Origin of the sequence: Collimonas sp. OK412, assembly GCF_900112135.1 — a bacterium.
Lineage (GTDB): Bacteria > Pseudomonadota > Gammaproteobacteria > Burkholderiales > Burkholderiaceae_D > Collimonas > Collimonas rhizosphaerae.
This window is the reverse complement of the sequence record NZ_FOLC01000034.1, coordinates 1-42022: the sequence shown is the minus strand read 5'-3', so window position 1 is coordinate 42022 and position 42022 is coordinate 1. Positions and strand designations below refer to the sequence as shown.

Annotated in this window: 42 protein-coding genes and 1 pseudogene; 21 read left to right on the top strand and 22 right to left on the bottom strand. The window is 61.5% G+C overall.

Features of this window, described 5'->3' with window-relative positions:
- Together BM062_RS22880 and BM062_RS22875 are read left to right on the top strand one after the other, a co-directional pair.
- Positions 1-1587 (top strand): glycoside hydrolase family 28 protein (locus BM062_RS22880; protein WP_139220170.1); only part of this gene is annotated, 1587 nt, incomplete at its 5' end.
- Positions 1588-1652: 65 nt separating this feature from the next.
- Positions 1653-2360 (top strand): hypothetical protein, encoded by a 708-nt coding sequence (locus tag BM062_RS22875; RefSeq protein ID WP_092401403.1) that lies wholly within the window; start codon positions 1653-1655, stop codon positions 2358-2360.
- A gap of 59 nt (positions 2361-2419) precedes the next feature.
- Here the strand turns inward: BM062_RS22875 and BM062_RS22870 are convergent, their stop codons facing one another.
- Positions 2420-2740 carry a hypothetical protein gene (locus BM062_RS22870; protein ID WP_139220169.1) on the bottom strand — a complete coding sequence of 107 codons (321 nt, stop codon included), beginning with the start codon at positions 2738-2740 and terminating at the stop codon, positions 2420-2422.
- Positions 2741-3052: 312 nt separating this feature from the next.
- On the opposite strand from BM062_RS22870, the gene BM062_RS25815 reads away from it, so the two are divergent.
- From BM062_RS25815 to BM062_RS22815, 12 genes are all read left to right on the top strand, one after another.
- Entirely contained in the window at positions 3053-3151 is a 99-nt protein-coding gene (locus tag BM062_RS25815; protein WP_217647639.1) for a sodium/glutamate symporter, read from the top strand.
- Between the two features lie 29 nt (positions 3152-3180).
- A complete protein-coding gene (locus tag BM062_RS22865; protein WP_092401397.1) occupies positions 3181-3840 on the top strand; it encodes a methyltransferase family protein in 660 nt (219 codons plus the stop codon).
- Between the two features lie 80 nt (positions 3841-3920).
- Complete coding sequence (locus BM062_RS22860) at positions 3921-4937, top strand: transporter (protein ID WP_092401421.1); 1017 nt, start codon at positions 3921-3923, stop codon at positions 4935-4937.
- A gap of 116 nt (positions 4938-5053) precedes the next feature.
- Entirely contained in the window at positions 5054-5533 is a 480-nt protein-coding gene (locus tag BM062_RS22855; protein WP_092401394.1) for an OsmC family protein, read from the top strand.
- 139 nt (positions 5534-5672) lie between these two features.
- Positions 5673-5873 carry a hypothetical protein gene (locus BM062_RS22850; RefSeq protein ID WP_041742042.1) on the top strand — a complete coding sequence of 67 codons (201 nt, stop codon included), beginning with the start codon at positions 5673-5675 and terminating at the stop codon, positions 5871-5873.
- 25 nt (positions 5874-5898) lie between these two features.
- A complete protein-coding gene (rarD, locus tag BM062_RS22845) occupies positions 5899-6810 on the top strand; it encodes an EamA family transporter RarD (RefSeq protein WP_092401391.1) in 912 nt (303 codons plus the stop codon).
- A gap of 152 nt (positions 6811-6962) precedes the next feature.
- On the top strand, positions 6963-7754 hold the full coding sequence (locus tag BM062_RS22840) for a MipA/OmpV family protein (protein ID WP_092401388.1): 792 nt from the start codon (positions 6963-6965) through the stop codon (positions 7752-7754).
- A gap of 28 nt (positions 7755-7782) precedes the next feature.
- Entirely contained in the window at positions 7783-8469 is a 687-nt protein-coding gene (locus BM062_RS22835) for a response regulator transcription factor (protein ID WP_092401385.1), read from the top strand.
- Entirely contained in the window at positions 8459-9808 is a 1350-nt protein-coding gene (locus tag BM062_RS22830) for a sensor histidine kinase (protein ID WP_092401382.1), read from the top strand. The genes BM062_RS22835 and BM062_RS22830 overlap by 11 nt, the downstream gene beginning before the upstream one ends.
- Before the next feature lie 135 nt (positions 9809-9943).
- Positions 9944-10636 (top strand): HAD family hydrolase, encoded by a 693-nt coding sequence (locus tag BM062_RS22825; RefSeq protein ID WP_092401379.1) that lies wholly within the window; start codon positions 9944-9946, stop codon positions 10634-10636.
- 69 nt (positions 10637-10705) lie between these two features.
- On the top strand, positions 10706-11335 hold the full coding sequence (locus tag BM062_RS22820) for a glutathione S-transferase family protein (RefSeq protein WP_092401376.1): 630 nt from the start codon (positions 10706-10708) through the stop codon (positions 11333-11335).
- A gap of 103 nt (positions 11336-11438) precedes the next feature.
- Positions 11439-12839, top strand: a complete 1401-nt coding sequence (locus BM062_RS22815) for an MFS transporter (RefSeq protein ID WP_092401418.1) — start codon at positions 11439-11441, stop codon at positions 12837-12839.
- A gap of 3 nt (positions 12840-12842) precedes the next feature.
- On the opposite strand, the gene BM062_RS22810 is transcribed toward BM062_RS22815, so the two are convergent.
- The 3 genes from BM062_RS22810 to imuA are packed head-to-tail and all read right to left on the bottom strand — an operon-like array spanning position 12843 to position 18195.
- Entirely contained in the window at positions 12843-16007 is a 3165-nt protein-coding gene (locus BM062_RS22810) for an error-prone DNA polymerase (protein WP_092401373.1), read from the bottom strand.
- A gap of 6 nt (positions 16008-16013) precedes the next feature.
- On the bottom strand, positions 16014-17486 hold the full coding sequence (locus BM062_RS22805; protein WP_092401370.1) for a Y-family DNA polymerase: 1473 nt from the start codon (positions 17484-17486) through the stop codon (positions 16014-16016).
- Positions 17419-18195 (bottom strand): translesion DNA synthesis-associated protein ImuA, encoded by a 777-nt coding sequence (gene imuA / locus BM062_RS22800; protein WP_254785220.1) that lies wholly within the window; start codon positions 18193-18195, stop codon positions 17419-17421. Before imuA ends, BM062_RS22805 begins: the two co-directional genes overlap by 68 nt.
- Positions 18196-18356: 161 nt before the next feature.
- On the opposite strand from imuA, the gene BM062_RS22795 reads away from it, so the two are divergent.
- Both BM062_RS22795 and BM062_RS22790 read left to right on the top strand, forming a co-directional pair.
- Positions 18357-18719 (top strand): type II toxin-antitoxin system RelE/ParE family toxin, encoded by a 363-nt coding sequence (locus BM062_RS22795; protein ID WP_092401367.1) that lies wholly within the window; start codon positions 18357-18359, stop codon positions 18717-18719.
- Positions 18716-19057: a helix-turn-helix domain-containing protein gene (locus BM062_RS22790; protein WP_092401364.1), complete on the top strand. Its 342-nt coding sequence runs from the start codon at positions 18716-18718 to the stop codon at positions 19055-19057. Before BM062_RS22795 ends, BM062_RS22790 begins: the two co-directional genes overlap by 4 nt.
- On the opposite strand, the gene BM062_RS22785 is transcribed toward BM062_RS22790, so the two are convergent.
- From BM062_RS22785 to BM062_RS22775, 3 genes are all read right to left on the bottom strand, one after another.
- Positions 19039-19725, bottom strand: a complete 687-nt coding sequence (locus tag BM062_RS22785; RefSeq protein ID WP_175501132.1) for an amino acid ABC transporter permease — start codon at positions 19723-19725, stop codon at positions 19039-19041. The two genes, BM062_RS22790 and BM062_RS22785, sit on opposite strands and share 19 nt — an antisense overlap.
- Positions 19726-19727: 2 nt before the next feature.
- On the bottom strand, positions 19728-20480 hold the full coding sequence (locus BM062_RS22780; RefSeq protein WP_092401359.1) for an amino acid ABC transporter permease: 753 nt from the start codon (positions 20478-20480) through the stop codon (positions 19728-19730).
- Between the two features lie 83 nt (positions 20481-20563).
- Positions 20564-21379 (bottom strand): ABC transporter substrate-binding protein, encoded by an 816-nt coding sequence (locus tag BM062_RS22775; RefSeq protein WP_092401356.1) that lies wholly within the window; start codon positions 21377-21379, stop codon positions 20564-20566.
- A gap of 206 nt (positions 21380-21585) precedes the next feature.
- Here BM062_RS22775 and BM062_RS22770 point away from each other — a divergent pair, with 206 nt between their 5' ends.
- A complete protein-coding gene (locus BM062_RS22770; protein WP_092401353.1) occupies positions 21586-22344 on the top strand; it encodes an SDR family oxidoreductase in 759 nt (252 codons plus the stop codon).
- Positions 22345-22377: 33 nt separating this feature from the next.
- Here BM062_RS22770 and BM062_RS22765 read toward each other — a convergent pair whose 3' ends face one another.
- The 9 genes from BM062_RS22765 to BM062_RS22725 form a co-directional block, all read right to left on the bottom strand.
- Positions 22378-22947, bottom strand: a complete 570-nt coding sequence (locus tag BM062_RS22765; protein ID WP_092401351.1) for a flavin reductase family protein — start codon at positions 22945-22947, stop codon at positions 22378-22380.
- 53 nt (positions 22948-23000) lie between these two features.
- Complete coding sequence (locus BM062_RS22760; protein ID WP_092401348.1) at positions 23001-23990, bottom strand: Gfo/Idh/MocA family protein; 990 nt, start codon at positions 23988-23990, stop codon at positions 23001-23003.
- 9 nt (positions 23991-23999) lie between these two features.
- Positions 24000-25010 (bottom strand): SIS domain-containing protein, encoded by a 1011-nt coding sequence (locus BM062_RS22755; protein WP_175501131.1) that lies wholly within the window; start codon positions 25008-25010, stop codon positions 24000-24002.
- Entirely contained in the window at positions 25003-26136 is a 1134-nt protein-coding gene (gene nagA, locus BM062_RS22750) for an N-acetylglucosamine-6-phosphate deacetylase (protein ID WP_092401345.1), read from the bottom strand. Before nagA ends, BM062_RS22755 begins: the two co-directional genes overlap by 8 nt.
- Complete coding sequence (locus BM062_RS22745) at positions 26133-27098, bottom strand: glucosamine kinase nucleotide-binding domain-containing protein (protein WP_092401343.1); 966 nt, start codon at positions 27096-27098, stop codon at positions 26133-26135. Before BM062_RS22745 ends, nagA begins: the two co-directional genes overlap by 4 nt.
- 10 nt (positions 27099-27108) lie before the next feature.
- A complete protein-coding gene (locus BM062_RS22740) occupies positions 27109-28230 on the bottom strand; it encodes an ABC transporter ATP-binding protein (RefSeq protein WP_092401340.1) in 1122 nt (373 codons plus the stop codon).
- A 20-nt stretch (positions 28231-28250) separates the two neighbouring features.
- Positions 28251-29144 (bottom strand): carbohydrate ABC transporter permease, encoded by an 894-nt coding sequence (locus BM062_RS22735; protein ID WP_092401337.1) that lies wholly within the window; start codon positions 29142-29144, stop codon positions 28251-28253.
- A 12-nt stretch (positions 29145-29156) separates the two neighbouring features.
- Positions 29157-30080: a carbohydrate ABC transporter permease gene (locus BM062_RS22730; protein WP_092401334.1), complete on the bottom strand. Its 924-nt coding sequence runs from the start codon at positions 30078-30080 to the stop codon at positions 29157-29159.
- 245 nt (positions 30081-30325) lie between these two features.
- Positions 30326-31585, bottom strand: coding sequence for an ABC transporter substrate-binding protein (locus BM062_RS22725; RefSeq protein WP_092401331.1), 1260 nt, complete (start codon positions 31583-31585; stop codon positions 30326-30328).
- A 557-nt stretch (positions 31586-32142) separates the two neighbouring features.
- Between BM062_RS22725 and BM062_RS22720 the strand changes: the two genes are divergently transcribed.
- From BM062_RS22720 to BM062_RS22710, 3 genes are read left to right on the top strand one after another with little or no spacing between them, the layout of a single operon-like run.
- Positions 32143-33390 carry an ABC transporter substrate-binding protein gene (locus tag BM062_RS22720; RefSeq protein ID WP_254785219.1) on the top strand — a complete coding sequence of 416 codons (1248 nt, stop codon included), beginning with the start codon at positions 32143-32145 and terminating at the stop codon, positions 33388-33390.
- 5 nt (positions 33391-33395) lie between these two features.
- Positions 33396-34106: a response regulator gene (locus tag BM062_RS22715; protein WP_092401325.1), complete on the top strand. Its 711-nt coding sequence runs from the start codon at positions 33396-33398 to the stop codon at positions 34104-34106.
- A complete protein-coding gene (locus BM062_RS22710) occupies positions 34084-35598 on the top strand; it encodes an ATP-binding protein (protein WP_092401322.1) in 1515 nt (504 codons plus the stop codon). Before BM062_RS22715 ends, BM062_RS22710 begins: the two co-directional genes overlap by 23 nt.
- Positions 35599-35613: 15 nt before the next feature.
- Here BM062_RS22710 and BM062_RS22705 read toward each other — a convergent pair whose 3' ends face one another.
- The 4 genes from BM062_RS22705 to BM062_RS22690 all read right to left on the bottom strand — a co-directional run bounded on the left by BM062_RS22705 (position 35614) and on the right by BM062_RS22690 (position 38897).
- Complete coding sequence (locus BM062_RS22705; protein ID WP_092401319.1) at positions 35614-36240, bottom strand: cupin domain-containing protein; 627 nt, start codon at positions 36238-36240, stop codon at positions 35614-35616.
- Between the two features lie 159 nt (positions 36241-36399).
- Entirely contained in the window at positions 36400-36969 is a 570-nt protein-coding gene (locus tag BM062_RS22700) for an AAA family ATPase (RefSeq protein ID WP_092401316.1), read from the bottom strand.
- 211 nt (positions 36970-37180) lie between these two features.
- Complete coding sequence (locus tag BM062_RS22695) at positions 37181-38083, bottom strand: LysR substrate-binding domain-containing protein (protein ID WP_092401313.1); 903 nt, start codon at positions 38081-38083, stop codon at positions 37181-37183.
- 388 nt (positions 38084-38471) lie between these two features.
- Positions 38472-38897 carry a DUF4019 domain-containing protein gene (locus tag BM062_RS22690; RefSeq protein WP_092401310.1) on the bottom strand — a complete coding sequence of 142 codons (426 nt, stop codon included), beginning with the start codon at positions 38895-38897 and terminating at the stop codon, positions 38472-38474.
- A 127-nt stretch (positions 38898-39024) separates the two neighbouring features.
- Here BM062_RS22690 and BM062_RS22685 point away from each other — a divergent pair, with 127 nt between their 5' ends.
- Positions 39025-40347: an Nramp family divalent metal transporter gene (locus BM062_RS22685; RefSeq protein WP_092401409.1), complete on the top strand. Its 1323-nt coding sequence runs from the start codon at positions 39025-39027 to the stop codon at positions 40345-40347.
- Here BM062_RS22685 and BM062_RS22680 read toward each other — a convergent pair.
- Together BM062_RS22680 and BM062_RS22675 are read right to left on the bottom strand one after the other, a co-directional pair.
- Complete coding sequence (locus BM062_RS22680) at positions 40344-41531, bottom strand: acyl-CoA dehydrogenase (RefSeq protein ID WP_092401307.1); 1188 nt, start codon at positions 41529-41531, stop codon at positions 40344-40346. The genes BM062_RS22685 and BM062_RS22680 overlap by 4 nt on opposite strands.
- Positions 41532-41729: 198 nt before the next feature.
- Positions 41730-42022: pseudogene (locus BM062_RS22675) on the bottom strand (hypothetical protein); the annotation flags it as partial.

Below are 42022 nucleotides of genomic sequence, written 5' to 3'. Positions count from 1 at the left end.
GGCGGCACGTCAACCGGAACAGGCGGCACGTCAACCGGAACAGGCGGTACATCAACCGGATCGAATGGTGTTTCTTCAACAGTGGATGCGGCGCTCCCGCCCGAGCCGCAGCTTCCTGGAACCGTGTGCGCCACCCTGGTCGCGGGCCTTACCCAGGCGGGCGGCCTGTTGCCTGCTTCTGTCGACGCCAGCCTGAGCAATTCCAATCCGGATACCGCGCGGATTCAAAAAGAAATCTCCCGCTGCCCTGCCGGGCAGGCGGTCAAGCTGACTACCGGCAGCAGCGGCCAGAATGCATTTCTTTCCGGCCCGTTGACCCTGGCTAGCGGCGTCACCCTCTGGGTGGATCAGGGAGTGACCTTGTTCGCGTCGCGCAGTCCGGCCGATTTCGATATCGGCGACGGCAACTGCGGTACCGCTGCCGGTGACGGCAAGTCCTGCAATGCCTTGATCACCGCCAGCAAGACACAAAACAGCGGGGTAGTAGGCGACGGCATCATCGACGGCCGCGGCGGCAGCGTATTAACGTCCGGCGCCAACGCGGGCACAATGACTTGGTGGGACGTCGCCATGCTGAACAAGTCGACGGGCAAGAACCAGAACAATCCGCGCCTGATCCAGGTCTTTGGCGGCAGCAATTTCACGCTGTACCGTATTACCGTCCAGAATGCGCCGGCATTCCATGTGGTGCCTAATACGGTAAGCGGTTTTACCGCCTGGGGAGTGAAAATCCTGACCCCGACTCTGGCTTACTCCAGGCCGGGTTATGCCTGTCCGGCCGGGAGCAGCCCGGATCCGACAACGCCCGCTACTTCGCCAAGCACTTGCTTCACGCCGGAAACCACGAAAAATACCGACGGGATCGATCCCGGCCAATCCAGCAATGTGCTGATCGCCTATTCTTATTTCAGCGGCGGCGATGACAATATCGCGATCAAGGCGAGCGGATCGGCGCCGGCTCTCTCGCACCGGATTGTCCACAGCCACTTCTATTATGGCCACGGCATGTCGATCGGCAGCGAGACGAATTCGGGTGTCGACGGCATCGAGATGCGTGATCTGTCGATCGATGGCCAGGATTCTCAAAACAGCGTCGGCATACGGATCAAGTCGGACGACGGCCGCGGCGGCACGGTGAAGAACATCAGCTATCGGCAGATCTGCATGCGTAACGTCAAGGAACCGATGATATTCGATCCTTACTACAGCGCCGGCAATCACACCCTGGCGCCGGATTTCCACGACATTGCGGTCAGCGGCTTCCATTACCTCGGCAGCGCAAAATATGGCGGCGGCACGCTCACCTTCAACGGCTATGCTTTCAACGGCACGGTCAATCCGCTGAAGATTACCTTGGATAACGTCATGTTCGATTCCACGCCGAAGATATCGAACAGCCCGCACAACGGTGGCCCGACGCCGCCGTCGAACACACAGTTTACTGTCGGGCCTGGTCCGGTCAACTTTGCGATTGCGCCGTCCGCAGCGAATAACGTGACGGTGGTCACGGCGCCGAAAGACGGCCAGCAGGCAATCGACTGCAGCCAGGCTTTCGTGTCCTTTCCATCCTCGATGTCGCCTTTCTAGATTCTGCCGGCTTGATTTTTCCGTGAACGCGGCCATCGATTCTGCATTCGCCAAATGCAGAATCGATGGCGCTGCACTCGTTTGAGCATATGTGTCAGATATCAATACAAAAAAAATCCATAACATGCCTGTTAGCTATCCTGTTGTTTTCGCATGTGACTGCGGTTCTATCCGATGATCTGCTGTATGTGATCTGGCGGGATATCGGATTGCCCGATGCGGTGCGTCTGGCCAGCCAGTATTCGGGGAAGACGATTCGTCTGGCTCAGGATGTGCACGGGACGATCAGTCTTGCGTCGTCAGGTCCGCTGGGTTCCAGCCAGTTTTTCTCTCTCTTCGAGAACTCTCTGCATGAGCGCGGCCTGGTCCTGATGCGTGACGGCGGCAATATTTACCAGGTGAGGGCAGTCGAGCCAGGGGCGGGCGGCAGCGCTCAATCGCCCAGTGCCAGTGTGGAAGCGGGGCCGCCGCACGTCCCGCAAATTGAATATGTCGGAGCCGTATTCGCTTCCGAACGGCGCGCGCAGGCAATCGTTGCGCGAATCCGTGCGATGGGCGGCGAAGCTGAGGTCCGGGCTCCTGGCGATCCGGCTGATACAGGTTTTTCCGTCGTGCTGCTGTGCCGTGACAGCGCCGAAGGTTACCAATCGATGATTTCCGCAGTCGAGCGGGCGGGATTAAGCAACCTGATTTCTACGCCGTCGTTGCCTGCCGCATTTGCGGCGCAGGAGACGCCGTCTTTCGCCGACAGCCAGCCGTCGAGCCATCCATGAATTTGACAACTTGCCCGTCGAACCCGCGAAGCGTGTAATCGCGCATCTTGGTTTCTGCGCTAATTCGACGCCATTTCTATGCCGGCGATCTTGCACTCCGATCGCTCGGTGTTTTTCCACACCTCATAGTCTTTTTCATCGTTCGCCCGCAGGAACGAGGTCGATGCCGCGCCTGCCTGGGCGCAGGCGACTTTTGCCAGGCCGTTGCGTTTGGCTTTGTGATATTGGGCGACGGTCTGGAACGCCACATTCCTGTCGATGGCGCGCGTATTCTGCCTTGCCATCACTTCGATGCCGTCGCAGAAGAAATACCAGATGCCGGGGGAGATAGCGACGAAACAGAAAAACGTTTGTAATGTACTAAGATCCTTGGTTCTCACTGTACTTGCCTTCCAATATTACGGGTCGCGACACTACCGCGGCCGGGTGCTTGTTCCGGGTCCTAGGTCATTGATTTGATTAATTTTTTACAATTGTTCGTATGCTAATTTAGTTTTCAAAAAAAACAATGGTTTGTTAAAAATTGTTAGGTAAAAATCCTGGGAATGACGATATTTGTGGGTTTTTTCCTACAATAAAAACATTCAAAATTAACATCATTCAGGTAACGATTTCGTGCACAATTACGCAGGGCAACAATTCCCGTTCGCCGGGTTTTTGTTGGCATTTGATCAAATGATGAAAGGACGTGGATGAGTCTGCGCCTGTGGAACCTGGCTTCGCTGGCGCTGCCGGTGCTGCTGATCCTGGCAGTGCGGGACAGGCTCGGGCAAGGCCGCACGTCGCTATAATGAAGAAGGTTCACTCCACGGAGGTGCTCATGCAGCTCACACCTAGACTGGCGACCTTCACTATGGTGTCGAGCCTTGCCTACCTTTGGCTCGCCATCTTCGGCGAGGGCGGATTTGCCGCCTTTTTCTCGCGGCCGGCCTTGCTTGTCACCGCCGCCGCATTCATGGCGCTGGCCGGCGCGGCGCTCTTCACCAGCGCCAACCTGAGTTCCGGCGAGCGCGAGGACCGCGGCAACCGCTGGATCATTCCCGCCGTCGGGCTGATCGGGCTGCTGCAGGCTTACCTGCCGGCGTATTCCGACCGCATCGGCTTCTGGACCTTCGGCGGCGATGCGCTGCGCTGGACCGGCGTTATCCTGTTCATCGCCGGCGGCGTGCTGAGGCTGTGGCCGGTTTTCATCCTGGGACGCCGCTTCAGCGGCCTGGTGGCGATCCAGCCGGGGCATGAGCTGGTCACCGGCGGCATCTACAGCGTTATCCGCCATCCCAGTTACCTGGGCCTGCTGGTGAATGCGCTGGGCTGGTCCCTGGTTTTCCGTTCCGGGCTCGGCGTACTGCTCACCGCCCTCATGCTGGCGCCGCTGCTGGCCCGCATGCGCGCCGAGGAAGCGCTGCTGCGCAGCCAGTTCGGCGCCGAGTACGATGCCTACCGTGCTCGCACCTCGCGGCTGATTCCCGGAATTTATTAGGACCTGGTTTTTGCCTGATGGGCATGCATGCGAATCGACTGCCTGCGCTAAACTGTGCGTTTGGGTTGATGGGAGAAGCGATGCAGACCGTGACACTGCCTTACGGCTCGGACCAGACCGGCCTGGTATGCGGTTTTTTATTCGACGCCGACGCGCAAGGCCGGCCAATCGAGTCGAAACAGGCGGAGGAGTGGCTGGCTGCACGCGAGCAGCATCCCGGCCAGTTCATCTGGCTGCACCTTAACCTGGCCAATACCGCTTGCGAAAAGTGGCTGAGGAAGCATGCCGCGCTGGGCGACGAATTCTACGCAACCCTGCACGAAGGCCAGCGCTCGACCCGCATCGAACTGGTCGACAATATGCTGATCGCGGTGGTCAACGATGTGCTGCACGATTTTTCATTCGATCCGGCGGACATTTCCACGCTGTTCCTGAATGTCGACCGGCAGGTTGTGATCAGCGCCCGGCTGAAGCCGCTGAAGGCGGTCGACCGCTTGCGCAACGCGGTGAAGAACGGTGAGCCGATCCGTTCTTCGATCGAGCTGCTTACCCATCTGCTACGCGACCAGGCTGAGGTGCTGTCGAAGATCGTGCGCGACGCCATCCAGCGGGTCGACGGCATAGAAGACACCCTGCTGGCCGGCAAGCAGAACCAGAAACGCGCCAACCTGGGCGAGCTGCGGCGCGTGCTGGTGCGTCTGCAGCGCCTGCTGGCGCCGGAGCCGGCAGCCTTGTTCCGCCTGCTGCAGCGGCCGCCGAACTGGGTGGCTGACATCGATTCGCAAGAGCTGCGCCACGCCACGGAAGAATTTTCGATGGCGCTGCACGAAATCGCCACGCTGCAGGAACGCATCAAGCTGCTGCAGGAAGAAATCGCGGCGCGCGTCAATGAGGGCAATAACCGCAGCCTGTTCGTGCTGACCATCGTCACGGTGCTGGCGCTGCCGATCAACATCATCGCCGGCCTGCTTGGCATGAATGTAGGCGGCATCCCGCTGGGGCAGGATCCTCAAGGATTCTGGATCATCGCCGGCATTGTCGCTAGCTTCACTGCGGTGGCCGGCTGGCTGGCTTTCAGGAAGCGCGGCGACGAGTGACGCCGGCCCGGCTTCGGCAATGCGCGCCAATACGAGCGAGCTGCCCACGGCATCGGAAAATTTTCGGTATCATCGTGCGCGCAGAAACTTGTCAATCCAAACCTGAAGGAAATGCCATGTCGATCCATGTCGCCACTATCGGGTGGGAACGCGCGGATGCCGTATTCACCGATAACCGTTACAGCCGCGCCCACAGTTGGCATTTCGACGGCGGCGCCGTGGTGCCGGCATCGAGTTCGCCGCATGTGGTCAGGGTGCCTTTGTCGAATCCGGCCAATGTCGATCCGGAAGAGGCGTTCGTGGCCTCCTTGTCGAGCTGCCACATGCTGTGGTTCCTGGACATCGCGCGCAGCGCCGGCTACCTGGTCGAGCGTTATGTCGACCAGGCCAAGGGACATATGGAGCGGGCGGCGGATGGCAAGAGCTGGATCGCGCTGGTGGAGCTGGCGCCGGCGGTGGCCTTTTCCGGCGCCAAGATCCCGGACGACGCCGTGCTGCGCCATTTGCACCACCAGGCGCACGAAGAGTGTTTCCTGGCGCGCTCCGTGAAAAGCGAAATCAGGATCGAAGGCAGCTGGAGCCATGCCGCGTCGTGAGCGCCGATTCGGCAATCCATATCCTGGCCGGCGCGGAGGCGGGTAGAATACCGGCGGCGCAGGTTTGCCGCGCAGGCCGAGGCTGGCATGCGGCGGCATTGGCAAACTGCCACGACACGACGTTTACACAGGAAAAATGATGGCAAAGAAGAATGAAGAGCTGGACCCGGAAACATTGGCGCTGATTAACTGGTGCATTGAAGTCGAAGGTTTCCTGGTGGCCGGCGGCGCGACCCTGGAACAGGCGCAAGAGCATATCGAAGAACAGGTGGAATGGTTTACCGACCAGTTTTATGACGGCCTGACGCCGGAACAAGCCGCCAAGGAAGCGCTGGCGTGATGCCTGCCGAGGTGCGGTCGGCCCAATGAGCCAACATGAAATAGGGCGCGGCATCGGCCTGTCGGTCTGCGCCTCGATGCTGTTTGCCTTGTTGTCCGGCTACACCAGGCTGCTGGCGCCGCTCGACGGCCTCGACATCTTCGCCTGGCGCGTGGTGTGGACCTTGCCCGGCGCGCTGGCCCTGCTGGTCCTGCGCCAGCGCCTGCCGCAGGCGCGCGCCTTGCTGCAGCGCCTGGCGCGCGAACCCTTGACCTGCGCCGCCCTGGCGATAGTGGCGGCGCTGCTTGGCGTCCAGATCTGGATTTTCCTGTGGGCGCCCTTGCACGGCCGTGCGCTGGAAGTCTCGCTGGGATATTTCCTGCTGCCCTTGACCATGGTGCTGGTCGGCCGTTTTTATTATCACGAACGGCTGGATGTTTTCCAATGGCTGGCGGTTGCCTGTGCCGTGGTCGGCGTGCTGCACGAACTGTGGCTGACGCGCAGCTTCGCCTGGCCGACCCTGGTGGTGGCGCTTGGCTATCCGCCTTACTTTATCCTGCGCCGCAAGATCAATGCCGATCCGGTGGTGGCGTTCGCGTTGGAGATGGCGTTGCTGCTGCCGGTGGCGGCTGTCATGCTGTACCTGCGCGATTCCTGGGCCGTGGTTGCCTACCGGCCGGACATGTGGCTGTTCCTGCTGCCGGGGATGGGCCTGCTGAGCACGGTGGCGCTCGGCGCTTACCTGGGCGCCAGCCGGCTGCTGCCGATGGCCTTGTTCGGCATCCTCGGCTACGTCGAGCCGGTATTGCTGGTCGGCGTCGCCATCGTTTTTCTCGGCGAGTCGATGGCGCCGGGACAGCTGGCCACCTATATCCCGATCTGGTGCGCGGTGCTGCTGACGGCGCTGCACAGCGTGCGCCTATTGCGCAAGGAGCGGGCTGCGCGGCGCGGCGGTTAAGCTCGTTGTCAACAAAGAAACGCACCCGCCAATCGCCGCAAGTCCACCCAAATATTCCCGGTTTAAAGACTCCAGTAAGTAAGTGGTAAGAGCTTATGGCTGAACATGCTTGTCGGCAGCAGTCATTCGTTCAATCATCTTGTGGAGTCAACATGCATCATTTCAAGTTTTCCTGCCGGCTAGCGCTGGCAGCGATAATCGGGACGGCTTTCAGCGCCGCGGCAAGTTTGAGTCATGCCGATCCGGTCCTGGCCGAAGAACCGCATTCCGCCGACGCGTCCCAATGGGGGCTGGGCATCGGCCTTGGTTCTGAAAGCCGGCCCTATCGCGGCGTCAGCAATCATGTCTCGGTCTTGCCGCTGGTGCTGTATGAAAATCGCTGGATCCATTTCTTCGGCAATACGCTTGATTTCAAGCTGGGATCGGTCGACCAGTTCAGTTTCACATTGCGTGCCAAATATGCATTGAACGACGGCTACAAAAGCAGCGATTCGGAGGCATTGCGCGGCATGGACGAACGCAAGGGCAGTGCCTGGGGCGGCGTTGCGGGCACTTGGGACAATCCCTACGCGAAGTTGTCGCTGGAATGGCTGACTGCCGGCAGCACCAAGGGCAACACGGTGAAACTCGGCGCCGAGCATTCGTTCGCGATGGGCGCGTTCCGGCTGACGCCGCACCTGAGCACGACCTGGATGGACAGCAAGTACGTCAATTATTATTACGGCGTCAAGGCCAGCGAAGCGATCGCCGGCCGCCCGGCTTATACTGGCAAATCGACGGCCAACATCGAGTTTGGCGTGCGCGCGGACTATCCGCTCACACGCAACCAGATGATCATGCTTGACGTCGGCGACCTGCAGCGCGGCACCGGCATCAAGGACAGCCCGCTGGTCGACAAGTCGTCGGCGGTGAGCGTGCGGGTCGGCTACCTTTATAAATTCTAGTCGCGAAACACTACGCTAAATACCAACCATGAACCGGATCGGCCTGCTGGAAGACCACGAGCGGATGGCGCAGCTGATTCGCCAGGCGATGGCGGGGGTCGGCATCGAAGTCGATATCTATGGCCGCATCGACCACGCGGCCGACGGCTTTACCCGCATTCCCTATGCGGCGCTGGTGATCGACCGCGGCTTGCCGGACGGCGACGGGCTTGACCTGGTGCGCAAGTTGCGCGCCAAGGGCGTGCTGGCGCCATGCCTGATGCTGACCGCGCTCGATGCCTTGCATGACCGGGTGGCCGGCCTGGAGGCCGGCGCCGACGACTATCTGCCGAAGCCGTTTTCGATGGAGGAACTGGTGGCCAGGGTGCGCGCCCTGATGCGGCGTCCGCCGCAACTGCAAAGCCTGGTTCCAGCCTATCTCGGCTTGCAGGTGCTGCCGGAAACGAGTTGCATGCGCAACGGCGACGATTCGGTGTCGCTGGCGCCTTCGGAGCTGCAGCTGATGCTGAGCCTGGTGCGCGCAGGCGGGCAGCCGGTGCGCCGCACCGCCTTGGAAATGGCGGCCTGGGGCGTGGGCGATGCGGTCACCCCTAACGCGCTGGATGTCGCCTTGCACCGGCTGCGGCGAAAACTGCTGGCGATCGATTCCACCGTAGAGATCGCCAACGTCAGGGCTTACGGGTTTGCATTGCAGGAACTGCCCAATGCGCTATAGCTTGTCGAAAAAACTGATTGTCTCTGCCGCGGCTACGATGGTGGTCATCACCTTGCTGGTGTCCGCGGGCCTGGCTGCGGTATTCCAGTGGGAGCCCGAGATATTGCTGAAGCAGGAGATGCTCAGGCATGTCGACAAGATCAAGGAAAAGATGCGCTTCGACGCCGCGGGCAAACTGACCGGGGTCGAGCTGAATTCCAAAATGCAGCTGCTGTATGAAGCGTTGAAAGACGACTCCATCTACCGCATCCTGGATGACAAGGGCGCGGTGCTCGCCGCCTCCGACGGCGCCGGCATCCCCCTGTTTGCCAAAGGCACGCGTTTCGATCCCAAAACCGCAACCGAGAGCGGCTTGGTCGTGCGGCGCTCAGGATTGACATTGCATGTATTTACGCAAGCCGTTTTCCGCAACGATAAGACCTACTATATCCAGGTGGCGCGGAGCGAACGCATGCACCAGGCCATCATGGGCAGCGACAGCGCCAGTTTCATGATGGCCGCCGGGGTCGCGGTGATTGTCGCCATCCTGGTATTTACCGGTGTCGTGTGGGGCACATTCAACCGCGCGCTGCGCCCGCTGCGTGTGGCGTCGGATGCGGCCAGCAAGATTGAATTCAACCGCCTGGGCTCGCGCCTGTCTACGGTGGACGTGCCGCAAGAGCTGGTGCCGCTGATAGACGCATTCAACAAGGCGCTGGACCGGCTGGAGCGTGGCTATCGGCTGCAGCAGGAATTCCTGGCGACGGTTGCGCATGAATTGAAGACCCCTTTGGCCCTGATCCGCGGGCAGATCGAACTCGATGGCATGGCTGACCGCACGCTGCTCTTGAAGGATGTCGACCGCATGGCGCGCCAGGTGCACCAGTTGCTGCACCTGGCTGAAGTGAGCGACCAGAAAAATTTTGTGTTCGAACAGCTCGACGCCGGTGAAGTCGCGGTCAGCGCGGTTGAACACCTGGAACGGCTGGCGGACCGGCTGGGCGTGCGCATCGTCCTGCATTCGCCGGTCCGGCAGGTATTGCTGCTGGCCGACAGCGGCGCGCTGTTTGTACTGGTCAAGAACCTGCTGGAAAACGCCCTCCATCATTCGCCGGCCGGCGCCAGCGCAGTTGTCACGGTCACGCCGGAGCAGATTTCGGTGCGCGACCATGGCGAAGGCATTGCCGCGGACCACGTGCCATTGCTGTTCAAGCGTTTCTGGCGCGGTCCGAACCGGCGCGACGAAGGCGCCGGCCTGGGGCTGTCGATCTGCAGGGAAATTTCGCATGCCCACGGCTGGCGCTTGCTGGTCAAGCACGACCAGCGCCCCGGAGCGGAATTCATCGTTGCATTCCATTGATTCCGGCGGGCGCCGGCAATCGCGCTCCTGTCAAAGTCATCGTCCTGTCATAAGACTGCTATAAGTTGAGGCCTTGCAACCGGCGCTCAGAGCGGCCGCCGCCTCGCTGCGATCGCTTTCCTTGACGGATAAACCATGTACAACAATAGCAAACGATTAATCATCCTCGATGCGGACGGCACCACTATCGATGCCTACAGCGCCATCGACAAGACGTTTTCCCGCCACGGCATGGAGATCGGCGATGAGGAAAGATTCCAGAAGCGCCGCCGCCTGTTCAAATACCTGGGCGGATTGAAAGAGTTTCCCTCCAACCTGAAAAAACAGATCGGCAAGCAGAGCCGCAAGCAGCTGATCGCCACCCTGACCGAGGTTTACCGGGAAGAGGCCAAGCTGTATCCGGGCATCGCGGACCTGGTGCGCAGCCTGATCGCCGCGCCGGACATCGCGGTCGGCCTGGTGACGCGCAACATGACGAATGAACCGGAAGAGACGCTGCGGCTGCTGTTCCGGCGCCATGACATCGATCTCGATGCGCTCGATTTTTTTGCCCACATTCCGCTGCACCTGGAAAAGATGCAGGAATTCCGCGCCATCCGCGAGCGCCTCGACATCAATCCCGCGCGCGCCTATATCGCCGGCGACGAGCACAAGGATTACCTGGCCGCGATCGGCTCCGGCATGCATCCTTTCATGGTTTCCTACGGTTTCGAGAGCTACAAGCGTCTGATCAAGAAATTCCTGGTGCCGGAAGAAATCATCTCGCGCTCGCCCGAAGAGCTGTGCGGACGCGTGCGGCACGCCATGGGCTTGACGGATAACGCCTGACAAGGCGCTACTGCAAGGCGCCACTCCCTGTTAGAATTTATCTTCCAAAAGATGGATCGGGCAGGGCACATGTACACATTGTATGGCTTCAAGGGCTCCGGCTCCGCCGTGGTGGAGCTGGCGCTGGAACTGGCCGGACTGCCTTACCGGCTGGTCGAGGCAGCTTCCTGGGAGCCTGGCTCGGCGCTCGAAGAGCTGCAGCAGCTGAACCCCCTCAGGCAGATTCCCACCTTGCAGCTGCCGGATGGCAGCATCCTGACTGAAAGCGCGGCGATCCTGCTCCATCTCGGCCTGGCCCATCCCGCGGCCGGGCTGCTGCCTGCCGCTGAAACCCAGCGCGCGCAGGCCATCAGGGGCCTGGTGTATATCGCCGCCAACTGTTACGCCGCGATCGGCGTGATCGACTTCCCTGAGCGCTGGTGCGCCAATGCCGACGATGCCGTGAAAGAACAAATCCGGGAAGGCACGCGTGCGCGCCTGCACAGCTATTGGGAAATTTTCGCCGACACTTATCCTGCATCGCCATTCTTGAACGGCGCCTCGCTCGGCCTGCTCGACCTGATGGCTGCCGTGGTTTCCAAGTGGTCGGGCGCGCGGCCGCACCTGGCGCGGGTGCGGCCCGCTTTCTTCGCCTTGGTCGAGAGGGTGCAAGCCGATCCGAAAGTGGCGCCGGTGTGGCGGCGCCACTGGGATCATTGAATTTTCCGGATTTTTACCGATGCTTTCATCATTTTTTGCAAAATACTAAAACATAGGGAGGCCCAACGTGCAGTCACAAACCGAGCTGTCTGAAGACCAGTTGATGAAAAAAGTGGCATGGCGCCTGATGCCATTGCTGATCGTGATGTTCCTGGTGTCTTTCATCGACCGTCAGAACGTCGGTTTCGCCAAGCTGGAAATGGTGCATGCGCTGGGCATGAGCGAGGCGGCCTACGGCCTCGGCGCGTCCCTGTTTTTCATCGGCTACCTGCTGTTCGAGATCCCCAGCACCCTGGCCTTGCATAAATACGGCGCGCGGGTCTGGCTGGCGCGCATCATGTTTACCTGGGGCGCGGTGACCATACTGCTGGGTTTCACCAGTTCGCTGCCGATGTTTTATGTGCTGCGCTTCATGCTGGGCGTGGCCGAAGCCGGATTTTATCCTGGCGTGATCTATTACCTGACGCTGTGGTTCCCCCAGATATACCGCACCCGGGTGCTGGGGATATTTACGTTGGGCAGCGCCCTGGCCAACATGCTGGGCGCCCTGGTCGGCGGCTTGCTGCTGAACCTGAACGGCACGCTCGGGCTGGCCGGCTGGCAGTGGGTCTTTATTGCGACCGGTGCGCCGGCTGTGCTGCTGACGCTGGTGGTGATGGTGTATCTGCCGGGCTCCATCGATGAATCCAAATTCCTGTCGGCCGCGCAGAAAGCCAAGCTGAACGACATGATGCAGCGCGATACGCCGGCCAACGCCACCCGCGGCAATCCGCTGGCGGCGCTATGGGACTTGCGCGTGCTGCTGTTTGCCGCCACCTACATGCTGATGTCGACTTCGCTGTATGGCGTCACTTACTGGCTGCCGACCTTGGTGAAGGGCTTCGGCGTCAGCTCCACCATCAACGGCTTGCTGAACATGATGCCGTGGGGGCTGGCCGTGCTGCTGTTGCTGTGGCTGCCGGGCAAGCTGCGCCATGACCGGGTGGTGTTCAAGGCGATCGCCGTCATCGGCTTGCTGGGTTTGCTGTGCTTTACCTCGAGTGCGCTGCTCGATTCCAACTCGCTGCAGGGCAATGTGCTGCGCTTTGGCGCCCTGGTCATAGGCGGCGCTTGCATCACCTTGCTGTATCCCTGTTTCTGGTCCTTGCCGCCGAAATTTTTCCAAGGCGCGCGGGCTGCCGCCAGCATCGCGGCGATCAATTCAATCGGCAACCTGGGCGGGTTTTTCGGGCAGAACCTGATGCCTTACGTGGGCAAGCTCACGCACAGCAATGTCACGCCGATGCTGGTTCCCGCGGCTTGCCTGGCGGTGCTGGGCGTGGGCGGGCTAGTAGCGGTGAACTGGCAGCGCAAACGCGACCTGGCCGACGACAGCGCGCGCGAGCGCCAGGTGGCGATCCAGGAAGACGGCAGCGAAGATCCGGGCGCCGGCATCGACCAGTTGCTGGACCGGCATCCCGACCACCTGCACATGCCGCATCCAAAACCGCCGCAGCCTGATTGAATTTTAGTGAAAGTCGCGGCTGCTGGTGTACAGCTTGCCCAGCATCGGCGACATGTCGATCAGGTGCTGGGCCACCAGGTGCCTGACGCCCTCCTGGGACTGCCAGCTGCCATTGACGCCCATCAGCTTCGCTCCCTGCAATTCCTTGCGCTGGCTGTCCGCCAGGTCGGGCCAGACGATGACGTTGACAGTGCCGGTTTCATCTTCCAGCGTGACGAACACCACGCCCTTGGCCGTGCCGGGGCGCTGGCGCACCGTGACGATGCCGCAGGCCCGCGCCAGCTGGCCGCTGCGGAAAGTATTCAGCACCTCGGCCGACCTGAAGCGCTGGGCATTGAGCTGCGGGCGCAGCAGCGCCAGCGGATGGCGCCCCAGGGTCAGGCCCAGCGCATCGTAATCGTTGAGCAGGTTTTCTCCTTCCGTCGGCGGCGCCAGCAGCAAGGCTTCTTCCGCCACCTGGGCCTGCCTGAGCAAGCCTTTGTCCGGTGCGCTGACCAGCGCCTGCCACAACGCCTGGCGGCGGTTGCCGACCAGCGGCGCGAGCGAATTGGCGGCGGCCAGCGCCTGCAGCTGGTCGCGCTGCAGGCCGCTGCGCAAGGCCATGTCCTTGAGGTCGGTGAACGGACGCACCGCGCGCGCCGCTTCAATCTCGTCGACATTGCGGGAATTCAGCCCGCGCACCAGGTTGAAGCCCAGCCTGACTGCCGGCCTGGCCGCCGAGGTTGATTCCAGGGCAGCTTCCCAGTTGCTGACGTTGATATCGACCGGCAGCACTTCCACGCCATGCCGGCGCGCGTCCTGCACCAGCTGCGACGGCGAATAGAATCCCATCGGCTGGCTGTTCAGCAGCGCCGCCAGGAACGCTTCCGGTTCATGGCATTTGAGCCAGGAGCTGGCGTAGGCGAGCAGGGCGAAACTGGCGGCGTGGCTTTCCGGGAAGCCGTATTCGCCGAAGCCCTGGATCTGGCTGTAGATGGCTTCGGCGAAACTCTTGTCGTAGCCCCTGTCTGTCATGCCGTCGATCAGTTTGCGTTCGAATTTTTCGAGGCCGCCTTTGCGTTTCCAGGCCGCCATCGAGCGGCGCAGGCTGTCGGCCTCGCCCTCGGTGAAACCTGCCGCGATCACGGCGATCTGCATCACCTGTTCCTGGAAGATCGGTATGCCGAGGGTGCGTTCCAATGCTTGCTGCAGATTTTTCTGGTAGATGATTTTGCCAGGATCTTTTTTCCTGTTTTGCAAATAAGGATGGACCATGCCGCCCTGGATCGGTCCCGGCCGGACGATCGCAACCTGGATCACCAGGTCGTAGAATTGACGCGGCTTCAGGCGCGGCAGCATGCTCATCTGGGCCCGGCTTTCGATCTGGAACACGCCTATGGTGTCGGCCTTGCAGATCATGTCGTAAGTCGCGGGATCTTCGCGCGGGATGTCTTTCATCTCGAATGTTTCGCCGCGTTGCGTCGCCACCATCGCCAGCGCCCGCTGCAGCATCGACAGCATGCCCAGCGCCAGCACATCGACCTTGAGTATGCGCAGGGCGTCCAGGTCGTCCTTGTCCCATTGCACCACGCTGCGGTCTTTCATCGCCGCGTTTTCGATAGGCACCAGGCGCGACAGCTTGCCGCGTGAAATCACGAAGCCGCCCGGGTGCTGCGACAGGTGGCGCGGAAATCCCATCAGCGTATGCGACAGCTCGGCCCATTGTTCGGCAATCGCCGTATTGGCAGCCATGCCGAGTTCACCGAAGTTCTGCTGCAGCTGCTGCTTGTCGTCCCACCAGCGCTGCGATTTGGCGACCTGGTCGACCAGGCCCGGATCGACGCCCAGCGCCTTGCCGACATCGCGCAGCACGCTGCGCGGCCGGTAGCTGATCACGACCGCGGTCAGCGCCGCCCGCCGCCGGCCGTATTTTTCGTAGATGTACTGGATCACTTCTTCGCGCCGCTGGTGTTCGAAATCGACGTCGATGTCGGGCGGTTCATTGCGTTCGCGGCTGATGAAGCGGCCGAACAGCAAGGTGCTCCGGGCCGGGTCGACTTCGGTGATGCCGAGGCAGTAGCAGACCGCCGAGTTGGCCGCCGAGCCGCGGCCCTGGCACAAGATGCCCTGGCTGCGGGCGAACTGGACGATATCGTAGACCGTCAGGAAATAAGCTTCATATTCCAGCTCCTGGATCAGGTCCAGTTCGTCTTCCAGCTGCCGCTGCACCGCGGCCGGGATTTCGTCGGCGAAGCGGCTGCGCGCGCCGATATAGGTTTGCTGGCGCAGATAACTGGCCGGAGTATGCCCCGGCGGCACGATTTCATCCGGATATTCATACCGCAGTTCATCCAGCGAAAAGCTGCACATGCCGGCGATCCTTACCGTTTCGGCCAAGGCCGCCGCCGGATACAGGTTGCCTAGCCGCAGCCTGGCGCGCAGGTGCTGTTCGGCATTCGGCGCCAGCGCATAACCGCAAGCGGCGACAGTCTTGCCGAGCCGGATCGCGGCCAGCGTATCCTGCAGCGGCTTGCGCGAGCGGCGGTGCATGCAGACATCGCCGGTAGCGGCTACCGGCAAGCCGAGCGCTTGCGCGGCCTGCTCGATCACGGCGCGCTGGCATTCGTCGCCGGCCTGGTGCAGCATGGTCATGCCGATCCAGGCGCGGCCGGGAAAAGTATTGCGCAGCCATGCCGCCTGGCGGCCCAGCGTTGCGCTGTCGACGCCATGAGCCGGCAGCAGGAGCAGCAGGCAATCGGGCAGCTGGCGCAGGTGGGCGTTGGCGCTGTCCGGCGCATCGAGGTCTTGCGGCCGGAGCAGGTAATGGCCTTTGCCGGCGCGGCTGCGCGCCAGCGTGATCAGTTCCGAAAGATTGCCGTAACCTTCGCGGTTTTGCGCCAGCGCGATGAGAGAAAACGCCGGGCTGCCGTCGGCCTCGTGCAGCTGGAACTGGCTGCCGATCAGCAGCGGCAGTCCATGTTTCTTGGCTTCGACATGGGCGCGCACCACGCCGGCCAGCGAGCATTCGTCGGTCAGCGCCAGAGCCGCGTAGCCAAGCTGGACGGCGCGCTCCACCAGTTCCTCGGGATGCGAGGCGCCGCGCAGGAAACTGAAATTCGAGACGCACTGCAGTTCGGCGTATTCCGGCAATACGATCGACGGCGGCGCCAGCGCGGGATTGTCGTCCATAGGCAATCAGGCAAACAAGCCGTGCAGGAACCAGTGGATGTCATCGCCGTCGCGCTCGCGATATATCCAGTAGCAAGCAGCTTCTTCGCCTTCCGCCACGAAGTAGTCGCGCACGGTCGGCGGACCGTCCCACCAGCCGCATTCGATCCGTTCCGGCCCCGACAGCAGGCGCAGCGGCGAACCATAAAACGGCCGGTGCTTGCGCAGCATCAGGGCCAGCGGCTGCTGCAGCAGCCAGAATGGCCGTTGCGGCTGGAGCCGAGGCAATGCATCGCCTGGCGTTTGGCGGCACAGGCCGTCGCCGGCTGCCTGCCAGGCGTTGGCGACTTCCGGCCGGTGGTCGGCCAGCGCTGCCGGCTGCAAGACGTTTTCACTGCCGAGCCGTGCGCTCAGCAACTCCAGCAGGCGAGCATAGGCGCCGGGCGTGCCGCCCGGCTCGGGAAACAGGGAGGCGGTCGGCGGCAGCATCGGCGCTACCTGGGTTGCCTGCAAGCGCAAGGCGATCACCGGCGCATCGAGTTGCAGCCGGCCCAGCCTTTCTTTCAACAGGCGCAGCAGGTGTTCTTCATGCCAGGCCGGTTCGCCCAGCGCGATTTCCAGCGGCGTCGGAACGATTGCCTGGCGCCCGCGTTCGTGTTCCAGCGACAGCAGGAAACGCGCTACCGCCAGCTGCTGCGCCACCAGCCAGCCGATCATTTGCAAGACCAGGCGGCGCGCCGCAAACAGTACCGCCTCGGCATGTTCGATGCGGTCCGGCAGCTCCAGCCAGGCGCTGAATGCCTGCGGCGGCTGCACCCATTCGAAGATTTCGGGCGCGCTGCCGTAGGCGCGGTCCAGGGTTTCCAGGATGTGCTTGTCGCTGCGCCGCTGCAATCCGGCGCGCGGCAGCTTGCGCAAGTCGGCCAGGGTCTGGCAGCCGATGCCGGCCAGCCATTCTTGGTGGGGGCGCGCCGCCGGCAGGATCGCGAACGGCAATCCATCCAGCCGCCGCTGCAGGCTGGCCAGGCGCAGGCTGCGGCGCTGCATGCGGCGGCGATGGCGGGCCAGCAGCCACGCGCCTTGGGCGGTCGGCGCCATGCTGAGCTGCGGCGTGAAGCCCAGCGCCTGGATGCTGTCGCGGATGCGGCGGCACAGCGCCAGACGGCCGCCGAAAGCGCTCAGGCTGGCGCTGATGTCGAGCAGCAGCGAATCCTCCTCGGCATGCGCTACTTCCGGCGTGTATTGCAGCAGGGCCAGCGCGATATCGTCGCGCGCGCCTTGTTCGCGCGCCGCATCGCGCTCGCATAACAAAGCCTGCGGCGCCAGCGCCAGCACACCGCCGCGGCGCATGCCCGGGCGCACGCCGCTGGCCGCCGCGGCGGGTGTCATGGCCAGCACCTGGTCATGTTCCACCACCGCCAGCATGCAGGGTTCAGACCAGCGCGGGCGCAATGTTTCCAGCGCCAGCAGCGGCAGGTGTATGCCTATCCAGAGTGTCATGGTCGGGTACGGCAAAAGAAGGTGGCGGAACGGCTGGAGCGGTGGCCGGGGCCACGGTTGCCGCCAGCGGCAGGTAAAACGCTTGTTCGTGTTGCGGCCCTTTGCGTTTGAGCAGCTGGATTTCGACGCCGTTGCGCGCCGGCCGCAATGCCAGCCGCAAAGGCGAGGGCGAGGATTCGTGGGCGGCGCTCAGCGGCCGCAGCAGCCACAGCAGGGTGTCGCTGGCCTGGGCCGCCAGGTGCAAGCGGCGCAAAGCCTCGCCCCGGACATGGGATTGCCATAACAGCAGCGCGCCGCAGCTGCCGTTGCGCAATACCTGTTCCGCCGACCACAGCGCATCGGCGCTGCGCGCCGCCTTGATCCACAGCAGCTGTCCGCTGGCCAGGCCGGCGCCGTCCCAGGCCGCGATCTGCGGCAAATGCGGCGGCTGCAGCAAGACGATCCGGCGCTGGCTGGCGATGCCCATCAGCGCCGGCTGCAACAGGCGCATTTCGCCGCAGCCGGCCTGTTGCAACAGCAGCTCTATCAATGCCGAATGCGGCCAGCCGCCGTTCGGCAATTCACGGTCGAGGGATGGATGGCCGGAGCCGGTGACCACGCCCTGGTAGGAACCCATCTGGTCTGCGCGCCACAAGGCATGCGGCAAGGCCGCCACGACCGATTGGGCGGCGGCGGAAATGCTGGATGGGGCGCTGGCGGGCATGGGCATGACTAAATGACATTTAGGTAAAAGCGTAAGCGGAGAAATATTATACTGTATGTATGTACAGTATAAATTCGATTCGGGTTTAGTCAATCGATCAATCCATTCATCTATCTACGCCGTGATGGAGACTATATCGCGCGCTTATCTATATTTGGGTATAATTTATGATATCTGCTTTTACGAGACCCCTGCACCGGGTAGGTTCGGCGAAAAAAGACCTTGCCGCGATGCCGGCAGAAGTTCAAGCCGCTTTTGGTTACGCGTTGCATTTGGCACAGGCCGGCGGCAAACATGATCAGGCCAAGCCGATGAAAGGTTTTGGCGGCGCCGGGGTACTGGAAATTGTAGAAGACTGCCAAGGTGATACGTATCGAGCCATCTATACGGTGCGCTATGCCGAGGCGCTTTATGTGCTGCATTGTTTTCAGAAAAAGTCTGTTAGCGGTAGCGCCACACCCAAGCCGGATATGGATTTGATTCGAACCAGATTGAAAACCGCAATCGCAATGCAAAGGAGTGGAGAGTGAATCAGAAAGTCACTATCAACGGCATCGATATTGAAATAGGCAGCGATAACCCCTATGCCGATCTCGGTTTCCCCGATGCCGATGAAATGCTGGTCAAGGCCAAGCTGGCGCATGAGATCTCCCAGATCATCAGGAGCCGGCATTTGACTCAGCAAGTTGCTGCCGACCTGCTGGGCATGCCGCAGCCTAAACTGTCAGAAATGTTGCGCGGAAAATTCAGGGGGATCAGCCAGGCCAAGATGATCGAGTGCCTGAACCGCCTCGGGCGTGACGTGGACATCGTCGTGAAGAAAGCCAGCCGCTCGGCCCCGGGTCACACTCAGGTGGTGGTGGCCTGAAAATGCGCCGCCACCCGGCCCGCAAGCAAGCCCAGCCCCGAACACAGCACAAAATAGATCAAGCCGATGAACATGAAGATCTCGGCCGGATAAATCATCACCCGGCTGTTGACCTGCGCCGCCACGAATGACAGTTCGCCGACGCCGACGATGTAGGCCAGTGAACTGTCCTTGACCAGGGTTACCCATTGGTTGACGAAGGAAGGCAGCATCATCTGCAGCGCCTGCGGCAGCACGATGTGGCGCAGCACCGCCATGCGCGTCATGCCCAGCGACAGGCCGGCATCCCATTGCCCGTCCTTGATGCCGCTGATGCCGGCATGCACTGAATGCGCCAGGTAGGCGCCGCCGATCAGCGCCAGGGCGCACATCACCGACAGCACGCCCGGCACGTCGATATGGAAAACAATCGGCAGCAGGAAGTAAGTCCAGAAGATCAGCATCAGCACCGGGATCGCCCGGAAGAAGCCGAGCACCATGGTCAGCAGCAGCAGCGGCCAGCCGCGCGCCAGCGACAAGGCGACGCCCAGCACCAGCCCCAGCAATGCCGAGGCCAGCGCCGAACCGACGCTGAGCAGCACGGTCAAGGCCGCGCCGCCCAGCGGGCCGTCGGGATAGGCGCCCCAGAGCAGGTAGGGCAGGTTGTCCGCCAATACGCTGAGCTGCATGCTCATCGCTGCGCGCCGCCGGCAAGTCTTGGCCGGCGCTGGAGCAGCTGGCCGGCGGTTTCGATCAGCGCGATGGCGGCGATGTAAAACAAGGTCGCCACGCCGAAAGCCTGGAACGTCTTGAAGGTTTGCGCTTCCACCTGGCGCGAAGTGTAAGACAGTTCAGCCAGGCCGATGGCCATGGTCAATGACGTGTTCTTGACGATGTTCATGTACTGGCCAAGCAAGGGCGGCAGCGCGATGCGTACCGCTTGCGGCAGGATCACGTAACGCAATCCCTGCCAGCGGGTCAGGCCAAGGGCGGCCGCCGCCAGCCTTTGCGCTTCGGCGACGCCGCGCATGCCGGCGCGGATTTCCTCGCTGACATAGGCGGCGGAATACAGGCTCAGGCCGAAGATCGCGCACAGCAGTTCGAACGATGGCCATGTCAGTTTCAGGTACGGCCCCAGCGCCACGCTGTGCACCGTATTGAGCCATTCCACCGAACCCTCCGGCAGCAGGCTGGAGACGCCAAAATACCAGAAGAACAGCTGCACCAGCAGCGGCGTATTGCGGAAGACCGAAAGGAAGCCGCCGGCAGGCAGCAACAGCCAAGGCTGCCGGCTCGAGCGTGCGGCTGCGACGACGATGCCGAGCAAGGTGGAAAGAACGGCAACTACGGCGGACAGCTGCAGCGTCATCCACAGGCCGTCGACCAGCCAGCTGAGATATTTTGGGGCCAGCATTTGCCCCAGGACAGCTTGGAATTCAGTCATTTTCTACTTCGCAGTTACTAAATAAAAAAACACCGGCAAACCCGAAGGAATGCCGGTGCAAGACAGATGCACTCAGAAGTCGGTCAGTTCTGGCTCAGCTTGGTGTCGCCGATCTTGAACAGGCGCGGCAGCGGCGATTTGCTGCCGGGGCCGAACCACTTGTCGTAGATCTTGAGGGCGGTGCCGTTCTTTTCAAATTCGCGCAGAGTGTCGTTGAGGGTATTGACCAGGCGCGTCTCGCCCTTGGGCACGCCGACGCCTTCGTATTCCTCGGATATGGCAAACGCCGGGATTTCATATTTTTCCTTGTCCGGGATATTCGCCAGCAGCGCGATCAGTTTCGAGCCGTCCTGGGTGATCGCCTGGACATTGCCGTTGCGCAGGGCGGCCAGGGCGAACGGGGTGTCGTCGTACAGGACTACCTTGGCGGCCGGGTATTTCTCGCGCAAGGTGGTTTCCATGGTGGTGCCTTTGTCGGTGCCTATGCGCAGTTCAGGAATCTGCGCAGCGTTCTTCAACACGCCTTTTTTCGCCAGGAACTGCTGGCCCGAAGCAAAATAAGGAATGCTGAAATCGATCACCTGGGCGCGCTCGGCGTTGATGGTGAAATTGGCGAACACCACGTCGACCTTGCCGGATGTCAGCAAGGGAATCCGGTTGGCCGGGTTGGTCGGCACCAGCTCCACCTTGACGCCGAGTTTTTTGGCGACTTCGTTGGCATAGTCGACGTCGAGGCCGATGATCTTGTTGGTCTTCTGGTCGACAAAACCGAACGGCGGATTGCCGTCGAACGTCGCGACCCTCAGCACGCCGGCTTTCTTGATGTCGTCGAGCTTGTCTGCATGGGCCAGGCCCGACAGCAGCGTCAGGCCGGTAAACAGGATGGCAAATGATTTCATTGTTGTTGTAGTCCCTGGTTGATGGTTCGGTGCGGTCGACCGCAAAAGCGATCGCCATGCGGGGCAGATTAGCAAAACAAAATCACGCAGTGAACGATCAATGTCGCATTTGAATATTACAAGTTTGCAGGCGTTCTCCAGGCGCTCCGGGCCGGATGCTGAAACACCGTTAAAATGAAGGGAAACACACGCAAGGAGCACACCCAATGGCAACAACGAAAAAAGTCGCGCTGGTTACCGGCGCAGGTTCCGGCATCGGCAGGCACATCGCCCTGGCCTTGCTGCGCAACGGTTACAGCGTAGTGCTGGCGGGCCGGCGCGTTGCGGCGCTGGAGGAAACGATCGCCGCCGCCGGGGCGTCGGGCGCGGACGCCTTGGCGGTGCCGGCCGATGTCAGCGATCCGGCGTCGGTCAGGGCTTTGTTCGAAAAAATCAAGGAGCAATTCGGCCGGCTTGACCTGTTGTTCAACAATGCAGGCATCTTTACCAAGTCGGCATCGCTGGAAGATGTCGATTTTGCGCAATGGAAGGCGTCGGTCGATGTCAACCTGAGCGGCGCTTTCCTGTGCACGCAGGAAGCGTTCCGCATCATGAAGGCGCAAACGCCGGGCGGCGGCCGCATCATCAATAACGGTTCGATCGCGGCCCATGTGCCGCGGCCGAATTCGGTGGCGTATACGGCCACCAAGCACGCCATCACCGGCCTCACCAAATCGACTTCGCTGGATGGCCGCAAATACCATATCGCCTGCGGCCAGATCGATATCGGCAACGCCGCCACCGACATGACCGAACGGATGGAACAGGGCATCCTGCAAGCCAACGGCCAGGTTGCGGTGGAGCCGACCATGTCGGTAGAAAACGTCGCCAACGCCGTGCTGTACATGGCGAGCCTGCCGCTGGATGCGAACGTTCAGTTCATGACGGTGATGGCGACCAACATGCCGTTCATCGGGCGCGGCTGATCCGCTCCGGCCCGGCAGGAAATTGAATCCTCGCTACGGTTTCAGTTCGACGTTGAATGCTTCGCCGGTGGCAAAAAAGGCGCCGCCGGACAGGTAGTGCAGCGAGCGCTGGTCGTCCGCCGGGAAGTGCCAGCGGCCTGCCGAGAAGGCCGCTGAATCGGCCCAGGCGGCGACCACTTCGGCGATGAACAGGTCATAGCGCTGCTGGTTGTGCAACTCGGGGATCACCTTGCATTCGAGCCAGGCCAGGCAGCCCGACATCAGCGGCGCGCCAATTTTCTCCGATGGAAATGTGGCGATATCAAGCGCGGCGAATTTGTCGCCTTCGCGCCCCGAGCTGGATCCCACTGCCAGCGTGGTTTCGGCCAGCGCCCGGGTCGGGATGTTCAGGGCGAACTCGCCCGAGGCTTCCACCAGCTCGCGGGTCAGGGTGCTGCTGTCGATCACCAGCAAGACCTTGGGTGGATCGAAATCGAGCGGCATCGCCCAAGCCGCCGCCATTACGTTGCTGACGCCGCCATGGGCGCTGGTGACGATGGTGGTGGGGCCGTGGTTGAGCAGGCGGTAGGCTTTGGCCAATTCTACTGCTTGAATATTCTGCATGATGATCCCGGTAATGATAACGCTGCTGGCTCATTCTATCCGGGTTCGCATCCTCAGGCATGGTCGGCCGGATAGGCCACGCCGATTTGCGCGCGTATCGTATCGAGCACAGCCATCTGCGCCAGCGTCTCGTCGTGCGTCATGAACGGGCTTTCAATCAGCCCGGCGCGCAGGCAGCGCATCACCTCGATCGCCTCGTGCGCATAACCGTTGCCGATGAATGGACATTGCTGGCTGCGCGTGCTGCCGTCCGCCAGCGTTATGGTCAAGCTGGCGCCCAGGTGGAAACCGGTATGCAGGCGCAGGTAGCCAAGCTCGCCGGAGATGGTCATTTCTACCGGGCCGGCGACGCGAGTGCTGCAGACGCAGGAAGACAAGCCGCCGCCGCGATGGCGCATGGAAAACGCGGTTTGCTCGTCGACGCCGGTGGCGCCGATGTCGGCAACCGACTGCACGGCGTCGACCGGACCGAGGAAAAAAGTCGAGATCGATAAAGGATAGATGCCGATATCGAGCAGCGCGCCGCCGCCGAGTCCAGGGTTGTACAGGCGGTGTTCCGGTCCGAAATCGCCGACGAAGCTGAAATCCGACTGCACCTGGCGCACCTTGCCGATTTCGCCGCCGGCGACGATGCGCCTGGCTTCGGCGATGCCGGGCAAGAAGCGCGACCACATCGCCTCCAGCAGGAAACGGCTGTTGCGGCGCGCCAGCGCGATCACCTGTTCCGCTTCGCGCCGGTTCATGGTGAACGGTTTTTCGCACAGCACATGTTTGCCGGCTTCCAGGCACATGATGGCATTTTCGGCGTGCATGGAATGCGGCGTGGCGATGTAGACTACATCGATCTGCGGATCGTCGGCCAGCGCCTGGTATGAGGCGTGGCGCCGCTCTATGTCGAATTCGCGGCCGAATGCGTCGGCGCTGCCGCTGCTGCGCGACGCCACCGCCTGCAGGATGGCGCCGGGGGCGTCGCGCAGGCCGGCAGCAAAAGCCCGGGCGATTTTTCCGGTGCCGAGAATGCCCCAGCGGACAGATTGCTGCATAGGTTCTGCTTACTCGGTCTTGGTCACTTTACTCAGGTGCCGCGGCTGGTCCGGATCCATGCCGCGCGCCACCGCCAGTTGCGCCGCCATCACGTAGAACGCCTGGATCGCCACGATCGGATCGAGATCCGGCGTTGCCGCCACCGGCAGGGTCAGGTCGCGCGCCGCCACGTCGTCGGGCGCCGCCAGCAATACCTTGGCGCCGCGGCCGCGCATTTCCTCGGCCAGCTTGAGCAGGCCGGCCTGGGTCGGTCCGCGCGTGGCGAAGATCAGCAGCGGATAACCCTCATCGATCAAAGCCATCGGACCATGCTTGATTTCCGCGCCGCTGAAGGCTTCGGCCTGGATCGCCGAGGTTTCCTTGAATTTCAACGCCGATTCCAGCGCCAGCGGCAAGCTGATGCCGCGGCCGACCACCATGATGCGCGAGGAGGGCACCAGGACCTCGATAGCGGGCGTCCAGTCAAGCTGGGTAGCCGCGGTGAGCGCTTGCGGCAAGGCGTCGATGGCGGCCAGGAAGGCAGCGTCGTCTTGCCAGTGCGCGGCCAGCCTGGCTGCTGCCACCAGGCTGGCGATAAAGCTCTTGGTGGCCGCTACGCTGAGTTCGGCGCCGGCATGCAAGGGCAGGGTCCATTCGGCGCTGCCGGCCAGCGGCGATGCGGCATCGTTCACCAGCGCCACGGTGGTGGCGCCGCTGTCGCGGAAATAGCGGATCGGTTCGATCACGTCAGGGCTCTGGCCCGACTGCGAAATGGCGATGACGAGCGCATCGCGCGCGATCAGCGGCGCTTTGTTGAGGGTCACCAGCGACAGCGGCAGCGAAGCGACGATGCGGCCCAAGCGGGCCATGATCAGGTAGGCGCAGTAATTGGCGGCATGGTCGGAACTGCCGCGCGCCACCGTCAGGATGGTCGACGGCGGCGCCGCCCGCAGGCGTTGCCCCAGTTCGGCGTAGCGGTCGCGGTCCTGGCTGAGCTGCAAGGCGACGTGTTCTGCCGCCGAGCGGGCTTCTTTAAGCATCAACGAGGTCAATTCTTTCTCCTTCTACATAAACGGCTTTGAGTTTGAGCTGGCGATCCAGCACCAGGATGTCGGCGAAGCAGCCTTCCTTGAGGCGGCCGCGCTCCTGCATGCCGAGATAGTCGGCAGGGTAGGTGGAGACCCGCAGCGATGCTTCGGCCAGGTCGAGGCCGAGCGACACCAGATTGCGCAAGGCCTGGTCCATGGTCAGGGTGCTGCCGGCCAGGGTGCCGTCGCCCAGGCGCACGCCGCCCAGGCACTTATGGACTACCTGGCGGCCCAGCATGTATTCGCCGTCCGGCATGCCGGACGCCGCGGTGGAATCGGTGACGCAGTACAGGCGCGGAATCGCCCGCAGCGCGGTCTTGATGGCGCCCGGATGGACATGCAGCAGGTCCGGGATCAGTTCGGCGTATTCGGCATGGGCCAGCGCAGCGCCTGCCATGCCCGGCTGCCGGTGATGGAAAGAGCTCATGGCGTTGAACAGGTGGGTGAACCCGGCCGCGCCGTTTTTCAGGGCGGCCACGCCATCTTCATAGGTACCCAGGGTATGGCCGATCTGCACCCGCATGCCGAGCTGCGACAAGGTCTTCACCAGCGCCATGTGGCCGTTGATCTCGGGGGCGATGGTGATCAGCTTCAAGGGGGCGAAGCTGCGCAGCCAGTCGACTTGCTCCAAGGTCGCGGCAATTGCAAAATCAGGCTGCGCGCCAAGCTTGCCGGGATTGATGTAAGGACCTTCCAGGTGCGCCCCCAGCACCCGTGCGCTGCCCGCGCGGCGGCCGCGGCAGGCGCGGCCGATTGCGCCCAGCGCCGCTTCCAGCTCTTCCGCCGGCGCGGTCATGGTGGTGGCCAGCATGCTGGTGGTGCCATGCTGGGCGTGCAGGCGCGAAACCACGTGCACGGCGTCGCCGGCTTCCATAATGTCCTTGCCGCCGCCGCCATGGACGTGCAGGTCGATAAAGCCGGGCAAGATGTAATCGCCGCTGGCCGGTGTCTGTTCCTGCGGGTTTTCGTTTGTTCTGCCTTTGATTTCCGTGATCATGTCGCTGAAGCCGATGCTGCCGGTCACCCAGCCGTCGCTGGTCAGGATATTGCCATGCAGTTGTGTAGCGTTGCCGTTCATATTGTTTCCCCTGCTGACTCTGCTGAGAGCTGCTGGCGCAGCAGCAGCAATGCGCCGGTCGCGGCGCCGGCGCGCGGCGTGGTCGCGCGCGATTTTAACGGTTCCGGCAAATAGGCTTGCAACGGGGCGGCCAGGCCGCCGCACAGGGCAATCGGTAATTGCTGGGATGGGTCGAGCGCGTTGGCGATCTGGGCGATTTCCTGGCCGGCCTTGTGCAAGATGGCAAGCGCCGCTTCATCCTGCCCGGCATGCGCCACCACCAGCGGCGCCAGCTGCGCAAAAATGCTTTGGTTGGCGCTGTTGACCCAGGCGATCACGCGTTCCCGGTTCTGGCTGCTGCTGAAATCGGCACCGGCGTCGTCGTCGCCGCCGCAAAAGCGCACGATGGCCCGGGCCAGCGAACCCGGCGCGACACGGCCGTCCAGGGCGCGTTCGACATGGTTGGCGGCGCGCAGGCCGATCCAGCCGCCGCTGGCTTCATCGCCGGTCTGGAAACCCCAGCCGCCGACTTCCCGGCGGCTGCCGTCGGCCAGCAAGACTTCGCCGACGCTGCCGGTGCCGATGGCGACCACCACGCCGGCCTGGCCCAGGTGCGCGCCGAGCAAGGTGGTGAAGGCGTCGGTGCCGGTGGCGAGGGCGCCGAAACCGGGGTTCTGGGCGCGAAACTGCGCTGCCCATTGCGGATTGTTGATGCCCGACAAGCCGCAGCCGGCAGCGATCGCCTGGTAGGGCGGCCGGACGATGCCGGCGCTCTGGAATGCGCCGTCAAGCGCCGTGACGATGGCGCACCAGGCTTTGCTGGTGCCGTGCATCAGCGCCGACGGTCCGCTGCTGCCGTCGGCGACATGGCTGCCGTCCGGGCGCTCGACCCGGATTTGGGTCTTGGTGCCGCCGCCGTCGACGCCGATCAGATATTCGTACGCTGTTTTCAACTCTACCCCCACGCCTTTTTGAAGGCGCATATTGTATCTATTATTGTTTGGATGAAATCATGTTTCCAGGTTTTAACCTCGCCAGCGCCAGGCCCTTGGCGTCGAACACATGGAAGGCGCTGCTTGGCGCCGACAGGGTGACGGTATCGCCGATATGCACCGGATTGTTGCCGTCGCCGCGCACCAGCAGGTCCTGGCCGTCCTGCAGCGTCACATAAATGAAGTTGGCTTCGCCCAGGTGCTCGACGATGCTGACCTTGCCGCTGAATACTTCACCACTATGCGCGTTTTCCAGGATATGTTCAGGCCGCAGTCCTATCGTCACGGCGTCGCCGGCCTTGGCCGTGCCGGCGGCGACATCGGCGCGGATCTCCTGGCCGCTGCTGAGCCTGATTTTCAGGTGGTCGGTTTCGATTGCCGTAATCGCGCCGTTGAACAGGTTCATCTTGGGCGAGCCGATAAAAGTCGCGACAAACAGGTTTTGCGGCCGCTGGTACAGTTCCAGCGGCGATCCCGCCTGCTGGATGTAGCCGTCGTTCATCACCACGATCTTGTCGCCCAGGGTCATGGCTTCTACCTGGTCGTGGGTGACGTAGACGATGGTGGCTTCCAGCTGCTTGTGCAGCTTGGCGATTTCGAGCCGGGTCTGGACCCGCAGCGCGGCGTCGAGGTTGGACAGCGGTTCGTCGAACAGGAACAGTTTCGGCTTGCGCACGATGGCGCGGCCGATCGCCACGCGCTGGCGCTGGCCGCCGGACAGTTCGCGCGGCAGGCGGTCCAGCAGGTGGTCGATTTTCAGGATGCCGGCGGCATGGCGGATGCGCTGGTCGATGGCGGCCTTGTCGGCGCCGGCGATCTTCAGGCCGAACGCCATGTTCTTGTACACGCTCATGTGTGGATACAGGGCGTAGCTCTGGAACACCATGGCGATGCCGCGTTCGGCCGGCGGCAGGTGGTTGACGACCTGGTCGCCGATCGACAGTTCGCCGCTGGTGATCGATTCCAGCCCGCACAGCATGCGCAGCAGGGTCGATTTGCCGCAGCCGGAAGGGCCGACCAGGACCACGAATTCGCCGTCCTTGATTTCCAGGTTGAGGTCGGCCAGCACGTTCTGCTTGCCGTCATACGATTTGGTGAGTTGTCTTACGCTTACGTTTGCCATGGAATGTCTCGTTTTCTGTATTACTTGACGGCGCCGGATGTCAGGCCGCGGATCAATTGCCGGGAGAATATGACGTACATGACCAGGATCGGGATCACGGCCAGCGACAGCGCCGCCAATACCGAATTCCAGTCAGTCACATACTGGCCGATGAACTGCTGCACGCCGAGGGTAACGGTCTTGGTTTCATCCGAAGGCGCCAGGATCAGCGGGAACCACAGGTCGTTCCAGGCCGGGATCATGGTGAACACCGCCACCGTGGCGATCGCCGGACGGATCAGCGGCAGGATGATCTGGAAGAAGATCTTGAATTCGCCGACGCCGTCGCAGCGCGCCGCGTCTTTCAGCTCCTTGGGGATCTGGCGGATGAATTCGGACAGGATCATCACCGCCAGCGGCAAGCCTTGCGCGGTGTACACCAGGATCAGCGCGGTGCGGGTGTTGATCAGGTCGAGGCTGACCACCAGCTGCAGGATGGAGACCGTGCCCAGGCGGATCGGGATCATGATGCCCAGCGCCAGGTACAGCGCCATCAGGCGGTTGCCGCGGAACTTGTATTCCGACAGGGCCCAGCCGGCCATGGCGCCGAACAGCACGATCAGCAGCAGGGAACCGAGCGTGACCACCAGGCTATTGCCGAAGTACAGCATGAAGTTGGTGTTGTGCAGCACCTTTTCAAAGCCGATCAGCGAGAACGTCTCCGGCGTCGGGAACGCCAGCGGATTGTCGAAGATGGCGTCGCGCGATTTGATCGAATTGATCATGATCAAGGCGATCGGGAACAGCGCGATCACGGCGTAGGCGCACAGCACCACATGGACCCAGATGCGGCCGAGATTGGCGAAGCGGCTTTGGCGCAGCACCGGCGCCGAGGCAGCGGCAGCGGTGGAAGAGAGCGAGGAAATCGGTGTCATGTGCTGTCCTCGTTACAGTTCGTAGCGTGTCAGCTTGCGCTGCACGAAGTAGAAATAGCTGGCGACGCCGAGCAGGATCACCAGGAACATCAGGGTCGCCACCGCCGCGCCCATGGTCGGGCTGCCGATCTGCGCCTGGTAGCCGAAGAAGGTGCGGTAGAAGAAGGTGCCCAGGATGTCGGTGGTGTAGTTCGGACCGGCCAGCGCGCCCTTGACCGAATAGATCAGGTCGAAGGCGTTGAAGTTGGCGACGAAGGTCAGGATGGTCACCAGCCCCAGCGTCGGCAGGATCAGCGGCAGCTTGATCTGCCAGAAGATGCGGAACGAGCTGGCGCCTTCGGCATAGGCTGCTTCCAGCACTTCTTCCGGCACCGCCAGCAAGGCGGCGTAGATCAGCATCATCGGGATGCCGACGTATTGCCAGACCGAGACCAGGCCGAGCGTCAGCAATGCGGTGCTTTCCTGTCCCAGCCACGGCGCAAAGTAATCGCCCAGGCCGACATGCGTCATCAAGCCTTCGCCGACGCCCCACAACGGCGACAGGATCAGCTGCCAGATGAAACCGATGATCACCACCGACAGCAGGGTCGGCAGGAAAATCAGGGTGCGGTAGGTACGCGCGCCGCGCAAGCCCTTCAGGCTGAACAGGGTGGCCAGCAGCAGGCCGATCGGATTTTGCAGCAGCATGTGGATCGCAAAGAATTTCACGTTGTTCAGCATGGCGTTCCAGAACGCCTTGGACCAGTCCGAATCGAACAGGATGGTATGGTAATTGGCGAGGCCGACGAAACTGTGGACGCCGGCGTCGTTGCTGGTGTAGAAGCCCAGGCGCAGGGTGTCCAGCAAAGGCAGGGCGCTGAACATGGAGTAGATGATGACCGCTGGCGCCAGGAATACCACGATGTGCCAAGGGAATTTCTTGTTTTGAAGAATCATTCGGGTTTTCGGTGATGGCAAAAAAATGCGCAGGTCTCCGCGGGCGCGGATGAAACACGGGGGAGATCGTGTTTCATCCGCGCCCGGCTTGGTCGACCATGGAATACGGGCATGACGACGGCTTATTTTTGACTTCCGTGCCGTAGATCACGGGCTTACCCGGCGGCAAGCCTTGGCTGCTGTGTGGCTTGCCGGCCAGGGTAGAGTCAATCTTAAACTCTTCCCCGGCCGGCGAACAGCAGTGCTTATTGTTGCGGTTTATACCATTTTGCAAAGCCGGTCTGGATCTGCGCCGCGGCTTCCTTCGGCGCCAGCTTGCCGTTGAGGACCTGGGCATTCACGTTCCACAACTGGTTTTCCATGCTCGGCTCGCCGCGGTTGAGGATTTGTGCATTGAGGCGGATGGTCGACGAGCAGGATTTGCGCCAGTCGATCATCTGCTTGGCGACCGGATCCTTGACCGAAATCAGGTGGTCCGACAGCGAGAAGAAGCCGGTGACCTTGTTGGTATAGATGTCGGCGAATTCCTGCGAACCAAGCCAGGCCAGGAACTTGTATGCATCTTCCTTGTTCTTGGATTTCTTGTTGACGCCCATGCCGATATCGTTGTGATCGGAGATATAGCATTTGTCGCCGGCTTTAGGCACTGGCGGCGGGAAGGCGCCCATCTCGAATTTGGCGTTGGTGTTGAAGTAGGCGATGTCCCAGGAGCCGGTAGGGTAGATGGCTGCCTTGCCGAGCGCGAACAGGTTCTGGCTGTCGCCGTAGGTTTGCGAGCTGGCGCCCTTGGACAGGTATTTGCCCAGCTTGGCTTCGTATTCAAACGCATTGACGAAGTTCGGATCGGTGAATTTTTCCTTGCCGGCGATCAGCGCCTTGCGGCCTTCTTCACCCTTCCAGTAGTTGGGGCCGACGCCGGTGAAGACCACCTGGCTGGATTCCCACTGGTCTGCGGTGCCCAGCGCCAGCGGCGTGTATTTGCCGTTGCTCTTGATGGTGTCGAGCACCTTGAAGAATTCCGCTTCGGTTTTTGGCGGCTGCAGGTTCAGTTCCTTGAAGATTTTCTGGTTGTACAGGAAGCCGTGCATCACCGACGCCACCGGCATGCAGAACGTGTCCTTGCCGTCATCTGTCTGCCACGCGGTCTTGGAGGAAGCCGGGAAGTGTTCCATGCCTGGCTTGCCGTCCAGCTTTTCCAGGTTGCCCTTCTTGTACAGGGACAGCGAGACATCGAAAGGACGGCAGGCGATCAGGTCGCCCGCGGTGCCGCCGGCCAGGCGTGCGGTCAGGCTGGAGTCGTATTCGGTAGGAGCGGTCGGCGCGAATTTGACTTCGATGCCAGGGTTCTTTTTCTGGAAAGCCGGGATCAGCACGGTTTCCCACAAAGTCTTGTCGTCGACGCGCCAGCTTTCGATGGTCAAGGTGCCGGCTTGCGCCGTGCCGGCTGCCACCAGGGCGATCAGCACTGCATTGCGGATGGTACGAATTCGGTTGATGGTTTGCATCAAAGTCTCCTCTTGGGTTTTACCGCTTGGATTTATCGCTATCGCTTGGGGTTTTATGAGTGCGGCGCTTTCCAGGGGATGAAGCCCGTGAAACCGCCGCGCACAGACATTAGCACCATAAAAAATGTGTCGCCATCTTAGTTGGAAAGCATCTATGCAAATTACATAAGCTTTTGATTTTATTCAGGAAAATTAAAATCGGCGATTTGCGCGGATTACATATCTTTACAGTGTTGCCGGCGAGTTGCGGCTGTTTCATCCGGCAATAAGGTCAAATCGCGGTAATGCCCTGCTTAGGCCAGTATAGATAAAATTACGAATGCTTACGTTTCTTTACAAAACAAGAAGACTGCTAACGTTGTGAACCCGACTTGCGCTATAGTCACACGCGATGTTGGGGGGAGGCAGGGCAGGTTTTTATAAAAAAATCAATAAGGCGCTCGATGATTGACAAGCGATACGCTAATAAAAGGGGAGGCGCGAAAACCTGGTCCGCAGGATCGCGCAAATGGCTCGCATCTTGGGCAATCGGCTGCCTGTTGCAGTACTCGGCGGGCATGGCCGATGCCGCCGTAGCGACGCCGGTTGCCGGCGTGGGCCAGCCGGCAGCGTCGCTGCAGGTGGTGCACTGGTGGACTTCGGCCGGGGAACGCAAGTCGGTTGACGTGCTGGCAGGCCGGCTCGCGGAAGAAAATATCCAGTGGCGCGACCTGGCCATTCCCGGCGGCGCCGGCCTGGGCGCCAGCAAGGTGCTCAAGAGCATGGTGTTGGCCGGCAAGGCGCCCGAGGCGACCCAGCTCAACGGCATTGTCTTCGGCGAATGGGCTGATCTCGGCCTGTTGCTGGAACTGGACGACGTCGCCACTCCGGGCGGCTGGCAGAAGCTGCTGTTCCCGACGGTATGGTCGCTGGTGCATAACCGCGGCCACGTAGTGGCGGCGCCGCTCGGCATACATCGCATCAATAACCTGTTTTATAACAAGAAGATTTTCGACCGGCTCGGCCTGGCGGCGCCCAGGACCTGGCCCGAATTCGAGCGGGTGGCGGAAAAACTCAAGCAGGCCGGCGTCACGCCGCTGGCGCAAAGCAGCGAAGCCTGGCAGGTCGCCACCCTGTTTGAAACGCTGGTGCTGGCGGAGAGCGGCCCGGTCTATTACCGCTCCCTGTTTGTCGACCTGAATCCGGCCGCGTTCGGCGACCCGCGCATGACCCATGCCTTGAAGCGCTTGCGGTCGCTCAAGCAGTGGATGCCGCAGCCGCTGCGGGAGCGGCCGTGGCCGGAGGCGACGCGCCAGCTGGCGGACGGCGACGCCGCCATGTTCGTGATGGGCGACTGGGCCAAAGGCGAGCTGCTGGCCTGGGGCTTGAACACCGACCAGGATTTTTCTTGTGCGGCGGTGCCGGGCACGGCAGACTACCATCTATATAGCGTCGATACCCTGGCCATGTTCGCCGGCGACTATTCGCACCAGCCGGCGCAGGAAAAGCTGGCGCAGCTGATCATGTCGCAGCCGGTGCAAAGCGCTTACAATCAGGTCAAGGGCGCGATCCCGGTATGGCGTGCGCCGGATTTGTCGAAAATGGATAGCTGCGCGCGCGCTTCCTGGAGCGCGTTCAGCAAGGGCAGCGCATTCCAGGCGCCGAGCCTGGTGCACCGCATGGCCGCCGACGAAACCGCGAAAGACGCCATCGTGGCCGAGGTGCACCATTATTTTGTGGATGACAAGATGAGCGAGAGCGATATCCAGCGCAAGCTGGCCAGCATCGCCCGCTCTGTGTCGAAAACCGGAAAGCAGGAACAATAGGCCAAATGCGTAAGATATTGATCGTTGACGATGACCAGAAAACCAGGACGCTGCTGAAAGCCTACCTGGAAAAGAACCAGTACGAAGTGCGCCTGGCGCATAACGGCGAGGCGTTCCTGGCCGAGTTCCAGCGCTACGCTGAAGAACTGTCGCTGGTGATCCTGGACGTGATGCTGCCGGATACCGATGGCTTCGCCTTGTGCAAGACCGTCCGCCGCAAGTCCAACGTTCCCATCATCATGCTTACCGCCAGCTCCGACGAGACCGACCGCGTGGTCGGCCTGGAGCTGGGCGCCGACGACTATATCGCCAAGCCCTACAGCCCGCGTGAACTGCTGGCGCGGATCAAGGCCATCCATCGCCGCACCGGCATCGACAGCGCGGTGGCGCCGCGCTACTACCGCTTTGTCGGCTTCACGCTGGATACGGTGGAACGCACCTTGAGCGATCCTGACGGCCAGCTGGTGGCGCTGACCGGACTCGATTACCAGTTGCTGAAATATTTTGTCGAACATCCGGGCGACGTGCTCGACCGCGGTGTCCTGTGCGAGGAAACCCGCGGCCGCGATGTCGGCCCGCTGGACCGGTCGCTGGATGTGCAGATCAGCAAGCTGCGCCTGCGCCTGAACGACGGCGGCAAAGATCCGCACCTGATCAAGACCGTGCGCGGCGCCGGCTACGTATTCTCCGCCGATGTGGCCGCTGCGCAGATCTGAGGCGGCGCCCAAGCGTAGCTGGTCGGCCTGGTATAACCAGCTGCTGTCCTGGCTGCTGCCGCATACGCTGCTGGGCCGCCTTTCGGTGGTGATGGTGTTCGGGGTGCTGGTGACGCAGCTGGCGGGCGGCCTGATCTGGTCGGCACAGCTGCGCAGCAAGGCGGAAGTCGAAACCAGGACCGCGGCGCAGCACCTGGCGCACACCGCGGCCAGCGCGGTCCGCTTCTTCATGAGCCTGCCGGCGAATTACCGGCCGATCCTGATCCAGCAACTGCGCGAGATGGGCGGCACCCGTTTTTTTGTGAACACCAACGACGGTCCGGTGACTATCCACACGATCGCCGACAACACCCTGGCCAACATGGCGTTGGCCGAGATCGGCGCCACCCTGAAAACCGACTTGCCGTTCCTGCCGGGTTTCCGCCTGGCGTTTGCCTGGCCCGACGACCTGGTGGTGTCGCCGCAAGGCTTGCAGGTGGCGGACCTGCCGGACAGCTGGGTCCAGCACACGCTGCTGATCAAGCCGAATCCGGCGCCGGTGCTGGTGATCCAGACCGAACTCGAACCCGGCAACTGGCTGTACCTGGCGGCGCTTATGCCCAATCCCTATTTTCTCGATAGCGATAACCCGCTATCGCCCGAGCGTTTGCTGTTGCAGGGCTTGTCGCTGGCTACCGTGCTGCTGCTGTCGATCCTGGTGGTGCGCTGGACCACAAGGCCGCTGGCGGCGCTGTCGGACGCCGCCGAAGCATTCGGCAAAGGCGAGGCCGCGCCTGAATTGCCGGAAACCGGCAGCCGCGAATTCATCAAGACCGCGCGCGCCTTCAGGTCCATGCGCGAACGCATCAAGCGCTACCTGGATGATCGCGAACGCCTGTTTGTCTCGATCTCGCACGATTTGCGCACGCCGATCACGCGCCTGAAACTGCGCACCGAGCTGCTGGACGATGAGCATCTGCGCAGCGAATTCCACGAAGACCTGGATGAGCTCGACATGATGGTGAAGGGCGCCTTGCAATCGGTCAAGGATAGCGATATCCATGAAAACCGCACCGAGGTAAAGCTTGATGCGCTGATCTTGCGCATGATACGAGACGCCCGCATGGCCGGGCACGAAGTCGCGTTTGCCGAATCGGGCCTGACGGTGATGGCCAAGCCGCTGGCGCTCAAGCGCGCCATCGGCAACCTGTTCGATAATGCGCTGCACTATGGCGAGAAGGTGGAAATCTCGGTCGCCGGCCTGATCAATGCATCCGGAAACAATATCCAGATCCAGATCCGCGACCATGGTCCCGGTGTGCCCGAAGAAGCCTTGCACAGCCTGTTCGAACCATACACCCGGCTGGAGCACGGGCGCGACCAGAATGCCGGCGGCATGGGGCTGGGCCTGGGCATTGCGCGCAACATCGTGCAGGCGCATGGCGGCGAGCTGCAGCTGCGCAATCATGCCGACGGCGGCCTGGTGGCTACCATCGTCCTGCCTGCGGATTAGCAATTTTTTGGGGCGTCAGCCGTTTTTCGGCGCAAGCCTGTCGATGGTTTGCCTGTGCCGGGGATTCTCGTCGCGAAATGCCGCCAGGTCTTCCGGCCCGGCAATCTTGAATTTCGCGAACTCGAACGGACCTTTGCATTCACAGGTGACGAGTCCGTATTCTCCAGCCGGGTAGGCGCCGAACCAGTCGCCGAAGCCGTCGTTCTTTTCTATGACGACGTCATTTTCATACGTGACGTTTTCTTCCGATTTCCACAGCCCGCCGCCATCTATTTTCGGGATGCATAAAGCATCTCCCGAGATCAGCTTGAATCTCTCTTTGGTGTCTTGCAGGCTGTGCCAGCTGGAAATGGCTTGCTCGGGCAGCAGGTAGAAAATCACGGTGCAGGCGCCGGTGCGGATGAATTCGCGATAGAAGCCGCCCTCGGGGTGGGGCTCCAGTGCGAGTCCCTGTTCAATATGTTTTGCAGTCAGGCGCTGGTTTGCAGGAAGCGTTTCGAGTTTTCCTACGTAGGCTTCTATATTCGATTTTTCTATATGCAAGCGGTTTTTTTCAGCGCCGGCCGTTCCTGCCGAAACCAGGTCTTTCAATTCTTCGATGTAAACGCTTAAATTTTCAATCAGTCTTTCAGGCGAATACATTCTGGTTCCTCTTATAGGCCGAAGTCATGGTTTTTTGCGACACAGAGAGCGGCTAGGCTAGCACATATTTAGAATTGATTTTTGCAGGGGATGATGGATTTAACGCCCTCAAACGGCCGGATGCATTCACCATGACGCATTGCCTGCATTCAAAAAAATTCATTGCGCCGATCCGAACGCTCCAGATTGCAGCCTGGACAAGATGAAGCGCAACCTTTCTTCGACTGGCGTTCGCGGCAGCTCGATCAGTTCATAGCCATACTTTGCATAAATGGCGACCATGGAATCATAGGTACGCACGGCTTCTTCAAATGTCTGCTTTCGCTCCTTGTCTTGAGAGAAGATTTCCGGCCATGGCGGCGCAATGAATACTTGCGGATGGTAGCGAAAAGCTAATGCTGCTTTTTCCACGTGCGCGGGTATCTCCAGCCCCAGCAACTGTAAATATCCAGCCACATCCGGTACGCCGCGGTCGAAGAAAACCGGTCCGGTCATATTTGCCGCAAGGTGGTATGAACGCATTTCCCAAGACAGCATTAACTCAGCAAATGACGCGGTGTCTTGCCATGGCAATGCATGTCCGCCAATTGCCACCTGGTCCTGTATGACACCTCTGCCTGCTTCGATCGAGCGCGCATAGCCGGCCTGCGCCAGGCTATCAATCAACGTGCTTTTTCCCGATCCGGGGCCTCCGGTTATAACAATCAATTGTTTAGGATCTACGGTCATGGTGACTCCCTAGTTGGCGTTACAGATCGCCGGCGCTGCTGCCAGGCCGCCGGCCTCATCAAGTTGGGTAGGGTGTGTAAAGCAAGTTTGGCATGTCCGCTTCCAGCCGAATAGGGTGGGCGCTGGCGCCCAAGCGGAAAGAGGACGCTACCGCGTAGGGAAAAAACTGCACCCGCGATGTTGATTATGCGGATGGCAATGCGGCTTTCTGCTACAGGCCGAAGTTATAGTTTTTCGCGACATGGACCGCGGCTTCGCGCAGGTCGTGGGCGAGTTCCGAGCGGATGCCGCCGCTCGGGTAGGCGAGCACGTATTTGTAGTTGATGTCAGCCTTGAACGGCCGCGTGACGACGCCGTGGGGGAGCCAGATCTTCGCTGCGAACGGTTCCACGATGGCCACGCCGAAGCCGTTGGCGACCATGGCGTAGCGGGTGTGCGAGGTATGCGTCTGGATGGTGTAATTGGGGCGGATCGCGGCCGATTTCAGCGTCGACAATTCACGGTCGTAGGATTGCGCGCTGTTGGGCATCCAGCCGATCACGTTTTCGCCGTCCAGGTCTTCCGGCAGGATGACTTCCTTTTGCGCCAGGGGGTGGCTGGCCAGCATGGCACACAGCACGCTGGCTTCCATGAGCGGTTCGACCTCGATGCCGGCAAACGGCGGAAACGCCAGGCTCAGCGCCATGTCGACCTTGAGGTCCTGCAGGCCGACCAGGATCTCGGGCACGGTGCAGCTGTCGATCTTGACCGAGACATCGGGATGCTGCTTGAAGAAACGTTGCAGCACTTCCGGCAGCAGGGTGGTGGACAGCACCGGCAGGCAGGCGATGGTCAGGCCTTCCGGCGCTTCATGGCGGATATTGCCCGCCACTTGCATCAGCCGTTCCAGCCCCAGGAAATTTTCTTCCACCGCTTTATAAAAGCGCACGCCGGCATTGGTTGGCTCCAGGCGCCCCTTGGCCCGGTTGAACAGGCGAAAACCGAGGTCGGCCTCTAGATCTGCGATCAGGCGGCTGATCGCCGGCTGGGTAACGTGCAGGCGACGTGCCGCAGAGACGCTGGTGCCGGAAATCATCAGTGAGCGGAAAGCCTCGATTTGTCTGAAACGGATCATGATCTTATGCCAATGCAGGATGTGGTTGTAACGCTCTATAACAAACTGCTATGGCGCATACAAATTTGTGAGTGGACATGATATTCCATTCTTGTGACACTGTCTGCATTGGAGATGTTGTTATTGGCATGGCCGACAATACAATAACCCACACCGGATTCTACATTGAACGAGATTCAATGAACGCGCGGGCAGACCTGTTCTGCCGGTTGCTTGAAACGATTTCTGGTTATGTTCCAGATCTGCCCACAAGGCGCCCTGTTTTAAGAGATTTCGAGGCCCTCACGAGGTGGCTTTCGGATCCTGGGGCAATCCAGGCCGCCTAGCCTGCGATTCTATTCTGCTTCCTTCCCTTCGCATCCCCCGCACTACGTTTCCTTTGCCGCTGTCAGCGGATGAAATAGCCCGAGACTTTCCAGCTGCCGTCTTTTTCGCGCATGGGCGTAACGGTTTCGGTCGCCGATTTTTTGTTTTCGAACTGCGTCTCGTACTGGATCACGACATATTCGCCGTCCGGCGCGCCGGGCAGGGTGGTCGCATATTCCGTGCTTTTCAGCTCGCGCGCCTTTACCGTGCCGAGTGGCGCACGCAATGAGCGGACTCCGGTTTCCCAGGTGTTTTTTGCGATGCCGGTCTTGAAGAATGTGCCTGCGCGCTCCCAGCTTTCGCCGTATTTGCCGGCATCGGTCAGCGCCATCCAGGTTTTGGCCGCGGTTTCGGCTTGCTGGATGAGTTCGGCTTGCGGGTCTGCGGCGAAGGAGGGAGCAGCAGCGGTCAGCAGCGCAGCGGTGACCAGCGTCAGTATCGTTTTCATTTTTCTTACTCCGGATGAGCTGCTGCCTTATTGGATTGGAAAGTACGTTCAAATCATAGGGGTTGGAGCAGGCATGCGCAATGCCCGTGACACTATAGAATTGGGGCAACACTATCAGGATGCCTCCATGTATCGTTTGCCGACCACCGCCACCGCCCCATTTTGTCCTTCCGAAGTTGCCGGCACCGTTGCCGTCCCGAGCAGCGGCCCGTTCTGGAAAAAAATCCTCAGGTTCGTCGGGCCCGGCTTGCTGGTCTCGGTCGGCTACATGGATCCCGGCAACTGGGCCACTTCGATCCAGGCCGGATCCCAGTTCGGCTACCAGCTGCTGTTCGTGGTGCTGCTGTCCAGCCTGGCGGCAATTGTCCTGCAATGCCTCAGCATGCGCCTCGGTATTGCTACCGGCAAGGACCTGGCGGTGCATTCGCGCGAGAACTACAGTCCGCGCGTCAGCAAGGGCATGTGGTTTTTCGCGGAGATTTCCATCATCGCCTGCGACCTGGCGGAGGTGCTGGGATGTGCGCTGGCGTTCAAGCTGCTGCTCGGCGTCTCGCTGCCGGTCGGCGTGTTGCTGACAGCGTTCGATACGCTGCTGGTGCTGGGATTGAAAGGCAAAGGATTCCGCCAGATCGAGGCGATCATCCTCGGCTTGGTGCTGACCATCGCCGCCTGCCTGTTTGTCGAGCTGGTGTTCCTGAAGCCGGACTGGCATGCGGTGGCCGCCGGCATGCTGCCATCCTTGAGCGCGCTGTCGAGCCGGGAGCCGCTGTACCTGGCGATCGGCATCCTCGGCGCTACCGTGATGCCGCACAATCTCTACCTGCATTCGTCGATAGTGCAAACGCGGGTGGTGGAAAAAAATGACCGCAGCCGCGGGCAGGCGATACAGCTGTCGCGGCTCGATACCATTGTCTCGCTGCTGCTGGCGCTGCTGGTCAACGGCGCCATCCTGGTGCTGGCGGCGAGCGCATTCCATGCTACCGGAAATACGGCGGTGATCGATATCGACCAGGCATACCGCCTGCTCGATCCGATCACCGGCAGCGCCGCGGCCGGCATCCTGTTCGGCCTGGCGCTGCTGGCCTCGGGACAGAGTTCGACATTTACCGGGACGATCGCCGGCCAGGTCATCATGGAGGGTTTCCTCAACCTCAAGATCCCGTGCTGGCAGCGGCGCCTGCTGACGCGCGGCCTGGCGCTGGCGCCGGCCATGGCCGGCGTGCTGGCATGGGGCGAGCATTCCGTGGGGCGCTTGCTGGTGCTCAGCCAGGTGGTGCTGAGCCTGCAGCTGCCGTTCGCCATGTATCCGCTGATCCGCCTCACCAGCCGGCGCGATGTGATGGGTGTGTTCGCCAATTCGTGGCTGACGGCCGGCGTGTCGTGGCTGCTGTTCGTGCTGATTTCAGGCGCGAATATCTGGCTGGTACTGCAGGTATTCGGCCTCGGCTAGTTGGCGAATGCCGGGATGCCGGTCTGCGCCCGCCCCAGGATCAGCGCGTGCACGTCGTGCGTTCCTTCGTAGGTATTCACCACTTCCAGGTTGACCAGGTGGCGGATCACGCCGAACTCGTCGGAAATGCCGTTGCCGCCCAACATGTCGCGCGCAACGCGGGCGATGTCCAGCGCCTTGCCGCAGGAGTTGCGTTTCATGATGGAGGTGATTTCCACCGAGGCGCTGCCTTCGTCTTTCATGCGGCCCAGCCGCAGGCAGCCCTGCAGCGCCATGGTGATCTCGGTTTGCATGTTCACCAGCTTCACCTGCACCAGCTGGTTGGCGGCCAGCGGCCGGCCGAACTGTTTGCGGTCCATGGTGTACCGGCGCGCCGCGTGCCAGCAGAATTCGGCGGCGCCGAGCGCGCCCCAGGCGATGCCGAAGCGTGCCGAGTTGAGGCAGGTAAACGGGCCTTTCAAGCCGCGCACTTCGGGGAAGGCGTTTTCTTCGGGGCAGAACACCTGGTCCATGACGATCTCGCCGGTGATCGAGGTGCGCAAGCCGACCTTGCCGTGGATGACCGGCGTCGATAATCCCTTCCAGCCTTTTTCAAGGACGAAACCGCGGATCGCGCCTTCGTCGTCTTTGGCCCAGACCACAAATACGTCGGCGATCGGGCTGTTGGTGATCCACATCTTGTTGCCGGTAAGCTGGTAGCCGCCGTCGACCTTGCGTGCGCGTGCGGCCATGCTGCCGGGATCGGAACCGTGGTCCGGTTCGGTCAGGCCGAAGCAGCCGATCAGTTCGCCGCTGGCTAGCCGCGGCAGGTATTTTTGCCTGGTGGCTTCGCTGCCGAATTCGAAAATCGGCAGCATCACGAGCGAGCTTTGCACGCTCATCATGGAGCGGTAGCCGGAGTCGATGCGTTCGATTTCGCGGGCGATCAGGCCGTAGCTGACGTAGTTCAGGCCGGCGCCGCCGTATTCTTCGGGAATGGTTGCGCCGAGCAGGCCGAGCGCGCCCATTTCGCGGAAAATGCCGGCGTCGGTCTGCTCGTTGCGGAACGACATCAGCACGCGCGGTGCCAGCTTGTCGCGGGCGTAGGCGGCTGCGCTGTCGCGCACCAGGCGTTCTTCGCTGCTGAGCTGCTGTTCTAGCAGGAGCGGGTCGTCCCAATGGAAGCTGGCGTGTGATGTAGGCATGGGTTTTCTCCGAGATTTTGTTGTGTGCTGGCGGCTTATCTTGTGACAGGCGCCGGCGTCGCTATCGTACTAAAGTTCCAGTCATATTACTTGATACCTTCCGCTCGCAACGGTTCAAGTCCCAACTGCGCAGTTAAATGGGGTCAGAGTTTTTTTTCGCGTCCTTTGCGAAAATTACTCTGACCCTGACCCTTCCCCTCAAATCTCATAAGTTTTCACTCTATCCATTAGTTCGTTTTCGGCTTGGTTGTATAGACAGTATCGAAACTGTAATGCGTTCCGATCCGTCAGCCAGTGACGGGCGAGTGACAGGATTGATAGAGTGGAGGCGGATTTTTTGGCACTGCCATAAGCGAGCCGGTAGCCTTGGCCCAAGGCGGTTAGCCCAATGAGCCAAAGCGCGTAGGTTGCAAGCGCAGCGATGAGCAATAAGATGGCAAGGCGGTGGCGCTTGCGCGTCTGGCTGTCGCGCATTCCCATCCCCCACTGGG

Coding starts and splice junctions, on each gene's coding strand:
- BM062_RS22685 (WP_092401409.1), top strand. CDS start 39,025: ATGTATCGTTTGCCGACCACCGCCACCGCCCCATTTTGTCCTTCCGAA.
- BM062_RS22825 (WP_092401379.1), top strand. CDS start 9,944: ATGTACAACAATAGCAAACGATTAATCATCCTCGATGCGGACGGCACC.
- BM062_RS22700 (WP_092401316.1), bottom strand. CDS start 36,969: ATGACCGTAGATCCTAAACAATTGATTGTTATAACCGGAGGCCCCGGA.
- BM062_RS22835 (WP_092401385.1), top strand. CDS start 7,783: ATGAACCGGATCGGCCTGCTGGAAGACCACGAGCGGATGGCGCAGCTG.
- BM062_RS22820 (WP_092401376.1), top strand. CDS start 10,706: ATGTACACATTGTATGGCTTCAAGGGCTCCGGCTCCGCCGTGGTGGAG.
- nagA (WP_092401345.1), bottom strand. CDS start 26,136: ATGAACGGCAACGCTACACAACTGCATGGCAATATCCTGACCAGCGAC.
- BM062_RS22680 (WP_092401307.1), bottom strand. CDS start 41,531: ATGCCTACATCACACGCCAGCTTCCATTGGGACGACCCGCTCCTGCTA.
- BM062_RS22860 (WP_092401421.1), top strand. CDS start 3,921: ATGCAGACCGTGACACTGCCTTACGGCTCGGACCAGACCGGCCTGGTA.
- BM062_RS22770 (WP_092401353.1), top strand. CDS start 21,586: ATGGCAACAACGAAAAAAGTCGCGCTGGTTACCGGCGCAGGTTCCGGC.
- BM062_RS22795 (WP_092401367.1), top strand. CDS start 18,357: ATGATATCTGCTTTTACGAGACCCCTGCACCGGGTAGGTTCGGCGAAA.
- BM062_RS22705 (WP_092401319.1), bottom strand. CDS start 36,240: ATGTATTCGCCTGAAAGACTGATTGAAAATTTAAGCGTTTACATCGAA.
- BM062_RS22745 (WP_092401343.1), bottom strand. CDS start 27,098: ATGCGCCTTCAAAAAGGCGTGGGGGTAGAGTTGAAAACAGCGTACGAA.
- BM062_RS22805 (WP_092401370.1), bottom strand. CDS start 17,486: ATGACACTCTGGATAGGCATACACCTGCCGCTGCTGGCGCTGGAAACA.
- imuA (WP_254785220.1), bottom strand. CDS start 18,195: ATGCCCATGCCCGCCAGCGCCCCATCCAGCATTTCCGCCGCCGCCCAA.
- BM062_RS22810 (WP_092401373.1), bottom strand. CDS start 16,007: ATGGACGACAATCCCGCGCTGGCGCCGCCGTCGATCGTATTGCCGGAA.
- BM062_RS22755 (WP_175501131.1), bottom strand. CDS start 25,010: ATGCTTAAAGAAGCCCGCTCGGCGGCAGAACACGTCGCCTTGCAGCTC.
- BM062_RS22865 (WP_092401397.1), top strand. CDS start 3,181: ATGCAGCTCACACCTAGACTGGCGACCTTCACTATGGTGTCGAGCCTT.
- rarD (WP_092401391.1), top strand. CDS start 5,899: ATGAGCCAACATGAAATAGGGCGCGGCATCGGCCTGTCGGTCTGCGCC.
- BM062_RS22715 (WP_092401325.1), top strand. CDS start 33,396: ATGCGTAAGATATTGATCGTTGACGATGACCAGAAAACCAGGACGCTG.
- BM062_RS22735 (WP_092401337.1), bottom strand. CDS start 29,144: ATGACACCGATTTCCTCGCTCTCTTCCACCGCTGCCGCTGCCTCGGCG.
- BM062_RS22765 (WP_092401351.1), bottom strand. CDS start 22,947: ATGCAGAATATTCAAGCAGTAGAATTGGCCAAAGCCTACCGCCTGCTC.
- BM062_RS22775 (WP_092401356.1), bottom strand. CDS start 21,379: ATGAAATCATTTGCCATCCTGTTTACCGGCCTGACGCTGCTGTCGGGC.
- BM062_RS22780 (WP_092401359.1), bottom strand. CDS start 20,480: ATGACTGAATTCCAAGCTGTCCTGGGGCAAATGCTGGCCCCAAAATAT.
- BM062_RS22725 (WP_092401331.1), bottom strand. CDS start 31,585: ATGCAAACCATCAACCGAATTCGTACCATCCGCAATGCAGTGCTGATC.
- BM062_RS22785 (WP_175501132.1), bottom strand. CDS start 19,725: ATGCAGCTCAGCGTATTGGCGGACAACCTGCCCTACCTGCTCTGGGGC.
- BM062_RS22760 (WP_092401348.1), bottom strand. CDS start 23,990: ATGCAGCAATCTGTCCGCTGGGGCATTCTCGGCACCGGAAAAATCGCC.
- BM062_RS22720 (WP_254785219.1), top strand. CDS start 32,143: ATGGCCGATGCCGCCGTAGCGACGCCGGTTGCCGGCGTGGGCCAGCCG.
- BM062_RS22840 (WP_092401388.1), top strand. CDS start 6,963: ATGCATCATTTCAAGTTTTCCTGCCGGCTAGCGCTGGCAGCGATAATC.
- BM062_RS22690 (WP_092401310.1), bottom strand. CDS start 38,897: ATGAAAACGATACTGACGCTGGTCACCGCTGCGCTGCTGACCGCTGCT.
- BM062_RS22710 (WP_092401322.1), top strand. CDS start 34,084: ATGTGGCCGCTGCGCAGATCTGAGGCGGCGCCCAAGCGTAGCTGGTCG.
- BM062_RS22740 (WP_092401340.1), bottom strand. CDS start 28,230: ATGGCAAACGTAAGCGTAAGACAACTCACCAAATCGTATGACGGCAAG.
- BM062_RS22850 (WP_041742042.1), top strand. CDS start 5,673: ATGGCAAAGAAGAATGAAGAGCTGGACCCGGAAACATTGGCGCTGATT.
- BM062_RS22730 (WP_092401334.1), bottom strand. CDS start 30,080: ATGATTCTTCAAAACAAGAAATTCCCTTGGCACATCGTGGTATTCCTG.
- BM062_RS22855 (WP_092401394.1), top strand. CDS start 5,054: ATGTCGATCCATGTCGCCACTATCGGGTGGGAACGCGCGGATGCCGTA.
- BM062_RS22875 (WP_092401403.1), top strand. CDS start 1,653: ATGGCGCTGCACTCGTTTGAGCATATGTGTCAGATATCAATACAAAAA.
- BM062_RS25815 (WP_217647639.1), top strand. CDS start 3,053: ATGAGTCTGCGCCTGTGGAACCTGGCTTCGCTGGCGCTGCCGGTGCTG.
- BM062_RS22830 (WP_092401382.1), top strand. CDS start 8,459: ATGCGCTATAGCTTGTCGAAAAAACTGATTGTCTCTGCCGCGGCTACG.
- BM062_RS22695 (WP_092401313.1), bottom strand. CDS start 38,083: ATGATCCGTTTCAGACAAATCGAGGCTTTCCGCTCACTGATGATTTCC.
- BM062_RS22815 (WP_092401418.1), top strand. CDS start 11,439: ATGAAAAAAGTGGCATGGCGCCTGATGCCATTGCTGATCGTGATGTTC.